At 43.1% G+C, this 57,671-nt stretch carries 59 protein-coding genes and 2 pseudogenes (1 of these 61 running past the window's edge); 43 read left to right on the plus strand and 18 right to left on the minus strand.

Features of this window, described 5'->3' with window-relative positions; translation table 11 throughout:
* From DXB92_RS13710 to DXB92_RS09055, 4 genes and pseudogenes are all read left to right on the plus strand, one after another.
* Positions 1–345 (plus strand): hypothetical protein (locus tag DXB92_RS13710; protein ID WP_207658593.1); only part of this gene is annotated, 345 nt, incomplete at its 5' end.
* Between the two features lie 308 nt (positions 346–653).
* The gene (locus DXB92_RS09045) at positions 654–878 is read left to right on the plus strand and encodes a hypothetical protein (protein WP_117733680.1); all 225 of its coding nucleotides are present in this window, start codon (positions 654–656) and stop codon (positions 876–878) included.
* A gap of 256 nt (positions 879–1,134) precedes the next feature.
* Positions 1,135–1,677: pseudogene (locus DXB92_RS09050) on the plus strand (terminase large subunit); the annotation flags it as partial.
* 162 nt (positions 1,678–1,839) lie between these two features.
* Complete coding sequence (locus tag DXB92_RS09055) at positions 1,840–2,661, plus strand: hypothetical protein (protein WP_117733630.1); 822 nt, start codon at positions 1,840–1,842, stop codon at positions 2,659–2,661.
* A gap of 22 nt (positions 2,662–2,683) precedes the next feature.
* On the opposite strand, the gene DXB92_RS14285 is transcribed toward DXB92_RS09055, so the two are convergent.
* A complete protein-coding gene (locus tag DXB92_RS14285) occupies positions 2,684–2,809 on the minus strand; it encodes a hypothetical protein (protein ID WP_276713537.1) in 126 nt (41 codons plus the stop codon).
* A 99-nt stretch (positions 2,810–2,908) separates the two neighbouring features.
* Between DXB92_RS14285 and DXB92_RS14150 the strand changes: the two genes are divergently transcribed.
* From DXB92_RS14150 to DXB92_RS09085, 6 genes are read left to right on the plus strand one after another with little or no spacing between them, the layout of a single operon-like run.
* On the plus strand, positions 2,909–3,214 hold the full coding sequence (locus DXB92_RS14150; protein ID WP_242986637.1) for a hypothetical protein: 306 nt from the start codon (positions 2,909–2,911) through the stop codon (positions 3,212–3,214).
* Positions 3,207–4,106 carry an ATP-binding protein gene (locus DXB92_RS09065; protein ID WP_117733632.1) on the plus strand — a complete coding sequence of 300 codons (900 nt, stop codon included), beginning with the start codon at positions 3,207–3,209 and terminating at the stop codon, positions 4,104–4,106. Before DXB92_RS14150 ends, DXB92_RS09065 begins: the two co-directional genes overlap by 8 nt.
* Entirely contained in the window at positions 4,084–4,371 is a 288-nt protein-coding gene (locus DXB92_RS09070) for a hypothetical protein (protein WP_147330044.1), read from the plus strand. Before DXB92_RS09065 ends, DXB92_RS09070 begins: the two co-directional genes overlap by 23 nt.
* A gap of 14 nt (positions 4,372–4,385) precedes the next feature.
* A complete protein-coding gene (locus DXB92_RS09075) occupies positions 4,386–4,763 on the plus strand; it encodes a hypothetical protein (RefSeq protein ID WP_117733634.1) in 378 nt (125 codons plus the stop codon).
* Positions 4,747–4,983 carry a hypothetical protein gene (locus DXB92_RS09080; RefSeq protein WP_117733635.1) on the plus strand — a complete coding sequence of 79 codons (237 nt, stop codon included), beginning with the start codon at positions 4,747–4,749 and terminating at the stop codon, positions 4,981–4,983. Before DXB92_RS09075 ends, DXB92_RS09080 begins: the two co-directional genes overlap by 17 nt.
* Positions 4,973–5,335, plus strand: a complete 363-nt coding sequence (locus DXB92_RS09085) for a hypothetical protein (protein WP_117733636.1) — start codon at positions 4,973–4,975, stop codon at positions 5,333–5,335. The genes DXB92_RS09080 and DXB92_RS09085 overlap by 11 nt, the downstream gene beginning before the upstream one ends.
* Positions 5,336–5,402: 67 nt before the next feature.
* On the opposite strand, the gene DXB92_RS09090 is transcribed toward DXB92_RS09085, so the two are convergent.
* Positions 5,403–6,440 (minus strand): PDDEXK nuclease domain-containing protein, encoded by a 1,038-nt coding sequence (locus DXB92_RS09090; RefSeq protein ID WP_117733637.1) that lies wholly within the window; start codon positions 6,438–6,440, stop codon positions 5,403–5,405.
* Between the two features lie 265 nt (positions 6,441–6,705).
* Between DXB92_RS09090 and DXB92_RS09095 the strand changes: the two genes are divergently transcribed.
* The 32 genes and pseudogenes from DXB92_RS09095 to DXB92_RS09255 all read left to right on the plus strand — a co-directional run bounded on the left by DXB92_RS09095 (position 6,706) and on the right by DXB92_RS09255 (position 42,665).
* On the plus strand, positions 6,706–6,951 hold the full coding sequence (locus DXB92_RS09095; RefSeq protein ID WP_117733638.1) for a hypothetical protein: 246 nt from the start codon (positions 6,706–6,708) through the stop codon (positions 6,949–6,951).
* Positions 6,948–7,415 carry a PcfB family protein gene (locus DXB92_RS09100; protein ID WP_117733639.1) on the plus strand — a complete coding sequence of 156 codons (468 nt, stop codon included), beginning with the start codon at positions 6,948–6,950 and terminating at the stop codon, positions 7,413–7,415. The genes DXB92_RS09095 and DXB92_RS09100 overlap by 4 nt, the downstream gene beginning before the upstream one ends.
* A 10-nt stretch (positions 7,416–7,425) precedes the next feature.
* Entirely contained in the window at positions 7,426–9,342 is a 1,917-nt protein-coding gene (locus DXB92_RS09105) for a VirD4-like conjugal transfer protein, CD1115 family (protein ID WP_117733640.1), read from the plus strand.
* Between the two features lie 98 nt (positions 9,343–9,440).
* Positions 9,441–9,767, plus strand: coding sequence for a Maff2 family mobile element protein (locus tag DXB92_RS09110; protein WP_117733641.1), 327 nt, complete (start codon positions 9,441–9,443; stop codon positions 9,765–9,767).
* Between the two features lie 245 nt (positions 9,768–10,012).
* A complete protein-coding gene (locus DXB92_RS09115; protein WP_003533443.1) occupies positions 10,013–10,525 on the plus strand; it encodes an RNA polymerase sigma factor in 513 nt (170 codons plus the stop codon).
* Entirely contained in the window at positions 10,518–11,222 is a 705-nt protein-coding gene (locus DXB92_RS09120; RefSeq protein ID WP_117733681.1) for a zf-HC2 domain-containing protein, read from the plus strand. The genes DXB92_RS09115 and DXB92_RS09120 overlap by 8 nt, the downstream gene beginning before the upstream one ends.
* 116 nt (positions 11,223–11,338) lie before the next feature.
* A complete protein-coding gene (locus tag DXB92_RS09125) occupies positions 11,339–11,839 on the plus strand; it encodes a sigma factor-like helix-turn-helix DNA-binding protein (RefSeq protein WP_004853592.1) in 501 nt (166 codons plus the stop codon).
* Positions 11,817–12,014, plus strand: a complete 198-nt coding sequence (locus tag DXB92_RS09130) for a helix-turn-helix domain-containing protein (protein WP_005921293.1) — start codon at positions 11,817–11,819, stop codon at positions 12,012–12,014. The genes DXB92_RS09125 and DXB92_RS09130 overlap by 23 nt, the downstream gene beginning before the upstream one ends.
* A gap of 42 nt (positions 12,015–12,056) precedes the next feature.
* Positions 12,057–12,482: a hypothetical protein gene (locus DXB92_RS09135; protein ID WP_005921288.1), complete on the plus strand. Its 426-nt coding sequence runs from the start codon at positions 12,057–12,059 to the stop codon at positions 12,480–12,482.
* A 439-nt stretch (positions 12,483–12,921) separates the two neighbouring features.
* Positions 12,922–13,320, plus strand: coding sequence for a plasmid mobilization relaxosome protein MobC (gene mobC, locus DXB92_RS09145; RefSeq protein ID WP_181977006.1), 399 nt, complete (start codon positions 12,922–12,924; stop codon positions 13,318–13,320).
* Positions 13,292–14,911 carry a relaxase/mobilization nuclease domain-containing protein gene (locus tag DXB92_RS09150; RefSeq protein ID WP_181977007.1) on the plus strand — a complete coding sequence of 540 codons (1,620 nt, stop codon included), beginning with the start codon at positions 13,292–13,294 and terminating at the stop codon, positions 14,909–14,911. The genes mobC and DXB92_RS09150 overlap by 29 nt, the downstream gene beginning before the upstream one ends.
* 174 nt (positions 14,912–15,085) lie before the next feature.
* Positions 15,086–15,280: a hypothetical protein gene (locus tag DXB92_RS14155; protein ID WP_006573562.1), complete on the plus strand. Its 195-nt coding sequence runs from the start codon at positions 15,086–15,088 to the stop codon at positions 15,278–15,280.
* Positions 15,270–16,010 carry a phage replisome organizer N-terminal domain-containing protein gene (locus DXB92_RS09160; protein WP_117733642.1) on the plus strand — a complete coding sequence of 247 codons (741 nt, stop codon included), beginning with the start codon at positions 15,270–15,272 and terminating at the stop codon, positions 16,008–16,010. The genes DXB92_RS14155 and DXB92_RS09160 overlap by 11 nt, the downstream gene beginning before the upstream one ends.
* On the plus strand, positions 16,007–16,846 hold the full coding sequence (locus tag DXB92_RS09165; RefSeq protein ID WP_117528307.1) for an ATP-binding protein: 840 nt from the start codon (positions 16,007–16,009) through the stop codon (positions 16,844–16,846). Before DXB92_RS09160 ends, DXB92_RS09165 begins: the two co-directional genes overlap by 4 nt.
* A 12-nt stretch (positions 16,847–16,858) precedes the next feature.
* Complete coding sequence (locus DXB92_RS09170; RefSeq protein WP_005946147.1) at positions 16,859–17,050, plus strand: transposon-encoded TnpW family protein; 192 nt, start codon at positions 16,859–16,861, stop codon at positions 17,048–17,050.
* 134 nt (positions 17,051–17,184) lie between these two features.
* A complete protein-coding gene (locus DXB92_RS09175; RefSeq protein WP_117530277.1) occupies positions 17,185–18,792 on the plus strand; it encodes a recombinase family protein in 1,608 nt (535 codons plus the stop codon).
* Positions 18,793–18,879: 87 nt separating this feature from the next.
* Positions 18,880–18,984 (plus strand): annotated as a pseudogene (locus tag DXB92_RS14330) (Maff2 family protein); the annotation flags it as partial.
* Positions 18,985–19,058: 74 nt separating this feature from the next.
* On the plus strand, positions 19,059–19,991 hold the full coding sequence (locus DXB92_RS09185) for a VirB6/TrbL-like conjugal transfer protein, CD1112 family (RefSeq protein ID WP_117733643.1): 933 nt from the start codon (positions 19,059–19,061) through the stop codon (positions 19,989–19,991).
* Positions 19,992–20,008: 17 nt separating this feature from the next.
* On the plus strand, positions 20,009–20,386 hold the full coding sequence (locus tag DXB92_RS09190; protein ID WP_117733644.1) for a PrgI family protein: 378 nt from the start codon (positions 20,009–20,011) through the stop codon (positions 20,384–20,386).
* A gap of 2 nt (positions 20,387–20,388) precedes the next feature.
* Positions 20,389–22,815 (plus strand): VirB4-like conjugal transfer ATPase, CD1110 family, encoded by a 2,427-nt coding sequence (locus DXB92_RS09195; protein ID WP_242986638.1) that lies wholly within the window; start codon positions 20,389–20,391, stop codon positions 22,813–22,815.
* A gap of 16 nt (positions 22,816–22,831) precedes the next feature.
* Positions 22,832–25,654, plus strand: a complete 2,823-nt coding sequence (locus tag DXB92_RS09200) for a hypothetical protein (protein WP_117733646.1) — start codon at positions 22,832–22,834, stop codon at positions 25,652–25,654.
* A 16-nt stretch (positions 25,655–25,670) separates the two neighbouring features.
* Positions 25,671–25,922: a hypothetical protein gene (locus DXB92_RS09205; protein ID WP_117733647.1), complete on the plus strand. Its 252-nt coding sequence runs from the start codon at positions 25,671–25,673 to the stop codon at positions 25,920–25,922.
* Entirely contained in the window at positions 25,909–26,721 is an 813-nt protein-coding gene (locus tag DXB92_RS09210; RefSeq protein WP_117733648.1) for a CD1107 family mobile element protein, read from the plus strand. Before DXB92_RS09205 ends, DXB92_RS09210 begins: the two co-directional genes overlap by 14 nt.
* On the plus strand, positions 26,718–27,761 hold the full coding sequence (locus DXB92_RS09215; RefSeq protein WP_117733649.1) for a DNA cytosine methyltransferase: 1,044 nt from the start codon (positions 26,718–26,720) through the stop codon (positions 27,759–27,761). Before DXB92_RS09210 ends, DXB92_RS09215 begins: the two co-directional genes overlap by 4 nt.
* The gene (locus tag DXB92_RS09220) at positions 27,754–28,767 is read left to right on the plus strand and encodes a phosphoadenosine phosphosulfate reductase family protein (RefSeq protein WP_117733650.1); all 1,014 of its coding nucleotides are present in this window, start codon (positions 27,754–27,756) and stop codon (positions 28,765–28,767) included. The genes DXB92_RS09215 and DXB92_RS09220 overlap by 8 nt, the downstream gene beginning before the upstream one ends.
* An 80-nt stretch (positions 28,768–28,847) precedes the next feature.
* Complete coding sequence (locus DXB92_RS14160; protein WP_242986639.1) at positions 28,848–29,792, plus strand: fibronectin type III; 945 nt, start codon at positions 28,848–28,850, stop codon at positions 29,790–29,792.
* A 14-nt stretch (positions 29,793–29,806) separates the two neighbouring features.
* Entirely contained in the window at positions 29,807–29,953 is a 147-nt protein-coding gene (locus tag DXB92_RS13720; RefSeq protein WP_181977008.1) for a hypothetical protein, read from the plus strand.
* Positions 29,950–31,962 (plus strand): DNA topoisomerase 3, encoded by a 2,013-nt coding sequence (locus DXB92_RS09235; RefSeq protein WP_117733652.1) that lies wholly within the window; start codon positions 29,950–29,952, stop codon positions 31,960–31,962. The genes DXB92_RS13720 and DXB92_RS09235 overlap by 4 nt, the downstream gene beginning before the upstream one ends.
* 2 nt (positions 31,963–31,964) lie before the next feature.
* The gene (locus tag DXB92_RS09240; protein WP_117733653.1) at positions 31,965–32,300 is read left to right on the plus strand and encodes a hypothetical protein; all 336 of its coding nucleotides are present in this window, start codon (positions 31,965–31,967) and stop codon (positions 32,298–32,300) included.
* Positions 32,301–32,329: 29 nt separating this feature from the next.
* Positions 32,330–32,596 carry a hypothetical protein gene (locus DXB92_RS09245; protein WP_147330045.1) on the plus strand — a complete coding sequence of 89 codons (267 nt, stop codon included), beginning with the start codon at positions 32,330–32,332 and terminating at the stop codon, positions 32,594–32,596.
* Between the two features lie 35 nt (positions 32,597–32,631).
* Complete coding sequence (locus DXB92_RS13725; RefSeq protein ID WP_181977009.1) at positions 32,632–34,506, plus strand: DUF4316 domain-containing protein; 1,875 nt, start codon at positions 32,632–32,634, stop codon at positions 34,504–34,506.
* Between the two features lie 218 nt (positions 34,507–34,724).
* The gene (locus tag DXB92_RS09255) at positions 34,725–42,665 is read left to right on the plus strand and encodes a toprim domain-containing protein (protein ID WP_181977010.1); all 7,941 of its coding nucleotides are present in this window, start codon (positions 34,725–34,727) and stop codon (positions 42,663–42,665) included.
* Between the two features lie 40 nt (positions 42,666–42,705).
* Here DXB92_RS09255 and DXB92_RS09260 read toward each other — a convergent pair whose 3' ends face one another.
* The 11 genes from DXB92_RS09260 to DXB92_RS09320 all read right to left on the minus strand — a co-directional run bounded on the left by DXB92_RS09260 (position 42,706) and on the right by DXB92_RS09320 (position 52,333).
* Positions 42,706–43,692 (minus strand): WYL domain-containing protein, encoded by a 987-nt coding sequence (locus tag DXB92_RS09260; RefSeq protein ID WP_117733656.1) that lies wholly within the window; start codon positions 43,690–43,692, stop codon positions 42,706–42,708.
* A 506-nt stretch (positions 43,693–44,198) separates the two neighbouring features.
* Positions 44,199–44,717 carry a hypothetical protein gene (locus tag DXB92_RS09265; protein ID WP_117733657.1) on the minus strand — a complete coding sequence of 173 codons (519 nt, stop codon included), beginning with the start codon at positions 44,715–44,717 and terminating at the stop codon, positions 44,199–44,201.
* Positions 44,698–45,345: an ATP-binding cassette domain-containing protein gene (locus DXB92_RS09270; RefSeq protein WP_341473039.1), complete on the minus strand. Its 648-nt coding sequence runs from the start codon at positions 45,343–45,345 to the stop codon at positions 44,698–44,700. The genes DXB92_RS09265 and DXB92_RS09270 overlap by 20 nt, the downstream gene beginning before the upstream one ends.
* 819 nt (positions 45,346–46,164) lie before the next feature.
* Positions 46,165–47,007 carry a hypothetical protein gene (locus DXB92_RS09280; protein ID WP_117733660.1) on the minus strand — a complete coding sequence of 281 codons (843 nt, stop codon included), beginning with the start codon at positions 47,005–47,007 and terminating at the stop codon, positions 46,165–46,167.
* A 24-nt stretch (positions 47,008–47,031) separates the two neighbouring features.
* Positions 47,032–47,748 carry a hypothetical protein gene (locus tag DXB92_RS09285; protein ID WP_117733661.1) on the minus strand — a complete coding sequence of 239 codons (717 nt, stop codon included), beginning with the start codon at positions 47,746–47,748 and terminating at the stop codon, positions 47,032–47,034.
* A 96-nt stretch (positions 47,749–47,844) separates the two neighbouring features.
* Complete coding sequence (locus tag DXB92_RS09290) at positions 47,845–48,324, minus strand: DUF2712 domain-containing protein (RefSeq protein ID WP_117733662.1); 480 nt, start codon at positions 48,322–48,324, stop codon at positions 47,845–47,847.
* A 65-nt stretch (positions 48,325–48,389) separates the two neighbouring features.
* Positions 48,390–48,545: a cyclic lactone autoinducer peptide gene (locus DXB92_RS09295; protein ID WP_181977011.1), complete on the minus strand. Its 156-nt coding sequence runs from the start codon at positions 48,543–48,545 to the stop codon at positions 48,390–48,392.
* Between the two features lie 5 nt (positions 48,546–48,550).
* Complete coding sequence (locus DXB92_RS09300) at positions 48,551–49,126, minus strand: accessory gene regulator B family protein (protein ID WP_187118444.1); 576 nt, start codon at positions 49,124–49,126, stop codon at positions 48,551–48,553.
* 446 nt (positions 49,127–49,572) lie between these two features.
* Positions 49,573–50,868 carry a GHKL domain-containing protein gene (locus tag DXB92_RS09305; RefSeq protein ID WP_117733665.1) on the minus strand — a complete coding sequence of 432 codons (1,296 nt, stop codon included), beginning with the start codon at positions 50,866–50,868 and terminating at the stop codon, positions 49,573–49,575.
* On the minus strand, positions 50,865–51,611 hold the full coding sequence (locus DXB92_RS09310; RefSeq protein WP_181977012.1) for a LytTR family DNA-binding domain-containing protein: 747 nt from the start codon (positions 51,609–51,611) through the stop codon (positions 50,865–50,867). Before DXB92_RS09310 ends, DXB92_RS09305 begins: the two co-directional genes overlap by 4 nt.
* A gap of 353 nt (positions 51,612–51,964) precedes the next feature.
* Positions 51,965–52,333 (minus strand): hypothetical protein, encoded by a 369-nt coding sequence (locus DXB92_RS09320; protein ID WP_117733667.1) that lies wholly within the window; start codon positions 52,331–52,333, stop codon positions 51,965–51,967.
* 108 nt (positions 52,334–52,441) lie between these two features.
* Here DXB92_RS09320 and DXB92_RS09325 point away from each other — a divergent pair, with 108 nt between their 5' ends.
* Positions 52,442–53,215 carry a recombinase zinc beta ribbon domain-containing protein gene (locus DXB92_RS09325; RefSeq protein ID WP_117733668.1) on the plus strand — a complete coding sequence of 258 codons (774 nt, stop codon included), beginning with the start codon at positions 52,442–52,444 and terminating at the stop codon, positions 53,213–53,215.
* Between the two features lie 565 nt (positions 53,216–53,780).
* Here the strand turns inward: DXB92_RS09325 and DXB92_RS09330 are convergent.
* From DXB92_RS09330 to DXB92_RS09350, 5 genes are all read right to left on the minus strand, one after another.
* Entirely contained in the window at positions 53,781–54,923 is a 1,143-nt protein-coding gene (locus DXB92_RS09330; RefSeq protein WP_117733669.1) for a site-specific integrase, read from the minus strand.
* 69 nt (positions 54,924–54,992) lie between these two features.
* Entirely contained in the window at positions 54,993–55,295 is a 303-nt protein-coding gene (locus tag DXB92_RS09335; RefSeq protein WP_117733670.1) for a DUF960 domain-containing protein, read from the minus strand.
* Positions 55,295–55,612, minus strand: a complete 318-nt coding sequence (locus tag DXB92_RS09340) for a hypothetical protein (RefSeq protein ID WP_117733671.1) — start codon at positions 55,610–55,612, stop codon at positions 55,295–55,297. Before DXB92_RS09340 ends, DXB92_RS09335 begins: the two co-directional genes overlap by 1 nt.
* Positions 55,613–55,886: 274 nt before the next feature.
* Complete coding sequence (locus DXB92_RS09345) at positions 55,887–56,852, minus strand: class II glutamine amidotransferase (RefSeq protein ID WP_117733672.1); 966 nt, start codon at positions 56,850–56,852, stop codon at positions 55,887–55,889.
* Position 56,853: 1 nt separating this feature from the next.
* Positions 56,854–57,671: the 3' portion of an amidoligase family protein gene (locus DXB92_RS09350; protein ID WP_117733673.1), read on the minus strand. 274 nt of this gene lie beyond the right edge of the window; the window shows 818 of its 1,092 coding nt (coding positions 275–1,092); its start codon lies off the right edge, out of view; its stop codon occupies positions 56,854–56,856.

A 57,671-nucleotide genomic window follows, 5' to 3' on the forward strand; every position in this document is an offset into this window, starting at 1 on the left:
GCAAACAGAACGGACTGGAACGAAAGAACCGAAATCACAAAGGCGGTCATCACCTGGTTCGATGCGGACTACGAATACGAACTGGAGATTGAAAACGAGGACAGGATGGACAACGAGGAGTTCACCGCATGGGTTGAGGAAAACGCAGAAAACCTTGCAAAGGCAGATGCCGAGGAAAACGGAACGGCCTTTGAGGAAATCGACAGCATTGACTTTACGGAAAAGGAAATCGATGACGATGCCCTTTTCGATGAGGAGTACGAAAACGCCTGCGAATTTGAATGGGTGACTCCCCACGGGGTGGGGAGATGTCCCGAAGGGACAGAGGGGACGGGCACCTGTTAGGTGTGCCAGACCGGACAGTAATCCAAAACCATAACCCAAGACCACAGCCCCGAAAGGGGCTGTGGCTCGTACAGCCTCCGTGTTGCCTTGTCCGGCGTGGTTTTGTTTCCTCCGAGTGCTTTTCCCCTTCCCACAAATGCCCCACACAGGGCAACGTGGGGCTTGCTTTTTTGGTTGGTATCATACACAATTTTCTGCTTTCATCTTTGTGCAGAATATGCCGGAAATTTCGTTGACTTCTCCTTTGGTTTATGGTAATATACATCATGCCGAATGGCAAAAAGCAACGAAAACTGGAGGAAAAAACAATGTGGACAGAAGGAACGATTCGGGTTGGAGCAAGCGTATTTCACTACTGGGTGAAACACTATGAGGAGCCTTCCATTTACGGCTACGAGGAAGGCAGAGCCTCGAAAATCTCCCTGCGGCGGAATGGCAAAACGGTGTTCAATTTCGACCGGGGCATGGATATTCCGCCGGAGGATGAGGAAACCAAAACTGCACTGGCGATTTTGCTGAAACAGTACAACTGATTCTTCTAAAACCAAATACCACAAGCCGGAGCCGAAAGGCTCTGGCGGTCGTACACCTGATTTTGATTCGTGTATGATACACAAGAAACCACAGAAATTTCGATGCTTTTTCTGTATGTTTAGCGGCTTGCAATCCTTGAATTTGTATGGTAACATGGTTACAATGGGAATAGAATCTCGATTAAAAAACAGCCCCATGAGGGCGTTAAAATAAATGGTGCAGACTTGCTTTTTGGCAGGTCTTTTTTGTTTGGAGGTGAGAACGGTGGCAAGATTTAAACCGACCCGTTTTATGGCGGAGGATTCCAAGTATAACAAAAAGGCGGCTGATTATGCTGTTTCTTTTATTGAATGCCTCAGCCACACCAAAGGCACCTGGGCAGGAAAGAAATTCGAACTGCTGGACTGGCAGGAACAAATTATCCGTGACCTGTTCGGCATTCTGAAACCGAATGGCTATAGGCAATTCAACACGGCTTACATTGAGATTCCGAAGAAAAATGGCAAATCAGAGCTTGCTGCTGCCGTTGCTCTGCTATTAACTTGCGGTGACGGTGAAGAACGTGCCGAAGTTTACGGCTGTGCTGCCGACCGCCAACAGGCTGCCATTGTTTTTGATGTAGCTGCCGACATGGTGCGAATGTGCCCTGCCCTTTCCAAACGAGTGAAGATCCTGACATCACAAAAGCGTATCGTGTACATCCCGACCAACAGCTTCTATCAGGTGCTTTCTGCTGAAGCCTACTCCAAGCACGGTTTCAACATTCACGGGGTTGTGTTTGATGAACTACATACGCAGTCGTACCCAACTAAGGGAACCACATTGTTTATAATTTATTTACATTCAAAAATTAAGACAAACAGACAGGCTTAAATTTGCAAAGAAAATTGAATAGATAACGAAAAGCGTTCTTCATATATCAGTGAGGAACGCTTTTTTACTTTATTCGGAGGTTTTATCATGGCAAAGGAATCAAATTCATCGGTTGTGAGGGTGCATAAGAATACTGATTTCACGATCATGAGCAATCATCATTTGAGAAATCAGAAACTCACCCTGAAAGCTGTCGGGCTGATGTCAAAAATATTGGGACTGCCTGACGGCTGGAATTATTCCGTTGCAGGACTTGTGAAAATTTGCAGAGAGGGTGAAACAGCCGTCAGGGCTGCTCTGCATGAATTGATTGACGAACAATACGTTTATGTCGAGAAACTTCCTCCCAACCATACCAAAAGTGGAAGATTCGAATACGTCTATCACATCTATGAAATTCCATACGAGAATATGCCTGATGGTCTGGAATGTCCGGAACTGTTCCTCAAAAAGCAATCTGAAATAAATCAAAATGCAGATGTCCCAAATACAGAAAAACAAGATGCAGAAAACCTACATCTTGAAATTCAAAGTATAGAAAACCAGGGACAATTAAATACTTACATATCAAGTATGAAAGAATCAAATATGAAAGAATTAAATGGAACGGCTTCTGCTTCGCCGAAGAAAAAGACGGATAAGAAGAAATATGCAGAAGCTGTCACCATGACGGAAGAAGAATATCAGAAGCTGTCGGAACAGCATTCCAAGGCATTCGTAGATAAGTGCATTGAGATTCTCAACAACTACAAGCTTTCCAGCGGAAAACGATACAAGTCAGATTATCACACCATTCTAAACTGGGTCATCGAAAGAGTTTCCAAGGATTATCCTCAGCTGGACAAACCACCTGCACAAAGTTCGGCTTACGATGTCAACGTCAATCCATTTGACCAGTTTGTGAGGTGAGAAAATGTTTGTCAATACGGAATTACTGGAGCTTATCCGCTTGAAAAATCCCCTTTCTTCTGTTATCGGGAAATACGAAGCGATAACAGATGATTGCTGTAAATGCCCATTCTGTCACAGCAAAACCAATTCTCTGAATCTTTTCCATGATGAGATCTACACCTGTTTTCACTGCGGTGAAAGCGGTGATGTATTTGGATTTGTCAGCAAAATTGAAAATCTTTCGTTTGCGGAAACAGCTCGGAAAATGGCAAAATTATCGGGAATTTATACACTGGAAGAATTGAAACAGAAGAATATTTTCCGCTTTTGGGACAGATTTCTGATTCTGTGCGAGCATTATCACATTGCAGCAGACAGCATATTGCAGGAATATTCGTCTGAATTGACGAGGGAATATCTTCTCCGTCTGAAATACAGCAAAGTGGAGCCGGATACCGCTCCGCTGGAAAACATCATGCAGATGAAATACGGCATATCGAAAGAATTTTGGAACGCTGCTCCTGAACATATCATGGAATATCTGACAGCAGAAAGGAACCACAATGAATGATACATTGAAAAATATTTTTCAGACACTCTCTGAAAATGCAGAGGAAAACTTCATCAAGAACAAAAACGCAGAGGACTATCTTGCGGAGGACGGTCTCTGGCACTGCGGAAAATGCGGTACGGCAAAGCAATTCCGACTGCCTGAGCGGTTTTTGAAAATGGGTATGCCTGAAATTGTTGGCTGCTGCTGTGCCTGCCAGTCTGCAAAAGAAAAACGGGAGAATGCAAAACAACGGCTTGCATCTGTCATCAGACAAAACAAGGAAATCGCCAATATTCCCGAACATTATCTGTCAGCTGATATAGCAATGGTGGAATCTCCTGAAGCTAAAAGAATCGGTATGAACTATATCAAAAACTTCGAGAAACTGGGCAGGATCGGACTTCTCCTCTATGGTGACGTGGGAACGGGTAAAACCTATCTGGCAGCCTACATTGCAAATGCTCTGCTGAATCAGGGCGTAAGCGTAAAATGGCTGACTACCATGCAAATTGTGGAACGCAGCTGTTTCTACAGCGAATCAGAATATGCTGAGTATACCCGAAGCATTACTGCTCCCGACTTGCTGATCATTGATGATCTGGGAGCAGAACGTGGCACAGATTTTGCATTGGAACGTGTTCACAGTCTTGTGGATACTCGCATCTCAGCCAACAAACCGATGATCGTAACCACCAATATCGACATTACGGATATGGGCAATTGTGCTGATCTGAAAAAGAAACGCACATTTGACCGCATTATGCCTGCAACATTTGCCTTTGCTATGAAAGGGACTTCCTATCGCATGAAGCAGGCACAGAAAAGCTACGAAACACTCAAAGATCTGCTCTTGAGTGAAGAAACAATTGGAAAGGACAGAAACACAAATGAGAATGATCAAAACTTATGAGGGCATGACAATGAACTGCGATGTGATTGCAACAATTCAGTCGGTTTTCATGAATATCGCTACCGGCAGCATCAGCGAAATGATCGATGACAGCTTCGATCCGGATACCCTGGAATTTACTGTGACTGCATTTACTACACTTGGAGATGAGATAGTCCTTGCAGTTTATGCGACCGAAGAAGAACGTGACTATGCCAGATACAAGCTGGAAAACTGGCTTGTTTACGATGTTGGCAGCTATTACACCATGACAGAAAGAAAATAACGGAGGTTTTTACTATGGAAAAAATGATCGTAACAGAGTACAGCAGACCGATTATGCTGAACAAGGTCAAGAAGTTTGTACAGAGAACGATGTACCTTGCAGAGAACAAAGTGATCCCCTATGCAGTCTTTGCACTACTCGACAGCGGCGAAATGGTGAACATCGGCAATTTTAACGATGCAGACACCGCAGAGATCATCCGAATCATTCTGGACATTTTCGCAGAGGACAAGAAAGCGGTGTTCGATGTCAATCTTGAAGTTTTCGGAATCCGAAATTTCCTTGAAATGCTTCGATATGTGTCAGCCGACAGCGATTATGTCTATCGAATTATGATAAACGAATTGAAACAGCAGCTGAAAAGCGGTGAACTGGATGTCAGCTTTTCTTGACGGCTACATACAGCTTGCTCATGCCATTGTTGCTGTGGCAGCAGAAAGCTACAAATATACGCTCTTAGCTGTCAAAAATCATACCAGAAGCGATTCTGTTTTCAGGCGAAAAGAGGAACTGGAAAGCTTTTTTCTGTCGGAGTGGTTTGCACTGCTGTCCGGACTTGACGGAAGATATTTTATACAGAAAATGCAGGAGGTATACTATTTTGACAGGTAAAGAGTTTTTATGGCAGTACATTATGATTGATCGGAAGATCAGGAGCGTGAAGCTTCAGTTGGATAGTATGACAGAGGTTGCGAAAGAAAACGCAATGAGCAGTGTCTTTCAGAATGAAATCACTGATTTGAAGAATGAACTGAAAAATCTGATTTTGGAATCTGCCGCTGTCAAAAGGTGTATTCTTGATCGAATTCAGATGATTGAAAATGACGAACGCAGACAAATTCTAATCAAACGCTATTTAGACAATAAAACAGTTGTAACGATTTCCAAAGAGATGTTCATGACTTATCAGGGTATTTATTATCACCTTGAAATTGGAGAAAAAGAGATCGAAAAACTCATATAAAACAGCAGCTATAAGTCGAAAAGCACTCTCACTTTACAAAAGTGGGAGTGCTTGTTCTATATAGATATTATCTTTGCTCCAGCTGTTCCTTAGCGTTTTCAATAGCAATTGCCAATTTTTCTTCCAGTAATTTTTTCGGCGGCATTTTTGTCAGGTATTGTGCAACGTGAATGCTTCCCTTATCTAATTCCATCAGTTCTACTGTTTCCTGTGATTTTTCTGCACAAAGAATCAAAGCAATCGGATCATCTTCTCCCTCGCACATCTCATTCTTTTTCAGCCATCGCAGATACAGCTCTACCTGCCCTTTGTGTTCAGGTTCAAACGCACCAAGTTTCAATTCAATAAGAACAAGTCGTCTGAGCGAACGATGATAGAAAAGCAAGTCCATGTAGTAATCTTTTCCGTCCAGAACGAAATGTTTCTGTCTTGCCATAAAAGCAAAATCACTGCCCATTTCAAGTATAAATCGTTCAAGTTCAGACAAAATCGCATTTTCCAAATCTTTTTCGCTGTATGTATCTTTCAGTCCGAGAAAATCAAGCACATAAGGATCACGGTAAAATAAATCCAATGACATCTTATCTTTTTCCATAAGAAGTGCAATATCATTTTTAATCGTTTCATCAGGCTTTTTGGAAATAGCCGTGCGTTCATAAAGCATAGAGTTTTTACGTTCTCTCAGTACACGAACACTCCAATTTTCTGATTTGCACATAGCAGCGTAAAAATCTCTTTTTAATTCATCTTCGATTGGAAGCAAAACTACAAAATGAGACCAAGTCAATTGTTGTGACAGTGTCGCAACTTTTTCTTTATCAGGAAACTCTTGATAAAACTGCACCATTCTGAAAATTGCTGTTCGGTCAAATCCTTTTCCATAATTTTGAGACAGTTGTTTTGCCACTTCATTTATAATATTTTTCCCGTACTCTGCTTTATGATTCTGCAAAATATCCTTACAAATAGTTTCGCCGATCTCCCAATAGAGAAAGACAATGGCTGAATTGACAGCACGTGAAACAGTATATTTTTTTGCGGTTATGAGATTTGATATTTTGGAATAGAGATCAGCAGACTCTGCGTATTTCATCAACTCGCTCATAAAAATTCCTTTCTTAAAAAGTTGTGACAGTGTCGCAACTTTATTTTTTTGATATGATGACTGTCTGTATTATACCATAAATCATCTGAAAATTCAATATAAAAACTGTTTTCGGTTGTCAAAAGTAAGCTTTTTTCTTTACTGAAAATCACTTAAAAAAGCTGCATACAACTTTAACAAGCTGAAAAACACTTGAAAATACTTGAGAGATTTAAGCTTTTCATTTTGCTAAACTGAAAATAGTAAGCGGGAAAGGAGTGAGCGTATGACCTTATCAATTATCTCGCAGGACGGAACTGCATTCAACTACTCTAATGCCGTTTCGTGTGTCACTTGTGGTGAGTACGATGACGGAAGCGGATACGGCTTCATGGTCTATCTGAAAGGCGATATGGAAAACGGTATTGTGGTTGCAGAATATGACGATGCAGAAACGTTCCATGCTGTTAAGAATGATTTTTCCAGATGGCTTCGTGAAAACATCGACGCAGTGTTTGCATTTCCGGCATGAGTACAGACTTTGAAAAAGGCTTGCGAAAAACCATAGATCTGTCGGTCAGGAGCAGAGAATTTACGGTCGATACTTTGAAATCTGCCATGCAGGATTTTCTTTCCGGAAAGTCGCAGAGAAAAGGCAGAGTTTCCATGAAAAAGCTATCGGAGCATTCCGGCAAGCTGGAAAACGTGGAGATCAAAGGCATTGCGGACTTTCTGAGCGTGGCAAAGAAATATGACATTGACTATGCCGTCAAGAAAGAACCGGAAAGCGATACCTATCATGTTTTCTTTCAGGCGGGCAAAATGGAAGATTTCAAGAGGGCTTTTCAGGAATTTGCCAGCAAAAAACAAGAGGAACTTCTCAATCCCCGTGCTGAAATTACCCGACAACAGATCAAAGATATGGCAAAGCAGGTTTCTCATGAGCCAAAGAAGAAAGAAAAAGTCCGTGAGAAGTCTAAAGAAATGACGCATTAAGGTGATTGGAATGGATTCACGAAAGATAAAAAAATTTGTCCTCAATAACCTTGCCTATGTCATTTTCGGTTATGCAGGCAATATCATCTGTTTTGCGTTCCGGACAGCTGATGGAAAAAACGCTTCTGAAAAGATACTCCCTGCCCTGAACAATCTCGGCACGGCTTTTGCACATGTCATTCCGTCATTTCACCCGATTGATTTACTTATTGGAATTGCTGTTGGCGTTGCTATGAAATTTGTGATGAAAATGAGAGCCGCCAATAAAAAGAAGTTCCGGCAAGGAACAGAATACGGCTCTGCCGTATGGGGTACGGAAAAGGACATTGAACCATATATGGACTTCAAAGAGAAAGACAACAACGTCATTCTCACACAGACAGAGGGCTTGACCATGGGAAAGCCATCTCACCCGAAGTACGCCAGAAACAAGAATATTCTGGTGATCGGCGGTTCCGGGTCCGGTAAAACGAGATTTTTCGTAAAGCCAAATCTCATGCAGATGCACTCCTCATATATCGTAACCGACCCGAAAGGCACGGTTTTGATTGAATGCGGTAAAATGCTGGAACGTGGCAGACCGTACAAGGACGAAAAAGGCAATCTATCCTATCAGCCGTACCGAATCAAGGTGTTCAATACCATTGATTTCGGCAAGTCCATGCACTACAATCCCTTTGCCTATATCTCCAAAAAGAACAGAGAAAAGGATATTCTGAAATTTGTGGACGTTCTCATTAGGAATACGCAGAGTTCTCAGCAAAACGGCGGCGATGACTTCTGGGTAAAGGCAGAAAAGCTGCTTTACACTGCATATATCGCTATGATCTTTACGATCAATCCGCCGGAAGAACAGAACTTTGAAACGCTGATTGAAATGATCAATTCTTCGGAATGCCGTGAGGATGATGAAACATTTCAGAATGCGATCGACCGACTGTTTGCATTTATTGAATGCTGGATCAACGATGATTTTCCCAATGATATGGAAATCAGCAATGAATTTCAGGAAATGAAAGCAAATCAGCCGAATGAGGAACAGAAACGACTGGGGGCATTCGCCTGCAAGCAATATCACGCTTACAAACTTGCCGCAGGAAAAACTGCAAAGTCGATCCTTATTTCCTGTTCTACACGCTTAGCACCTTTTGCCATTGATGAAGTCTTAGAAATCACAAGCTATGACGAACTTGGTCTGGACAAGCTGGGCGATGAACTGTCTGCACTCTTTGTTATCATCTCGGATACCGATGCAACATTCAATTTTCTGGTTGCGATCATGTACTCGCAGTTATTCAATCTTTTATGCACAAAAGCGGACAATTCAGAGGGCGGCAAGCTGAACTACCATGTTCGCTGCTTGCTCGATGAATTTGCGAATATCGGCGAAATACCGCAGTTTGAAAAGCTGATTGCAACGATCCGAAGCCGTGAGATCTCTGCAAGCATCATCTTGCAGGCAAAATCTCAGCTGAAGGCAATTTACAAGGACAATGCGGATACCATTGAGGGCAACTGCGATACTACTCTGTTTCTCGGCGGTAAAGAAAAATCCACTCTCAAGGAAATCTCGGAATCGCTTGGAAAAGAAACCATTGACAGTTTTAACACCTCCAACACGAGAGGTCAGTCTGAAAGCTATGGGCTGAATTATCAGAAACTTGGCAAGGAATTAAAATCGCAGGACGAATTAGCCGTCATGGACGGCGGCAAATGTATCTTACAGCTGAGAGGTGTTCGTCCGTTCTTCTCAGATAAGTTTGATATTACAAAACATAAGCACTATCACCTTTTGCTGGACGATAATCCGAAAGCGAAATTTGACATTGCAGCCTTTGTCAGAAAACGGGAAAAACGTTATCTGACACTGAAAAGCACCACAAAGGTAGATTTGTACAAAACGGACGAAAACGAAAATCTTGCCTGAAAGCAGCGAATACCGAAGAAAACCAACAACATCAACAGAGCTTTTTGATTCCTGTTTTCAGCAACAGATAAATGCTTATACAGAATGGAGAAATTACAATGGAAAATGTAAATGTTATGACAGCAGTTTCTGATACTGCGGTCGAAAACACAAAGCCAAAGCACAAGTGGCTCACCAAAGGAAGCCGCTTCGCAAAGAAAGCAATCCTCACTGCAACGGTAATGTCCTCTATGGCGGCGATGTGTACCACACAGGCTTTTGCTGCTACCGGTGAAGTAGATACTTCTTCTTTCATCAGTACGGCTTGTACCGTACTGAAATCCGTGATCTGCCTGATCGGTGCAGGTGTCGGTGTATGGGGCGTTGTAAACCTCCTCGAAGGTTACGGTAACGATAACCCAGGTGCGAATGCTCATGTACGGTAGAGAAGCACAAAGCAAAACAAGGATAGCCAGCCCTGCCACTATTCCGAAGTCAGGGGAACGCAATAGAAAAATTCATAGCTGTATGCTATACTTAATTAGCATTTGAACATATCAAGCTGACACAGCAATCTCTTTACTTGCCGTTAATGCGCGTCTACCAATAGTCCGCACAAAGCAAGAGTAGCGTAAAGGTATAAAAATTTCAAACTTCTTTGTAACGAAATTCCGATTTCTCCGTCTAACCTATGAAGCTGAAGGAGGTGATGACAAGTATGGACTATGAAAAGCTCTATAAAGCCTACTATTTACAGGTATACTCGTATACTATTTCTCTTGCCAAAAATCGTGAGATAGCAGAGGAAATCACGCAGAACACATTCTATAAGGCTGTTTCTACAACATCACAATTCAAAGGTAAGTCAGATGAATTGACATGGCTCTGCTCCATAGCAAAAAACCTTTACCATGATGAAATGCGAAGCCGTCAGCGAGTAGCTGATGTGAGTGAAATCAATGACTTGCCATCAAATGAAAATGTTGAGAACTCAGTTGCAGATTCTGACATGGCGTTCCGCATACACCTCGTTCTTCACCGTTTGGAAGAACCATACAAAGAAGTCTTTCAGCTTCGCGTATTCGGGGAACTATCTTTTTCACAAATCGCTGCAATTTTTGGAAAAACAGAATCATGGGCGAGAGTTACTTATCATCGTGCAAAGCTAAAAATTCAAGAAAGGATGGATGAAAAGCATGAGTAAACAATGCGATATTGTTCGAGATATTTTTCCGCTGTATGTTGACGGTGCTTGCAGCGAAGCAAGCGCAGAGATGGTAAAAGAGCATTTGAACGCCTGTGCTGACTGTAACGCAATTTATCAGAAATTGCTTTCTCACACGAGCGAAGATGTTCTTCACGAAGAAAGCGAAAGCGTTATTATGCGCCATGAGGCAAAAGAAAAGCAGAGAGGCAGAAAAAAGATAACGATTGCTGTTCTCGTTTCCATCGCTCTTTGTATCATTGCAATTTTTACAGCTCTCTTTCTGTTACCTATAAACATTGCTTATGAGCCTGTCAAAATCGACTTCCCATTTGAGGTTGAAGATGTCGAAAACGTTGAAATGTACCACTATGACGGAGTGCCTGCATCAGCAGAAAAGAAAGTAGTTGTTGCTGAAAATGATATAAAGACCCTGTATGATAAGTTCAAGGGCTTATCCCTAAAAGACAAAACGACTGAGGAAACTGCCGGAGCAGATGTGACCAGCTTTAGATTTAACCTCTCAGATGGAACAAGCTACGATTTGATTTACGCCTGCTATGGGGTTAAAAACGGCGAGTTGAAGTCAGCAGCAGGCGGTTTTAAGTATTTCACAAGTGCGGATATCGGCTCTTATTGGAACAATTTGAATACGGAACTTGAGGCAATTCCTATCAATGAGAGTGAATTGCCGTGAGCAGATAGCAAACCCAGCCGAGCCTGTCAACGGTCAAGATGAACGGCGCAAATGCGCCGCCGTTGACAGCCCCGCCCGTCTTTGCTGTTCGGTAATCAAGAGGGCGACAGCACAAGATGCTGCCGCCCTCTGCCATTATTCAGAAAGGGGGATTTTCCATGACCGAACACGAAAAGTATCAAGAACATATCCGGCATACACACGATGCCTTTTGCAAGACTGTTATTCGCCACGCTGCCATAGACGCAGCCCGGAGCATACGGAGCCGCCGCAAGCGGGAAATCTCGCTTGAATATCTGATAGAAGAAAAACACTATCCATTCAGTACCACAGATAAATACTTTGCGGAGCAATCCGGCATGACCAGCTATCCGCTTTTCGTCTGTGGTCAGATGGTGCTTTTGGAAAGTCCAGAGCTTGCCGCAGCCCTGTCCGCACTATCACAGATGGAACAGGAAATCATTTTCTTGTACTACTTCCAACGATTGACGCATAGGGAGATTGGACGGAGATATGGACGGGCTGGCAACACAACCGGGCGGCGTATTCAGATGATTTTACGGCGGCTACGGGCAGAGTTGGAGGGTTTGTCCTATGAGCCAGCTACTTCCCTATGAGACAATCGTTAAGGCAAGCGAGGGCGACCCGGAAGCTGTTGCCGCCGTCCTATCCCATTATGCGGGATATGTCCGCTCTTGTGCGAAAATGGACGGACAGATTAACACGGATATGCAGGAGCATATCGTCAGGCAACTGATAGAAAGCCTGTTGAAGTTCCGCTTTGACCGCTAAACAGAAAAGTTGTATAATTAGAGCCTGACAAATTAAACTTCAATGAGGGTAGAGCAAATGGAACAGATTATCAATTATAGAGACATACCCACAGATAAAAGGATTGACATATTAAATGCTCTTGAGCGAATAGGTTTTTTTCCGGCATACGGCGGCGTGAGAACAATGCAGCAAATTATGGAAAAGTCAGTTCCAGGTTCAGGCCCACAATTCTATTTCGTTTTCCGTGAAAATGAGTTGATAGGGTACAATTTTCTCATTGGGGACACTAAGAAATATAAAGCGTTCCCATGGCTTGCTATTAGCAATATGGATGAGCAGAAGTTGACTGTTTGTGAAGAACTGATGAAAATACAAATTGCCTTTTTTGAAGAACTCGGAATGCAAAAGATAGCAGATCATTGCGTTAGGATTATGGAAGATTACAGAAAAGGAATTGGAAAGCGGAAAGAAAGCGATTGCAGATAAATTCCATTTGAAAAACGGCTGACAATTTAATACCGCCGCCCATCACAGCGGCAGATAAGCAGTAAATCTTGAAAAGGTTTACTGCTTTTTTTGCGCCCATTTTCAAAAATCTTTGGCAAACCACACCGCCGGATTGTTGTAGGGAGCAGACAGGGAAAATAAAAAAATTTTCGCTGCGTTTGCCAAAACGCCCCCTTTTCACCGTTGTAGTGGTGAACAGCGGGCAGAACACGCCGCCGCAATCGCTATATTGGTGGAGCAAGCCAGTATATCCGCAAACCAGAGCCGCCGAGGAAAGCGGTAGTTTTTTAGAGCAAGATTCTACCACGGTGCCAAAATCCGCATATCTGCGGTTTTGCCCCTTTGGTAAATCTTGTTGGGGAGTGCCTTCCCCAAACCCTGCTCATGCGCCCTGTCGGGCGAGAAAGGAGGTCAACGCTTGAAGAAAAAATACAACACACCCCACCGCTACCATGTGGTCAAAACCCGCATGACCGAGGAAGAATACGCCGACTTTACCGAGCGGCTGAAACACTATGACATGAGCCAAGCCGAATTTATCCGGCAAGCCATTACACGGGCGACCATTCGCCCCATCGTTACCGTTTCCCCGGTCAATGATGAACTGTTGTCCGCCGTTGGCAGGCTGACCGCCGAATACGGAAAAATCGGTGGCAACCTCAATCAGATTGCCCGCGCCCTCAACGAGTACGGCACACCATACAACGCCCTGTCCGTTGAAGTCCGCGCCGCCATTTCTGACCTTGCTGCCTTGAAGTTTGAAGTCCTGCGAAAGGTAGGTGACGCTGTTGGCAACATTCAAACATATCAGCTCTAAAAATGCGGATTATGGCGCAGCCGAGCAGTACCTCACCTTTGAACATGACGAGTTTACCATGAAGCCCACCCTTGATGAAAACGGGCGGCTCATGCTCAGGGAGGACTATCGAATAGCCACGCTGAACTGCGGCGACGAGGATTTTGCCGTTGCCTGTATGCGCTCCAATCTCCGCTATGGGAAGAACCAGAAGCGGGAAGATGTAAAAAGCCACCACTACATTATCAGCTTTGACCCACGGGACGCGGTGGACAACGGTTTGACCGTAGACCGGGCGCAGGCGTTGGGCGAGGAATTTTGCCGGAAGCAGTTTCCCGGACACCAAGCCATTGTCTGCACCCACCCGGACGGACACAACCACAGCGGCAATATCCATGTGCATATCGTTATCAATTCTCTGCGGATAGAGGAAGTTCCGTTCCTGCCTTACATGGACAGACCGGCAGACACCCGCACCGGGTGCAAACACCGCTGCACAGACGCGGCGATGGAATACTTCAAAGCCGAAGTCATGGAGCTGTGCCACCGGGAAAATCTCTATCAAATCGACCTTTTGCATGGCAGCAAAAACCGCATTACCGAGCGTGAGTATTGGGCGCAGCGGAAAGGGCAGGCAAAGCTGGACAAGGAAGCTGCCGCCTTGCCAGCCGAGGAGCAGCCAGCCAAGCCCACGAAGTTTGAAACAGACAAGGAAAAATTGCGGCAGACCATACGCACCGCGCTGTCCTCTGCCGCAAGCTATGGCGAGTTCGCCGCCGTTCTCTTGCAACAGGGCGTGACTGTCAAGGAGAGCCGAGGGCGGCTATCCTACCTCACGCCGGACAGGACAAAGCCCATTACCGCCCGCAAGCTGGGAGATGATTTTGACCGCGCTGCCGTTCTTGCCCTTTTGGAACAGAACGCCCACAGAGCCGCCGAGCAGACCGCAACCGTACCCGAATACCCCCGCAACATAAGGGAGCGTTTGCAGGGCAAAAAAGCTGTCCAAACCACCCCGGAAAAGGACGGTATTCAGCGCATGGTTGACCGGGCAGCGAAGCGAGCGGAGGGAAAGGGCGCGGGCTATGATTGCTGGGCGGCAGTCCACAATCTGAAACAAATGGCGGCTACCGTTGCCGCCTACGGGCAGTACGGCTATTCGCCGGAGGAGCTGGACGCAGCCCTTGTATCCGCCAATGCGGATTTACAGGACAGCACCGCCAAGCTGAAAGCCCTGGACGCTGCTATCCGGGAGAAAAAGGAGCTTCAGACACAGGTGCTTGCCTATGCCAAGACCAAGCCTGCCCGTGACGGTCTGAAAGCGCAGAAAACGGAAAAAGCCCGCAGCGCCTACCGGGAACGGCACGAAAGCGATTTTATCATAGCGGACGCAGCCACCCGTTATTTTCGGGCGCATGGCGTTTCCAAGCTGCCAAGCCATAATGCCCTGCAAGCGGAAATCGAGCGGCTTACCGCCGAAAAGAACGCCCATTACAACGAATACCGGGAGAAAAAAGCCCGTGTCAAGGAGCTGCATACCGTGAAAAGCAATCTTTCTCAAATCCTGCAAGGCGAGAAAGACAGAGAGAAAAAGCACGAACATGAGCGTTAAAAACCGCCCCGAAACGATATCAAAACGGGGATATGCCCTGCACCCTATCCGCAATACTGCCCACCTTTGAAACGGGGCGCACAGCGCAGGAAATCCCCGAAAATGACACCGAGAAACTACATTTTTACCGACCTATCCGCTTATACCAGCGGAAACGGCAGAAAGGAGCGAGAAATGCCACGCATGAGCAAAAAGCGGCGGTTGGAATGGAGCTTTTTCCTCAACCACCGAAACCGTATTACCTACAATGACCTTTGCCGGGGCTGCACACACGGCTGCAAGCAGAGCTTCCGGGCGATTATCGTCCTCTGCCCCCGGTATTTCTCTAAGAGATGGAAACACAGGGAGGACACCGCCAATGGCAGATAACCGCAAATATTACTACCTCAAACTGAAAGAAAACTTCTTCGACAGCGATTCCATTGTGCTGTTGGAGGACATGAAAGACGGGATTTTGTATTCCAATATCCTCTTGAAGCTGTACTTAAAATCGCTGAAAAATGGCGGCAGATTGCAGCTTGACGAGCATATCCCCTATACCGCCCAGATGATAGCCACGCTGACCCGTCACCAAATCGGGACGGTGGAACGGGCATTAGCCATCTTCCAGCAGTTAGGGCTTGTGGAGCAGCTTGACTGCGGGCTGCTTTATATGACCGACATCGAGCTGATGATCGGTCAATCCTCTACCGAAGCGGAACGGAAACGCGCCGCAAGGCTTGAAAATAAGGCACTTTTGCCGCCGCGGACAAATGGCGGACATTTGTCCGACATTCGTCCACCAGAGATAGAGATAAAGAAAGAGATAGATATAGAGTTAGAAAAAGAGGGAGAGTTAAAGGGACAAGCCATCGCCCGCAGCTATGGCAGATATGAGAATGTATTTCTGACTGATACGGAGCTTTCCGAACTGCAAGCGGAGCTGCCCGAAAAATGGGCGTACTACATTGAGCGGCTTTCCGGCTATATCGCGTCCACGGGCAAGAAATATAAAAACCACGCCGCCACTATCCGCAGATGGGCGGCAGACGATACCGCAAAGGCTGCCCCGAAACAGGGCATACCCGAATACACCTGCAAGGAGGGCGAGAGCTTATGAGTAATCTGTTTACAGAACGAGTTTTGAATATGGCGGCTGTTACCCCACAGCCGGAGGACTACACGGGCGAGGACGGACTGCTTTACTGCGGCAAGTGTCACACTCCGAAAGAAGCCTACTTTCCGGAAAAGCAAGCCGCCCTGTTTGGGCGTGACCGCCACCCGGCAGAATGTGACTGCCAGAAAGCCCAGCGTTTGGAGCGTGAAGCCGCCGAACAGCGCAGAAAGCACCTTGACACCGTGGAGGACTTGAAACGCCGGGGATTTACCAATCCTACCATGCAGGAATGGACTTTCGCCAACGACAACGGGAAATGCCCGCAAATGGAGATTGCACATTTCTATGTGGAGCATTGGGAAACCATGCGCGAGGAAAATATCGGCTATCTGCTATGGGGCAAGGTCGGCACAGGAAAAAGTTATTTTGCCGGGTGTATCGCTAATGCCCTCATGGAGCAGGAAGTCGCTGTCCGCATGACGAACTTCTCTGCGATTTTGAATGACCTGACCGCCAGTTTTGAGGGGCGCAACGAGTATATCGAGCGTCTTTGCCGCTTTCCTCTGCTTATCATTGATGATTTTGGAATGGAGCGCGGCACAGAGTACGGTTTAGAACAGGTCTACAATGTGATTGACAGCCGCTACCGCAGCCGCAAGCCCTTAATCGTTACCACCAATCTGACATTGGACAGCCTGCAAAATCCGCTGGACACCGCCCATGCCCGGATTTATGACCGCCTTTTGGAAATGTGCGCCCCTATCCTCTTTACGGGAGAGAACTTCCGCCGTGAAACGGCGCAAGCCAAGCTGAACAGACTAAAAGAATTGATGAAATGAAAGGAGTTGCCTATGGCAGAGAACAAGCAGAACACCACCCCGGAACGCCGCCCGGACTGCGTGACAGAGATCCGCATGGGCAACACCGTCCTTGTCGTTTCCGGCTTTTTCAAAAAAGATACCACCGACACCGCAGCCGATAAGATGATGAAAGTGCTGGAGGCGGAAGCCGCCGCAGGACACAAAGCCCAGCTTTCGCCCTAACGCTACAAGCCGCACAGAAAAATCGTCATTTTACCGGGCGGTAAAGAAGCAGAAGCCGCTATACAGACAGCCGCCCCATGTGGTATAATCGAAATACGGAATAGTGGGGCTGGCTGTCGGAAACGGAGGATTTTATGTTAAGACAGACCACCCAGAAAATCACCGCCCTTTATCCAAGACTATCCCATGAGGACGAGCTGCAAGGCGAAAGTAATTCCATTTCCAACCAGAAGCGTATCCTTGAAACCTACGCAAAGCAGAACGGCTTTTCCAATCTGCGCTGGTACACGGACGATGGCTATTCTGGTGCGAACTTCCAAAGACCGGGCTTTCAATCCATGCTTGCGGACATTGAAGCCGGGAAAGTGGCTACCGTTATCGTAAAGGATATGTCACGGTTAGGGCGAAACTACCTGCAGGTGGGAATGTATACCGAGATGATTTTCCCACAAAAAGGCGTCCGCTTTATCGCCATCAACGATGGAGTAGACAGCGCACAGGGCGACAATGATTTTGCCCCTCTGCGGAACATTTTCAACGAATGGCTGGTGAGAGATACGAGTAAGAAAATCAAAGCTGTAAAACGGTCAAAAGGCATGAGCGGCAAGCCTGTTACGAGCAAACCCGTGTACGGCTACCTCATGGACGAGGACGAAAACTTCATCATTGACGAGGAAGCCGCACCCGTGGTCAAGCAGATATACCGTCTGTGCCTTGCCGGGAACGGTCCGACCAAGATAGCCCGTATGCTGACCGAGCAGGAAATCCCAACGCCGGGAACGCTGGAATACCGCAGGACGGGCAGCACACGCCGCTATCACCCCGGCTATGAGTGCAAATGGGCGACAAATACCGTGGTGCATATCCTTGAAAACCGGGAGTACATGGGCTGTTTGGTGAACTTCAAGACGGAGAAACCGTCCTACAAGACCAAGCACAGCATAGAAAATCCCATTGAGAAACAGGCAATTTTCGAGAACCACCATGAGCCTATCATCGACACCCAGACATGGGAGCGTGTGCAGGAATTACGCAAACAGCGCAAGCGACCGAACCGCTATGATGAAGTGGGCTTGTTCTCTGGTATGCTCTTTTGCGCGGACTGCGGCAGCGTCATGTATCAGCAGCGTTACCAGACCGATAAGCGGAAACAGGACTGCTATATCTGCGGGAACTACAAGAAGCGCACCCATGACTGCACCGCACATTTTATCCGCACCGACCTTTTGACTGCGGGCGTTCTCTCCAATCTACGGAAAGTGACGAACTATGCGGCAAAGCATGAAGCCCGGTTTATGAAGCTGCTGATCGAGCAGAACGAGGACGGCGGCAAACGCCGGAACGCCGCCAAGAAAAAGGAACTGGAAGCTGCCGAAAAGCGTATCGGTGAACTTTCCGCTATTTTCAAGCGGCTGTATGAGGACAGCGTAAGCGGTCGCATTTCTGACGAGCGTTTCACGGAGCTTTCGGCAGACTATGAAGCCGAACAGCAGGAATTGAAAGAGCGTGTTGCCAGAATACAGGCGGAGCTTTCCAAAGCACAGGACGCTACCGTAAACGCAGAAAAGTTTATGAACATTGTCCGCAAGCACATGAACTTTGAAGAACTGACCCACACCCTCTTGCGTGAGTTTGTAGAGAAAATCGTTGTGCATGAGTGCAGCTACGATGAAAACGGCACACGCAGACAGGATATTGAGATTTACTATTCTTTCGTCGGCAAAGTGGACTTGCCCGAATGACCGCCCGCCCTATCCGATATCAAAGGCAAGTATCGGATAGGAAAGGCAAAATTTTTTACACTTCTATTACTTCTTTATCACACATAAGCAAAATCCCAGGGCATGAAACAGCTCATGGCTGGTCTTGGACTGATTCTCCTTGCAATCGTCCTCGTTCCGGTTCTTGAAGGCATGATGACAGGTGCCGTTTAATCTGACCGAATTTTTTAACGGCTGCGTGGCGGGTGGTATGTGGGCAGCCGGCATAAGGAAAGGACGGTGAGAGAATGGGCGTCATAAGTGATGCGATCGACAGCTTGCAGGAATGGTGTGAGAATCTGTTCAAGGACGGCATCAAGTCGCAGTTTGACAGCATTTCCGATCTGCTGACCGAAACGTTCCATAAAACGACGGAGGACGGCGGTTTGATCTCCACTTTTCTGACCGGTCATCCTGCAAGCTTTTCCGGTTCTGCCAGCGGCGGAACAACGGTCTGGTCGACCATCGAAACACTCTGCAACAATGTGGTCGTTCCCATCGGCGGTTTTATTCTGGTCATCATATTGCTGAACGACCTGATACAGACCGTTATCCGAGGGAACAATTTCAAGGATTTTGATGATTCCATCTTTATCAAATGGATTATCAAAGCCTTATGCGGTGTCATTTTGGTATCGAACGTATTTTACATCGCATCTGCCCTGTTTTCGTTCGGAACAGACGCTTGTGCTAACGGCATTACAACGCTGTTCGGTACAGGAGATTTCCTGTCAACTGACTTGGTGCTCAAAAAATCGGCTCTGAACAGTCTGGGACTTGGTGAACTGATAACCGTCTGGTTTATCTCGCTGATTGTTCACTTGGGTGTAATGATTATGATGGTTGCCATTGTAATTGTGCTTGCTTCCCGTATCATTGAGGTCTTTATGTACTTAGGCGTTGCACCGATTCCCATGGCAGCCATGCTGGATAGCGGTGAATGGTCGGGAATCGGAAAGAACTGGATCAAACAGCTTCTGGCATTATCCTTTCAGGGATTCTTTATCATCATTGCACTTGGTATCTTCAAGACGCTGTTCTCCAATGCCATTGCATCGCTGAACAGCAGTACAGACGGCATTATTCTGCAAATGGCAATGCTTCTGGGATATACGGTTGCACTGATCTTTACGGTACTCCGTACAGGTGCTGTTTCAAAATCTATTTTCAATGCACATTGATCTTCAGGAGGTTATGAATGGCACATTATGTACAAATACCAAAAGACTTGAATGACATCAAACAGAAGTTCATGTTCGGGCTGACCAAAAGACAGGTGGTTTCGTTTGGAATCGGCGGTGTACTGGGGATTCCGCTTTTCTTTCTGACACGCAGTACCCTTGGCGTTTCAGGAGCAATCTTTGCCATGGGTGCGGTAGCCGCACCTGCCCTCATCTGCGGATTGTATAAGAAAAACGGGATCTTTTTCGAGCAGACCATCAAAAATATGTTCCGCTATTTCAAAAGACCGAGAAAGCGAACTTACAGAACAGTCAATCTATACGAATGTATCGAGCGACAGTTGGAATATACCAAGCTGAAAAAGCTTTTGGACAAGATAGAAAGGAGCAAGTAGGCTTGAAAAATAAGAAGAAAACAGATCTCCGATCAGAAGCGAAAGCTGCCGCAAAGAAACCAATAGAACAGATCGATAAAAATGATAAGGCAGTGATTCTCGCACGAATGCATGAGATCAAGAAATATAAGGACGATATTTCGTCCACACAGAATACGATCGGCTATACGCAGATGTTCAGGGACGGCGTATGCCAGATCGATGACCATAGATTTTCAAAGACCATTCAGTTCTTTGATACCAATTATCAGCTTGCTGAATTTGAGGAACAAAACGGCATTTTCTCAAAGTACTGCGATCTGATCAATTACTTTGACAATACTGTCACATTTCAGCTCACCTTTGAAAATCAAAACAGAAGTCAGGACGGACTGGTCAAGCAAATTCAGATTCCTGCACAAGAGGACGATTTCAACGAGATTCGTGCAGAATACTCCGAAATGCTAACTTCAAAACTGTTGTCGGGCAAAAATGGACAGTCATGCAGAAAGTTTTTGACTTTCACCATTGAGGCTAATTCTTATAAACAGGCAAAGCCAAAACTTCTGAATATCCAGACAGAAATCATCAAGATGTTCAAGGGCTTCAATGTGGAAGCAAAGGCACTCAGCGGAAAAGAAAGACTGGAAACACTCTATTATAGCCTGAACCCGTTTCAGAGTGAACCTTTTGTTTTTGACTGGCATGAGATGCTGAAAGCAGGCTGGAACACCAAGGACTTTATCGCTCCCTCCGGCATGAAATTCAATAAGGCAAACTTTGAGATCGGTGCTTCGTTCGGTGCGATCAACGGAATGCACATTCTGGCGGGTGAGCTGCCGGATACCATACTTTCCGATTTTCTCGAACTGCAGCACCTTTTCTGTGTCAATCTGCACGTTGCACCCCTTGACCAGATCACGGCACTGAAATTCGTCAAGACCAAGCTGACCGCTGTGGAATCCATGAAGATCGATGAACAGAAGAAAGCTTCCAAGGCAGGCTATGACCCGGATATTCTTCCCCCTGCCATCAAGATGTACATTACCGATCTGGAAAAGCTGCTGGACGATCTGAACAGTAAAAATGAACGCTTGTTTCATATCTCCATTACGATACGAAACTATGCAAGAAATAAGAAAGACTTAGGCTTGCAGCTGGAATTGTTAAAGCGTATCTGTCAGAAGAATAACTGTACCCTGATGCCTTGTGACTACTTGCAGGAGGATTACCTTTCCTCATCACTGCCGCTGGGTATCAATAAGATACAGGTTTCCCGTGAGATGCACACATCGGGAATTGCAATATTTGTTCCGTTCACCACACAGGAACTCTTTCAGGTCGGCGGTACATACTACGGTCTGAATACCGTTTCCGGCAATATGATCATGGCAAACAGAAGCAGACTGAAAAATCCAAATGGTCTGATCTTAGGTACACCGGGTTCCGGTAAGTCGTTCAGTGTAAAAAGAGAGATACTCGACAGTTTTCTGAAAACAACAGATGACATTATCATCTGCGATCCGGAGGGAGAATATTTCCCGCTGGTTCAGCATCTGCACGGACAGCTGATCCGAATTGCAAGCAGCTCAGAACAGTACATCAATCCCATGGACATTAACTTTGAAAACAACATGGATGAGAACCCGATCTCCACAAAGTCGGATTTTATCATTTCCCTTTGTGAGATCATTGTCGGCGGCAAGTACGGACTGACTGCGGAGGAACGTTCTGTCATTGACCGATGTGTTCGTGCCATCTACATGGATTTTTTCAGAAACCAACCGTCCAGAGAAAAGATGCCGATCCTCTCCGATCTGCATCAGGCACTTGTGAGAGAGGGAGAAATTGCACTTCGTGTGGCAAATTCTCTTGAGATGTATGTCGATGGCTCGCAGAATCTGTTCAATCACAGAACCAATATCGACCTCAACAACCGTATCATCTGCTTTGACATCAAGGAACTGGGCAATCAGCTGAAAAAGGTCGGAATGCTGATCGTTCAGGATAACGTGTGGAACAGAGTGACACTGAACCGTGCGGAACGCAAGGTCACACGCTATTACATCGATGAATTTCATCTTCTGTTAAAAGAAGAACAGACGGCGAAATATTCCGCTGAGATCTGGAAGCGATTTCGTAAATGGGGCGGTGTTCCGACCGGCATTACGCAAAATGTCAAGGACTTGCTGTCCAGTGCCGAAGTGGAAAACATCTTCGACAACTCGGACTTTGTATATATGCTGAATCAGGCTGCCGGCGACCGTGATATTCTTGCCGAAAAGCTGCACATCAGTCCACAGCAAATGGAGTTTGTCACCAACAGCGGACCCGGTGAAGGTCTGATCCGCTACGATAAGATCATTCTGCCGTTTACGGATAATTTCCCGACCGATACCGTGATGTACAGTCTGCTTACCACAAAACCGTTGGAACAGCAGCTGAAATAGTCAGGAGCGAAACGCTATGGCGAATCTAAAAAGGACACATCATCAGCTTGCAAAAGCGGAAAAGAAACTCAGAAAGTACAGCAGATCACAAAAACAGTTTCAGATTCAGTTTGTTCGCAAGCAGCGTAAAAACGGCAAATTCAAAACAACTGCCCGTATCCGACGTGGAGAAAAAAGCAGCCGATATACCGGACATGGTCTGATTCACAGGACAGTGAATCTCAAAACGAGGTTTACAGGCGATAAACCGTCCATCACAAAATCTCTTGATAGTTTAAAGCCAAAAACATTCCGTGGAAAAGTCCTGAAACGCTCGGCACAGTTGGTCAATCGAACTGCTCATACGGCATGGCATACCTCAGAAAGTACGGCTCTTGGGGCAGAAACCGTTACGCTCAAGACCACCAAAGCAGCAGAACGAAATGTACGATACAAACTAAAGCAAAAGTACCGTCAGGAAGCGGTAGATGACTACCACCGTGGCACGATTGCAACCCTTGTCATCGCAAAAGATGCGGTTCATGGAGCACGCAGTCATTTCAAGCAGAAAAAGCAGTTCAGACTGGAAAAGACACGTTACCGCCTGCAAAAGGCAGAGTACAAGCTTTTCAAGGGCGAACAGTATCGTCCAAAGCTTGCGAAAAACCGTAAGGAACTGAAAGCGGAAAAACGGAAATTCAGGGAACGCAAAAAGTCATTCAAGCATTTCAAGAAGATACAAGTATCGGATTCGTTTACTGTAGCTGTTGCCGCACATCGATTTCAAAGGCGAAAAAAACAATACAAAACCGATGCTAAAAGAATCAAAACGGTATCCCGGAAGCTGAAAAGAGAAAAGAAGTTTCAGAAAAAGACACTCCGAAAGCAATGGCGGATCGCTGATCTGTCCAGACCTGCACCGCTGGTCTTAAAGCCGGCTAATTACACAGGCAAACGACTTGCGGCAAGCGGCTGGCAGAAAGCAGTTCATGCCGATGAAAACAATGATTTTCTCTCTGCGGTGGAATCTGTGAAACGCCACGGTGTAGATCAAGCGATAGAAAAAATGAAGCCGTATCACCGGAAAGAACAAAATCAGAAAAAGAAAGCGAAACTGGAACAGAAGAAATCAGATCAGCATCGGAGATTGCAAAAGCGTGAGGACAAGCTGAAAAGCAAGGGCGAACAGGTGAAACGCAGAAAAAAGCCGAAAAAGCAACCCAAGAATTCCTTTGGGGACAGGCTTAAAAATGCACTCAGACAGGCTTTTCAATTTCTTAAGAACATCTACAACAAGGAAGCAAGAGCCGTTCTGCTTGCCTGCCTTGTCCCGATTCTCATTATCGCTCTGGTGCTGGCATTCATTCTCATGATCTTTTCCGGCATTTTAAGCGGTTCGGGTTTTGTCCTTGGCACATATGCGGCTCAGGACTACGACTTGTCGGAAGCGGAAAAGTATTATACAAAACTTGCCTATGACATGAATGAGAAGATTCTGAAAGTCAGCAGTGATACAGACTGGAAAAACGGTCTTGCCGCTTTCGGAGCAAACAAGCGTAACCTCAAAGACGATCCCGACAATTGGTATTGGGGACGTTCTTCCGTTTATAACTGGGATCCGGTCTATGATTTTGACGTGTACAAGCTGTGGTCGTTCCTGTGTGCCTATTACTATGACTTTGATACAGACAGCAACGGCGACATCAAGTATTGGAGCTATGGCGGTGACACAGAGAATCTACTGACAGAAATATTCAATGCAGAATATGCGTTTGTTTATTGGTACGATAACCGTTCCCGTTGGGAGGAACTTTCCGATTACAACTACTGGGGCGGCGGAAGTGCGGGAACCGGTACGTATTACAGAGCGGAAAAAGATGCCTTTGTCTACAGCGGCAGACCATACAAATATCGTTTCAAACCCATCGCCTATACATCTGAACTCAGTCAGTATTTTGACAGCGAGGGTTACGTCTGCATCAATGCGGACTACCGGGTGCTGAATCCGAACGATGACTATGCTTTGACAGGGTTCATGATTATGGATCACCGCTATTATTCCGGTACAAGTGCCCCGTTTTACTACATCGACAATGATACGCAGACATTTTTCTTCATGAAGGGAGATACCCGATACGATCGTTCTTTCTGGGGCTGGAATGGGAATGATGCTTGGTTTTTGGTTTCGCCCACCGATACGCACATCTGGAATGATACCATAAACGATGCCTGTATGTACGGCTATTATGAAAAGTATTACTGGAAAACGGAATGTAACCTCTACTACAACGTCAAACAAAAGAAAACCTTTGATCAGGTAATCGAAGATAAGCTGAAAAGTCAATCCCACAAGGAAGAACGGCTGGAATACTACAAGCTTCTTGCAGGTCAGGAAAACGGTTCAGAAACGCTTTATGGAAATCATCAGACACTTCGCAATATGCTTTCCGGTGATACCATTCGGAATTATTCGGTCAAACAGGCGTTTGGCTACGATATGTGGGAATGGAACAAAACCAATCACGGTCTGTATCAGGGAATCAAATATTACTGCAATACCGGTGCAAAGCTTTACGCTCCGTTTGACTGCAAAATCAAGGATGTTGATACTGCCAATCACAAGATCACACTGCGAAAAGATGATGTGCAGTATTGGTATGACGGTTCCGGCGGGACAAAGCGAGATACAGAAGTAACGATCGCCAATGCAGTGCTTCTGAACGGCTATGCAGAGGGTGACACGATCCGGGAGGGCGAAATGTTTGCACAGACAACCAATACGAATGTCAATTTTCATATTGAGATCGACACAGACGGTTACGGCTGGGACTACATTGACCCAAGACTGGTACTTTACTAAGGAGACAAACGTAAAAATGACAAGAAAAGAAACCGCTTTGGATGCTCTCAATAAGAAAATTCCGAAGCTTGAAGAAAAGATCAATCAGGACAAGCAGCTTCTTGAGGAACTGAAAGCCAAGCGAGAAATGCTTGAAGTGGAAGCACTCAAAAAGTTTTTGCATGACAACGGCATGACCACGGAGGAGATTATTGCAAAGCTGACTGCTTCTTCCGTGGTGCATGAACAAAAGATCGTGATGGAGGATAGAAAAAATGTGGAACACTAAAAAATCGGTTGCGGCAGTATTTTCTGCAATGGCTTTGACTTTGGCAAGCGTGGGAAATGCCATTCCTGTATTTGCAGAAGAAGCAGATACAACAACATCTGCTGTCGCAGCTACAGATAATTCGGTATCGAACATGGAACTCGGTGAAGAAGATATGCAGAAGCTGGTGGACGAGATCCAGCGTAACAAAACGGAAATGGAAAACAGCGGTGACGCAGCGGACAGCACCGTGCATGACTACTATGCCGACGACCACTACGATACAGACGGCAATGCAACGCTCATCAAACAGGAAAAGATCATCTACGACAGTGAGGAGATGCAGTTTATTGCTGTCACCACCAAAGACGGCGATGTGTTCTACATCCTCATCAACTATTCTGCGGAGGGCGATGAGGACAATGTGTTCTTCCTGAACAAGGTCGATGATTTCGACCTCTATTCTCTGCTCTATGCAGGCAATGAGGGAGAAGAAGAAAAAGACCCTGCGGAACAGGCAAAGAAGTATGCCGATGCAGCCAATGGCGGCGGTGTCACAGCTGCGGTTTCTAACCGTGCGGAAGAAACCACCGGCGAAGCAGAAAGTGCAGAAGAAAAAGCCACCACCAAACAGCCTTCGTCTATGAACAGCAATGCACTCATTCTTGTTGGAGTCGGTGTACTGGCTGTGATCGGCGGTGTTATTCTTGTGTTGAAAAAGGGCAAATTCGGCAAGAAGAAAAATACCGGTGTGGAAGATTTTGAGGAGGATTACGATGATGACTACGGCAGTGTGACCGATGAGGATGAGGAAATATGAGAGTACTGAGCCTTTTTGACGGAATCTCCTGCGGCATGGTGGCACTCAAACGCATAGGGATTTCTGTAGAAGCCTATGATGCTTTTGAAATTGACAAATATGCCATAACGGTTTCAAGCAGAAATCATCCTGAAATCGTTCATCACGGAAATGTGTTTGACGGTAATTTCAGAAAATTCAAGGGATATGATCTGCTTTTGGGCGGTTCACCTTGTACATACTGGTCAATTGCAAAACAAGGCAGAGAAACTTCCTGCAACGGCGAAGGGTTCAAACTTTTCAACGAATATGTCCGAGCGTTGCAGGAATCAGAGTGCCGGTATTTTCTCTATGAGAATAACCACTCCATTCACCGGAATATCAAAGATGAGATTTCTAAAACACTTGGTGTTGAGCCAATCGTCATCAATTCTTCTTTGGTGTCAGGACAGCACCGAAAGCGTTGTTACTGGACGAATATTCCCCATGTTACACAGCCTTTGGACAAAGGCATTTTGTTGCAGGACGTACTGGAAAGCGGTGTGTCCTGGCAGGAAAAAAGCTACTGTGTTACAGCCAGCTATCAGGGAGCGGCATTTCACAACACCATGGAACGAAAACAGCGTACCATGGTGGCTGTTCCCGTGGCAACGGTAAACGGCAAATCTCATACCATTCCTGCCACTTACTACAAGGCAGGAACAGATCTTTTCCCGGTATACCGTGCAGAAAACAGCCGTCAGAAAATTGCTGTGCCGATTCGCATTGGTCAGATCGGCAAAGGCGGTCAGGGACAGCGAATCTATTCAGTTCGTGGGAAATCCGTCACCATGACTGCCAACGGCGGCGGTATGGGTGCAAAGACAGGACTTTACAAAATTGATCTGCCGGACGGTGACTACATCATTAGAAAGCTGACACCTGTAGAAGCAGAAAGACTTCAGACGCTACCTGACAACTACACCGCAGGAATCAGCAATACACAGCGGTACAAGTGTATCGGCAACGGCTGGACAGTAGACGTGATTGCACATATCTTGGGAGGATTGAAAAATGTCTAAGGCGTTTGAAGCTTCTCTGGATACCAAGAATTTTGCCATTATTGACGGTTATGCAAAGGCGGTCAGCGTCCTTTCCCGTTCCCATACACCACTTTGCAGTATCAGCGGAGGCAGTGACAGCGATATTGTCCTTGACGTGATACAGAATGTCGATGAACAAAAGAAAGTACACTACTTCTGGATTGATACCGGACTGGAATACCGTGCCACCAAGGAACACCTCGACGATCTGGAAAAGAAGTATGGCATTACAATTGAACGGATCAAAGCCTGTAAACCGATACCGGCTTGCTGTAAGGAATATGGTCAGCCGTTTCTCTCCAAGTATGTCAGCGAACAGATCATGCGGTTACAGATGCACGGGTTTCAGTGGGAGGATAAGCCACTGCCGGAATTGCTGAAGAAATATCCGAACTGCAAGATTGCCCTGCAATGGTGGTGCAATGCCTATTACTCCCCGGAAAAAGGTATCGTCAAAATGAGCCGCTTTTCTATCGGCAGAAACAGTTGGCTGAAAGAGTTCATGATCGCAAATCCGCCGAATTTCAGGATCTCCAACAAATGTTGTGATTATGCAAAGAAAAAGCCTGCAAAGCTTCTCATTCAGAAATACGATGCAGACCTTGAAATTATCGGTGTACGAAAGGCAGAGGGCGGAATTCGTTCTGCCAGCTACAAGACGTGTTTTTCCGAAAGCAAATCCAAAGGCTGCAATTCTTATCGCCCTGTATTCTGGTACACGGACAGCGATAAGAAAGCCTATGAGGAGTTCTATGGAATACAGCATTCCCGGTGCTATACGGAATATGGACTGAAACGCACGGGCTGTGTCGGCTGTCCATACAATCCCAGAGTGACAGAAGAACTGGAGATCATCCGAAAACATGAACCAAAGCTGTACACTGCAGCACAGAATATATTCGGAGATTCTTATGCGTATACCCGCAAATACCGAGCGTTTCAGAAAATGATGAAAAAGAAAACGAAGGAGAATACAAATGCTTAAATTCCTATTAGGTCTTATTATCGGCGGAAGCATCGGCGTTTTCACAATGGCAGTGATTCAGATCAACAGAGGTGAACGAAATGCCCATTAGTACAATGCTAGCCGGCAAACTGATCTCTATCGGCACAAGCTTCTTTGTGGTCCTGGGAAGTGGTCACTACGATCTGGATCAGAATGTGCAGGAACAGGACATTGCCGTTCCTGCAACAACACAGACTACATCTGCAATGCCGGTGGATTCCGCTCTAAGATCAACTACCACAAGTACAAAATCGACAGAATCAACAACGTTAGCCTATGCAGAAAATGAACAGACAGACGCTGTTACACTGACGGCAGCGACAATTTCCGTATCCTGCATTAAGCTGGAATGGAACGGCGATGCGGATACGGAATACACAGTTACCGCAATCCAAAGTGTGAATGATGACTATGTGGACAACATCTATTTTGAATTCAAATCCAATACCCTTTGCTATGTGACAGGACTTCGTGAAAATTCAGAATATACATTTGAGCTTTCTGATGAAAATGGAGAAATTCTTGCATCTGCGATGCAGAGAACGGAAGCGGTAGAAGTGATCGAAGAATATGACTACATCGACGGCTGGACAGACTGTTTTGCCTATGAAAAGGCAAGCGGTCTGACAAGAGATCCGTCCTATTCGGCAATTCAGGGTGCTGTCCCTGATCCTGTTACCAACACAGGCATCATGCGTGATGAATACGGCGATTACTGCTGTGCCATGGGAACTTTCTTCGGCTACTGCGGTGACCGGTTTCTCATCACGCTGGAAAACGGTACACAGTTTACTGTAAAGATCTGTGACAGCAAGGGCGACCGGTGGTATCACCCGTTCGGCGGTGACGGCAAGTGTATCGTGGAGTTTATCCATGCCGACGGATATTTGCCGGACTGCGTTTCTTTCACAGGAAACTACGGCTCATACAACTGGTATGGTTTGAGTTTTGACAATATTCAGAGTATCAAAAAGATCAATTACGGTACTCCAATCAAATATTGAAAGGATGAATTTACATGAACAGAATTTGCAAAATAATCGGTGCAGTTGCAGCGGCAGGAGCCGCCGTAATTGCAGGAACAATTTTTTACCGCAAAGGTTATGGAAAGGGATACAACAAAGCACTTCGTGACAACGATGATATGGGAGATGATTTCGTATGAGTATTCTGGTAATCGGTGAAAAGCCTTCAGTCAGCCGAGAACTTGCAAAGGTTCTCGGTGCAAACACCAAGAAAAACGGCTGCTTAGAGGGCAATGGCTATGTTGTCAGCTGGTGTTTTGGTCATCTGGTCGGATTGCAGTTTCCAGATGAGTATTCTGAAAATTGGGCGGCAAAATGGAGTTTTGCACAGCTCCCCATGATTCCGGAAGAATGGAAATTTAAGATTTCTGAAAGTTCCAAGGATCAGTTCAAAGTGTTGAAGCAGCTTATGAATGACAGAAACATCACGGAAATTATCTGTGCCACCGATGCCGACCGTGAGGGCGAATGTATTTTCCGATATGTATACAATCTTGTAAAGTGTCAAAAGCCGGTGAAAAGACTTTGGATCTCCTCATTGGAAGAATCGGCAATCAGGGACGGTTTCCATAAGCTGAAACGCAGTTCTGCGTATGACAATCTCTATCAGGCAGGCTTCTGCCGTGCAAAGGCGGACTGGCTGGTCGGCATGAATGGTTCGAGGCTATTTTCAGTGCGATACAACGCCCACCTGAATACAGGCAGAGTGCAGACACCGACACTTGCCATGATCGTGAAACGTGATGCGGATATCGCAAACTTCGTCAAGCAAAAGTATTTCACGGTAGATCTGGATATGGGTTTCAAGGCAGTCGGTACAAGGATTGACGATGAAAATACAGCTGATAGACAGGTTTCTTCCTGCAACGGCAAAACCGCAACGGTAACAGATGTGAAAAAAGAGGTCAAAAGTGTATCTGCTCCGAAACTTTTTGATCTGACTTCCTTACAGCGTGAAGCAAACAAAAAGTTCGGTTACACGGCACAGCAGACACTCGACTATATGCAGTCCCTCTATGAGAAGAAACTGGTCACCTATCCCCGTACCGATTCTCAGTACTTATCCGATGATATGGAACAGACCGCCTATGCTCTCATTCCGGCAATCAGCGAACGTTTTGGGCTTGGAAGTGTTGCAGAACCGAATCTCAAAGCGGTCATCAACAATCGTAAGGTCACAGGACATCATGCGATCATTCCAACCGAAAGCGGTGTGAAGTGTGATATATCGGCACTGGCTGTGGGAGAACAGAATATTCTGAAACTGGTTGCTTTAAGGCTTTTGTGTGCTTCGGCATCTGCATATCGATATGATGCTGTAAAAGTGACACTCGAATGTGAAAACACAGCATTTACTGTAACCGGCAGAACAGTTCTGGAATCCGGCTGGAAAGCATTGGACGGTAAGATCGGAGAATCGGAAAAGAGCGATGAAAAGCGTCTGCCCGATCTGGAAAACGGTATGAACTTTATAGCAAAGGCATCAAAATTAGAACACTTTACATCTCCGCCGAAATCATTTACCGAAGATACGCTTCTCTCTGCCATGGAACGCGCAGGTGCAGAAGATTTTGACGAAAATGCGGAGAAAAAAGGACTTGGCACACCTGCAACAAGAGCCAATACCATTGAAAATCTTGTCAAGCACGGATATATTCAGCGTGACGGCAAAAAAATCATTTCTACTGACAAGGGCAGAAATCTGATCCGTGTCATGCCCGATGAGGTCAAATCCGCACAACTGACTGCCGACTGGGAAAATAAGCTGCTTGAAGTGGAACACGGCAGTCTTTCTGCGGACAGCTTCATGAATGAAATCAATCGATTTGTGACGGAGCTTGTAAGTAAATACGGTTCTGTTGATGATTCCGTGTCTTTTGGTGAAAATCAGCCGAGTATCGGGAATTGTCCAAAGTGCAGCAAGCCGGTTATCAAGGGCAAGTATGGCTGGTACTGTTCCGCACGATGCGGAATGAATCTTACCAAAGTGTATGGCGTGGAACTTTCTGAGGGACAGTTGAAGTTCCTGCTTTCCGGTAAAGAAACGTCATATATCAAAAATGGCAGAAAAACCATTGTTGTGCCAAAGGTTGCAGAAAATGTGTTCAACGACAAGACGTATTACAACTGGGCGACCAGAAAGGAGTAGTCATGAACATAGAAACTCTAAGAAAAGCGGCAGATGTTCTCGGCGTTCTCACTGACAGCCTGCGTTCATTTCCGGAAGAAATACAAGCTGAAATATGCAATGCCATGAAAAGCTATGAAGCAAGTGACGAACTTTCGGCACATAAGCAGTATGAAAAAATCGAAAAGCTGTGGCGAAAAGGAACACTCATTCTCGGTATGCACGAAATTGCGGAAAATACAGGCATGGAGATCAGCAGTTTGATGCAGCTTTCTGAAAATGAAAAACTAAATCTCATGTATGAATATGCGATCGGTACGGATAAGAACGAACTTGCCAGAATGGTTAATGAGCGATGAAGCCGTATACAGAGGAAATGCTCCTCTTTTTGTCTGAACCGGACAGTAAGTACTATGCACGGCTGCTGCTTCCTGAAATTGCTGCGGTTTTGGGCGTAACAGTCACACAATTGGAAAATAAGCCGATTGACATTCAGATCATGCTTGCACAAACCTATATCAACTATTGGCACAGCGATAATTGCAGCATAAAGAAAGCACTGGAAGAGGATTTGTATGTAGATGGCAAAGAACCTGAAACAGAGAATCAGGAAAATATAAAGCAGAAAAATCGTGAAATGGAGCGAACAAGATGAATCATGTAAATATATTTCTTTGAGGGGTGACATAAATGCCGATACAAGAGAACGAAGTTACAAAACAGCCGGAGATTGAAGCAGATGCACACAAGAGTGAAACGCTGCTGCCGATTTTTCATATGGCTTACAGCAGCCATATGGACACGCTGGATCATCTTCAGGAACAGAAAGCTGAAACACAGGATCAGATCAGCAAGAGTGAAAACAGAATTGCGATGCTCGAAGAAAAAGCTGCAAGACTTGAAGCGACGAATGCTATGCTGCAGGACTTAATGGACAACGGTAAACTTCCCGGTGCTGTATCTGCGATCATCAGAGCAAATGAAACAAAAATCAATGCAATTCATGAAAACCGTATTCCGAAGATTGAAAACAGCATCAGAAAAGCAGAGAACAAAATTTCCAAACTGGATGACCGTATCGCTGTTGTCAGGCTGAAAGCCGAAAAACTCAGAAGTTTCAGTAACGTCATTCAGTCGTTCATGATACCAAATCCGCAGAAACGCAGAGAACTGTTCAAGGAATCCATGGAAAATTTGCGGAACAGCAGCAAAGGTCTGCTGCGTATCAGCATGGATACAGAAAAGAGCAATCTTTCCAAACTGTTTGAACAGTATGAAAAAAGCGATTCCATGGCAGAAAAATTCAAGCTTGGTCAAAAAATTGAAGCGGTAAAATCAAGTATCTCTGCTATGGAAGCGAAAATCCATAAGCTTGAAAATGCTCCTAAAATGGAAAATGCAAACGATCATATTGTTGACAAAGCCATTGCACAAACAGAAGCTGAAATTGAAAATACGGACTTTTTGTCAAATGGCGATTTGTCTGATTTTGACAAACCGATTGAAACCGTGATGCTTGATTCTGCTGAATATCTTCGCAATGCTGAAATGTCTATGGAAGATGATATGAACATGATTGATGGAATCATCAACAATGGCAAAAAGGAAGAACGTTCCGATGTGCCGTTATTTCTGGAAGAAATTGATTTTAGCACTTGTGATGATGCCACACTGCAATCCTTCCGAGAATCGGCAAAGGCTAATATGGATTGTGCAAAGGAAATCTCACAGGCACTTTCCCAGAATTATGATTACGAGCGATATACTCTGAATTCTGAACAGGCACTAAGTGACGTGCGTGAGAAATTTTCTGATGACCGTATCGCCTTTGTTCTTGCCTGTGCGTTGAACGGTACCAGTGACGGCAGAATCGCAAAAGAAGTCAAGGACTTTGTAAGAGATACGCTTCAGAATGTGCCGGAACTCTATACGAAAAGAAGTCTGTCCCTCAGTTCCCATGCGGGACTGGTAAATCTGTTTGCGAAAGCTGTCATGAAATCACAGCCGGAAAAACAGATGGAAAAACCTACACCGGAAAAGAAAGAACCACAGAGATCCCGTTCGGGAATACGAAAAATCAATCCCAACTATTACAGGCAAATTCCACCGGAGGACAGAGTGATTACTAACGAACCGGCGAAGGTGGGTGCAATCATAATGACAGAGTTGGAAAAGCAGAAGATTCCTTTTTCGGCGGTGGAAACCGATAAGGGTGTTACCATTACCGTTTCCAAGAAAAATGAGGGTGCTTTCCACGCTGCGGAGGAAAAAGCGAAGGATACACACGTTCGTCTTGTAAATCCAGAAGTGTTCCGGCAGATTCCCAGAGAGGACAGAGCAATTCAGCCAATGTCGGAAAAAGATGCGCAGGAAACCATGCAAAATCTTGAAAAGGATGGCATTCCCTACTCTGCAAGATTGGACGGCGACAAATCTGCCGTAACCGTAAGGAAATCAGAAGCACCGGCTTATTTCAGCCGAAAGAAGATGAAAAAGCTTGCACAGGAAGTGAAGGCAGAAAGTCCGAAACAAGGGGAATCTAAAAGCAAAGGGCAGGAACTCTGATGCGAGTTACGCCGGAACAGATCGAACGTGCCAATCTTGTCAATCTCCCTGATTTCCTGAGAAGTCAGGGATTTTCCTTAAAACAGGTCGGCAGAGAGTACGTTCTGCAAGAACACGACAGCCTGCATATCAAAAATAACAAAGCCGGCGAAGTTGGAAAGTGGTTTCGCTTTTCCGAAAACAAAGGCGGCAGCAACATCCAGTTTGTACAGGAATTTATGGGACTTGATTTTATTTCTGCGGTGGAGTTACTCAGCAATGAAAAAGCAATTCCGTTTCACTCCCACAGTATTTCAAAAGCAGAGCCGCCTAAAAATCGTGAGATCACACTGCACGAGAGCACAGATCTATCCAGAACCATGCACTATCTGCACAATGGTCGTGGATTATCTATCGCATCTCTTGAAAAGTTGACTGCTGAGGGAAGATTATCACAGGAAGGAAAAACAGGCAATGCAGTATTCAAAATTTTCGATGAAAATGGCTTATTAGTTGGTGCGGAAAAGGTCGGTACGTCAAATGTGCGTTTCAAATCCTTTGATAAAGGTGCAGCAGACGGCTATGGCTTTGAAATAGTCAGCGGCAAACCTGCCAATACCTATTTTTTTGAGAGTGCCATCGATGCGGTTTCATTTGCTGATCTATACCCCGAACGCAGGGATTACAGGCTGGTTTCCATGGCAGGCGTAAAACCTTCTGTTGTCACGGAAACGATGCAACGATATGCAATATCACCTGAAAACATCTATCTCTGCACCGATAACGATAAGACAGGAAACGAATTTGCCGAAAAACTGATTGCTCGGTATCCTGCCATGAAAAGAGTAACACCAAATGGAGCAAAAGATTGGAATGACATATTACAAGGGAGAATGAACAAAATGAAGCGATACGGCAATCCTTATTGGCAGGAAGCAACGGATAACAGAGATAAAACCGTTGCTGTCATGCGTGAAGATACATTTCAGCAGATACAGCAGGCACTTGATAAATCAGGGCTGAATTACTGTGCATACAGCGATGGCAGCAACACGATGATTGCAGTAAACAGTTCTGAAATTGACCACTTCAAGAATGTTACAGGTCTTGATGAATCCCTTTGCAGATTACAGAAGTCGGGCAAAGAACATATTCCGCAGGATAAAAATGTTATCGGCAATACAGACTACAAATATATTCCCCAGAAATCCTATATCAGCGAGGACAGAGAAACCATTCTCAAAATGGCGGAATTGGCAAACAAAGCGAACATCTCGTTTTCAGCAAGAATCTATCCCAGCGGCAAAGGGGTAATGACTGTATCTCAGGCTGATATTTCTCAGATAAGTGCTATTCAGGATGCTGTAAAGGTTATGAGAAAACCAATGATTCAGAATAGCCGACAGGCTTCACAAGAAATCATCGGTAACAGACCATACAGAGAAATCCGAAACCGACAGTTTATGATTTCGCCCTTGACACCTGACAAGTATCATAAGATGGAACCGAAGCTTTACGAGCGTGGTGCGGAATTTTCAGGACTAATTCGTGACGGCAAGGTTATGTTTACCACTGAAAAAGAGGACGCACCGCATTTTCAGGCAATTCTTCGTCAGACAATCTGTGAAAATCAAATTCTTGAAAACTTGCAGAATATGGGGCTTGATAATCAGCAGATACAGGCTCTTTCTTCCTCTATTGAAATTGCAGCACGAAACAACATGGCAAATGTCATTGAAAACTATGTTTCTAAGGATTATGACATTACACAGCTTGGTACAATGAACGATCTGCTGATTGGTTATCTCGACCAGAGCAATACCAGCCAATTTCTTGATAATAGCAGGAAACTCGATTTGCTTTTATCTGCCAAACAGGAGTTTGACTTGCAAATTGCACAGCGTGAGGAACTGGTATCGGTTGAAGAAATTGACCTTCCGGAATCGCCTGCAATTGCAACAACAGAAGATTATCTTGCTGACAAAGCACAGTCTACAGAACTGTCTGATTTGGATATTGCAAAACAACACATTGCCGACTACTATGACCGAGAATTCGGTGAATTAGCTGAGTTTTCTGATCTTTCAAATATCTCGCTTGCTTATACAACAGACGAAGAACATAATCTCCCCATACAGGTGTATGCAGATCTGGAACAGTACAGGCTCATATTTGAGTATGATGGCAATGTCGTTCGTGATGAGCAGTATAACTCCCTTGCGGAAATGAATGAAAATGCTCTGTCAGTACTTGATTTTAATGATTTGGTATCGCTTTCTGATGATGAAATCGCATCAGTTATTCCAACAAAGGCTTCTGATTTGCCGTTCAAAGTTGGCGATGATATTGAATTTCAGGGAAAAGAGTGGCATATTGACAGCATCAATGAGGACAGAGGAAGAATCATGCTCTCACGAGATACCGGCAATGTCATCATGCCACAAGAGGGACTGGAAACGTTCTTGTCTGAGGTTGTTGAATCTGCCAATCATCATGCAGGTATTGAGAATTTGGAACAGATGGATACAACTATTAAAGAAAAATCGGCTGAAACTGAAATTTCTGATGATGCACCGCTGTTCTCTGAGAATGCCATTGCCGATGCAGGGCTTGGATTTATAGCGGATGACAAGGAGTTCAAACCTTTTGGAAACGGAAAAAAGGAATATGAGCAACTGACTCTGTTCGGAGAATCAGAACCTGTAAACTCGTCCGCATCCGCACAAGCCATTACACCTGTACAGTATGGCGAACCTGTTGCAGATGTCAACCGTTTTGAAGAACTGCACAAGGAAATCATGCGTGGAAGCGGATTTGAGGGCGGTAAATTTCGCATTGCAGAATTTTTTCAGGAAAATAACCCAAGCAATCAGGAATTTGCTGACTTTCTAAAAAACGAGTATGGCACAGGCGGTCATACTGCTGACGGCAATATCTTCTCCGTTGACCATGACTCAAAAGGCATACATTTTACACTCCGAAGTGTTGATAATGGAATCAGCAAGGAAACATTTGATTTCAGTTGGACGGAAGTTGCAAAACTCACTGCTGACCTTATTCAACATGATAAATATATCACGCAGAAAGATATTGACCGCAGGAATCGACGTGGATCTAAAACAGAAAAATCGGATATTAAGCCGGAAAATATAGCTGCTCCCGATGAAAAATTGGAACAGCAAATTAAAGCAGATGAAAAGACGCAGAATTTCACCATAACCGATGATAACCTCGGTGAAGGCGGTGCAAAAACCAAATTCAAGAACAATCTGCTTGCCATTCAGACATTAAAGCAAATTGAAAGTGAGGACAGAACGGCTACTCCTGAAGAACAGGAAATTCTGTCAAAATACGTTGGTTGGGGCGGTCTTGCACAGGCTTTTGATTCTGAGAATGAGCAATGGAGCAAAGAGTTTGCCCAACTATCTGACGCACTTACACCGAAAGAATATGAAGATGCAAGAAAGTCTGTTCTTGACAGCTTTTTCACATCTCCTGCAATTATTGATGGAATCTACGAAGCATTGGATAAGTTCGGCTTCAATGGCGGCAATCTCCTTGAACCGTCCTGCGGTGTCGGCAATTTTCTTGGTAAAATGCCATCAGAAATGGCTGAACATACAAATATCTATGGCGTTGAAATTGACTCCATCAGCGGACGAATTGCAAAACAGCTTTATCCCGATGCTGACATTCAGATAACCGGTTTTGAAAACACCCATTTTCAAAATGGTTCTTTTGATGCTGCGGTCGGTAATGTACCATTTGGAGATCTGAATTTTCCGGATAAACAGTATGGCACAACCAAACTGCACGATTTCTTCTTCGCTCAGACTCTGGATAAGGTGAAAAAAGGCGGTATTGTTGCTTTTGTCACATCGAAAGGAACACTCGACAAGAAAGATGAAAGTTTCCGTATGCAGCTGGCACAGAAAGCCGATTTAATCGGTGCTGTCCGACTTCCAAACAGTGCTTTTAAGGCGAATGCGGGTACAGAAGTTACTTCGGATATTATTTTCTTGCAAAAACGCTCTGCACCTCCGGAAGGACTGCCTGATTGGGTACATCTTGGCAAAACTGAGGATGGACTCAGAGTAAACAGCTACTTTGCGGAAAATCCTGAAATGGTACTTGGTACGATCGTAGAGGGCAACAAGCTTTACGGTAGAAATGATGACACGATGTGTATTCCCATAGAGGGTGCAGATCTCCGTCAGCAGATTCATGAAGCGGTACAGAAACTGGATACGCAGATTTCAGCTGTAAAAACGAATGAAGTATTCAAATTCAGTGATAAACAGGTCACAATGACTGCTACTGAACTTCGCCCGTTCAGCTTTTTCAAAGATGATAAGGGTGATATTTATCTCAAAGGCGGCGAAAGCAAGCTTGGAAATTTTGATGTTTCCAAAGTAATGGATACAAAATCGAAAGACTACGACCGTATGACTGCATTTATTGATTTGCGAGATACGGTTCGTGAACTTCTCAAAGTACAGGCAGATGACCGTCCTGAAAATGAGATTAAAGCGGTTCAGCAAAAACTCTCTGTTCAGTATGATGATTTTTACAAGAAGTATGGGCTTTTGCACAGTCGTAAAAATCGTCAGGTTTTGCGTGATGATTGTTCCTATAACCTGTTGCTCACCCTGGAAAAGGAATTTGACAAGGACAAGCTGATCGCAAAATCCGATATTTTTACCAAGAGAACGGTAAGACCATCAAAACCGATTGAACACGTAGATACAGCACTGGAAGCACTTGCAATCTCTATGGCGGAAACGGCAAAGGTTGATCTTGAATACATGAGCAAGCTGACAGATATGTCACAGGAACTGCTGATTGCGGAGTTAAAGGGTGAGATTTTTCTTGTGCCGAACACCGAGGAGTATCAGTCGGCAAGTGAATACCTGTCTGGCGATATTTGTCAGAAGCTGGATATTGCAGCAGCTTATGCTGAAAGTGACAGCCGTTTTGCTGAAAATGTCACGGTTCTTGAAAAGGCGATGCCGGAGCCGTTAAAGGCAGGCGATATTGATGTGAAGATCGGTGCGACATGGATTCCGAAAGAACTGTATCAGCAGTTCATGTATGAGCTTTTTCAGACACCGAGAGAAAACCGTGAGGACGTAAAGAAAGCGTTCTGGGTGAAACCGAAAAATATAACAGTGGATTATTCCGAACACACCAACACCTGGCATATTGAGAACAAGAGGGCGGACAGTTCCGTTTTGAGCCGCAGAGATTTTGGAACAAAGAATATGAGTGCTTATGAGATTATGGAGCAGCTTCTGAATCTGAAAGAGCCAAAGGTGTATAAGTCGGAAACCTATCTGGATCTGAATGGCAATGAAAAAGAACGCAGAGTGGTCGATATCAAGGCAACGAAGATCGTTCAGCAGAAAGCTGCAAAGATCAAACAGGCTTTCAAGGATTGGATATTCAGAGATCCGGAACGTGCTATTCCCCTTGTAGAACAGTACAACCGACAATTTAATTCTATTCGTCCTCGTGAATATGACGGCTCAGCTTTAAGATTTCCGGGTATGAACTCTGCAATCACGCTGAAAGAACATCAGAAAAATGCTATTGCACACGCTTTATTTGGCGGCAACACGCTGTTCGCACACTGTGTTGGTGCAGGCAAGACGTTTGAGATGATCGCAACAGCAATGGAATCCAAACGTCTGGGCTTATGCACAAAGCCGTTATTTGCCGTTCCGAACCACCTGACAGAACAGATTGGTGAAGATTTTCAGAAGCTCTATCCGGGATCAAATATTCTGGTAGCAACCAAAAGCGACTTCAAAAAGGAAAACCGACAGCAGCTGTTTTCCAAAATTGCCACCGGTGATTTTGATGCTGTGATTATCGGACACTCACAGCTTGGCATGATTCCACTTTCCAAGGAAAGACAGGTATCTATTTTACGGGACCAGATTGATGATATTATGGCAGGCATTGAAGAACTGAAAAAGGCAGAAGGTTCTCGTTTTCAGGTCAAGCAGATGGAGCGTACCAAGAAATCGCTGGAAGCAAGACTGGATAAGCTGGAGAAAACACATGATGATATTCTCACTTTTGAAGAAATGGGCATAGACAAGCTGATCATCGATGAAGCACACGAGTTTAAAAATGTTCCTACCCAGACGAAACTGACCAACGTGGCCGGTATTTCGTCCTCTGCTTCACAAAAGGCACTGGATCTTTTTATGAAGTGCCGCTATCTTGATGAAAAGACCGGCAGCAGAGGTGTGATTATGGCTACAGGCACACCACTCAGTAACTCTGTAACCGAATTACATACCATGATGCGTTTTTTGGAATATGACTTTTTGAAAGATCATGGACTGAGCAATTTCGACAACTGGGTAACGGTATTCGGGGAACAGAAAACGGAATGGGAGCTTGCTCCTGCCGGCAACAAGTTTAAGGAACGCACCCGTATCGCCAACTATACAGGCTTGCCGGAACTGATGAGTATGTTCAAACAGGTTGCCGATGTGCGTACAGCAGACACGCTCGACCTTGCTACGCCCGAAATGAAGTATCACATTGAGAATATCGAAGCAACAGGGTTTCAGAAAACACTTGTACAGGAGTTATCTGATCGTGCTGATGATGTACAAAGCGGAAATGTTGACCCTTCTGTGGACAATATGCTCCGTATTACTTCCGACGGCAGAAAGCTGGGACTTGACCCAAGACTGATCGACCCGTCATTTGAGGATAGCCCTGATACAAAGCTGAATCAGTGTGTCAGAAACGTTACGCAGATCTATCACGATACAGCAGAGGAAAAGCTGACCCAGATCATCTTCTGCGATTTGGGTGTTCCAAAGAAAAACTCACAGTCAACGGATAAGGGAGAAAATGCTGATGAAAAGTCAGCTTCTGAAAGAGAATCTTTAGAGGAAGAATGTGATTTCTGCGTCTATGATGATATTCGGGATAAGCTGATCGTAAACGGCATAAAACCGGATGAGATCGCCTATGTACATGATGCAAAAACCGAACAGCAGAAAGCTGATCTCTTCGACCGTGTGAATAAAGGTGAAGTGAGAGTTCTGCTGGGCAGTACAGGCAAAATGGGTACGGGTACAAACTGTCAGAAAAAGCTGATTGCATTGCATAATCTGGATATTCCTTGGCGACCGAGTGACCTGCAACAGCGAATCGGACGTATCGAACGTCAAGGCAACCAGAACAGCGTGGCTCATGTCTTTAACTATGTGACAAAAGGCAGTTTTGATGCGTATCTCTATCAGACACTGGAAGCAAAGCAGCGTTTCATCGGACAGATCATGACTTCCAAAACGCCTGCAAGAACTTGTGAGGACGTAGATCAGCAGGCACTCAATTATTCTGAGATCAAGGCACTCTGTACAGGAGATGAACGTATCAAGGAAAAGATGATGCTGGATAACGAGGTAAAGGAACTGAATCTTCTGAAAGCGGAACATACCAATACGGTATTTGATATGCAGCAGACAGTAGCTGTCACTCCTGCAAAAATTGAAAATGCTGAAATAAGACTTGAAAATCTCAAAGCTGACCGTGAAACACTTCGTCAGCTTCCGATAGATGAAGAAACAAAACTACCCGTATTCAAAATTACCATTGATGGCACGGAATATACGGACCGTAAAGAAGCAGCACAGGCTCTTGAAGATGCGGTACTGGATTTTGTCAAAAAGAGTTCCGACAGTGAAAAAGAAATCGGTGAATTTCAGGGATTCAAGCTATCCGTCAAGGCGGTGATGTTTGGCAATGAACCTGACATTTCCATTACCATGAAAGGCAACGCTGAGCATAAATGTGCTTTAACAAGCAGCTTTTCTGCCAATCTCAAGCGTATGGAATCTACACTCTACAAAATTGACCAGACGATCAGTGATGCACAGAACAACATAAATAAGCTGAAAATGAATTTGGAAAATGCCCGGCGTATTGTCAATACACCATTTCCACAACAAGCAGAACTGGAACAGAAAACAGAACGTCTTGCTTCTCTTACTGATGAACTCAATCAGGCGGCAATTGAAGCCAAAAAGAATGCTCCTGAAAAACAGCGAACCTGCTATTTTGAAAGAGCAAAACTCAAAAAAGAAGCTTTCAAGGACAGACAGAAAACGACTAAGCCGAAAGAGAGAAGTCAGGACAAAAACGAAATAGAATGATAAAACAGGCACTTCAATTTTTACGAAGTGCCTGCTTTCGTTAATTCATATATTGCTGTACACAGCTTTCATAAAGAACTTTTGTATATCGTTCTTTCAGTCTGATCGGACTTATGATCTCCACCTTTCCTCTGAATGAAAATATCCAGGAAAAGAACGGCTGCGGATATTCTGCTCTTACAGGAACATGAATGATAAAGTGATTGTCCGATTTCTTGTCCCTGAGCATGAGAACTGACTTCCCGAACCGGTCGATCACGATGTTACAGTATTTGTTCTCCAATGGCAAGCGTAGTGTGACGTACTCACTCTTTCCGCTAAACATAGAAAAAGATGATTTGATGTACTGTTCCAGATTCAATATTTCACAGGGAGTATTTCTGTATAAATCGATAAGTTTGATGTTTCTCATTCTGTCAATACGAAAGTTCGTATAGGTATCACCATGTTTTTCATAGTTGGATACAACATAGTACTGTTCATTACACATCACCAATGCAAACGGCGAACAGGTTCGTTTTACTCCATCTCTGAGAACTAATTGCTTATTTATATCATAGTCATAATAGTCAAAGCTGATTTGCTGATTATTATGTAAGGCAGAATTTATCATATCAATATTGTCAAAAATCTGCTCGTTATCAGACTTCACACGATTGGTCAGCATGATTTCACGTCTGAGTAGTGGAGCTTCATAAATACTGCAAAGACTTTCAATCAGTTTAAGCAATTTTTCGGAATCATCGACTGTCAAAAATCGAAAAGATGCAATTGCATCGGCAAGTGTTTTTAAGATGTTGAGTGAGAAAGGACGCGATCTCAAATGATAACCTTTGTTGTGGACGTATTCAATATTCATATCGTTCAAAATCAAAGCTTCAATATCGTCTTTTATGGTTACCTTATGTGCCTGATAACCACAGGAGTTTAGGTAATTTTGGATTCTTTCCATTGAAATATAGTGATTTATATCTGTATATTTGATAAACAATTCTCTTAAGCATAGTAATCTACATTTAGCATTCATTTTGTCACCTCTTGTTTATAAAATTGTATTGTTTATGTTCTTTATAAAACGCATAAAAATATCTCGAAAATATCCTAGTTTAAAAGTTAGATTGCGAATTTGTTTTCTGCCTTGACAGATTGCAGCATATAAGTAAAAGCAATCAAAAGCGACATCATTATAATAAAATGGTGTTACTTGTGATTGCTTTTCAAAACAAATTTTACTTATATTATTCTATATTTGTATTGACTATTAGATTTCCTGCAAAATAAAAGGAATGTGATAAAATTAGAATATGATGAAATATTAAAGTGTAAAAGAATACGAAAATGAACTAATTTATAGAATTACTGAATTACGCACCACATCATTTAAAAAAGGCTTATGCAGAATATATCTTTAGACTTAAAAAATCACTGAAATTCATAAAAATAATACAGAAAAAAAATAAATTTCCTTTTCGATTTTCTTTTCTTGCTAATTTGTAACTTTTGATATATCAACTTAATTTCACAAAAGATCTGTTATCTTAGGCGTATCCGTATATTTTCAGGATACAATGATACAACGTACATAATTTCGCTGTTATATTCTTCATATGGGAATGCTAACGTAATCGTCCTTTTTTCTCCAGATTTTAGTACCAATATTCCATCAGAGTCCTGATTGAAATATTGGTATAAATAAGGATTAACACTTCCTCCACTATTATAACCATACATAATACCAGAAGAAACAGCATTATACTGCTTTATATCATGAGATGTGTTTTCAAGACTTATATTGAAAAGTATATCATAATTGTCAACTACATCTTCCAATTCATTATCGTACAGTTTATTTAGTTCTTCACCATCGTAAATTTTGTAATTCGAAATGCACATCCTGATACCATTGCACTCAAACGTTTTATTTGATTCTTCAATCTTAGAAACGGTAGTGTTCAAACTACTATTAACGGCAACTATTCTTGCCGAAATGCTGATACCCATTGTCAATAGCAATGTGCCTATAATTAAACGTTTATATAGTTTTTTCATCATCAATTATCCTTCCGTTTTCAATGTGAAAGATATGGTCTGAGAGTTGTTCAAGTTCTTCTCTATCATGACAAGCGACTATTATAATCGCTCCCCCTTTTTTTATCTCATGCAAAATATTACGAACACGTTCAACTCCATTTTCGTCAATTGCATTAATAGGCTCATCAAGTATAATTATATCAGGAGGCCCCATGATTGCTGCAGCTATGCCCAGCTTTTGTTTCATTCCTAATGAATACTTTTTATAGACTCTTTTATCATGAATATCGAGTCCAACTGAAATAATTGCTTTTTTAATTTCTTCGTCAGTTACATTTCCCTGTATTTCAGCAAGCATCTTCAAATTGTCAAAGCCAGTAAAATTATTCAAAAATGATGGATTCTCTATTAAAACACCTATACTCTCAGGAAATTGAATATCTTTATGAAGAATTTTGCCATTTATATCAATACTTCCTGAGTTGATCTTAATCAAACCACAAATAGCCCTCATTAACATTGTCTTTCCACAGCCGTTTTTTCCTTGAAATCCATAGATTCTTCCACTTTCCATTTTTAAAGATATATTATTTAGAATTTGTACCCCCTTAATCTTTTTTGTCACGCCGACTAGTTCTATGTACATCATTCATTCCTCCTGTTTTGTAAAATGTCACAGTTTTTGAAATATACTATGCTAAACGTAAACGATATTACTATGACTACTAATAAAATAAAATACGACATTTTTATAGATATCCCGTCTATGTTATAGATCTCATTTCTTATCAATAATGAACAGTTTCCAATAAGATATATATTCTCATAAAATATTGATACACCACACATGACCAAAGTGAAAGCAAAACTAATAACAGAATTAAATAACACAGCGATAGTAAATTGAAGAAATGAAATTGTGATAGAAGTAGTTACTGGCAATAAGTATATACATATTAGATTTGTGATACTAATATTCTTAATTGGAGCAAGTAAAATAAGAGAATTTGTTTCGACCAAATTAAGATTAATGTTGTAATTTAAAATTTTGGAATAAGTTATAATGGTAAGAAAAATTATCAGGTAGTACACGATACAAACGGTAAATATCCACAAAAATTTAGACAAAATCCATTTTGTTCTGGATCTACCCTTTATCAATACATTTGCACCATGGTTTGTATAAATTTCAGATAATGGGTATTTTCCAGTTATAAATGCAAGTCCCAGTTGTATGATCAACCACAAAAAAGGAAACCTAAAACTCTCAGGATTCATTGGATCAAAAGGTTGTTCACCTTTGAATAAGTAAATGATAACATCACTAAGCATAATTCCTCTATCAATTTGTCCTATGTTTTCGGCTGTTCTTATATCAGACGTAAAGCTAAAACACGCAACTAGAGTGACAAAAAACGGCAAAAGGAATTGTTTCCATTCGTATATGATTCCGTTTTTCAAATCGTACTTATAATACATCTTTTTTTGCTTCCTTAAATATAAATTGTGCCCCACACAAGAGAAGAATAACCAAACAGTGAAGTATTATAACATGTATTTTTATTCCCTCAAATGGCTGATATGGAATAAGGTATACAGCAGGGCTATGAGTATACATTTTGAGCGATGACATTATAAAAGCAAAAATGTAGAATACAATCGTACTGCTTACCGTCGCTACAAAGATTCGATTTGTAATGGTACTTATAGCGAGAGAAATCAGAGAAGTAAGGCCAAAGAAAATGCTGTCTATTATGATATATAGGAGAATATAACACATAGGATGTTCAATAAATAATGTTTTGAACATGCTATTACCTATCGCTACAGGAAACTGTGAGGTTATAGGTTCAGGGTTTAACATTGGATAAAACATCATGGAGATGATCAAAGATATTATTAAAATTGAGATAATTGTGATAAACCCACTAAAGAAAACAGAAATGAACTTAGAAATATAATAAACTTTACGATCTATTCTTGTAAGCATCACTTTTAAATATCCACTTTTTTTCTCCGAGCAATAACTAGAGGCATATGGTATAGAAGCTAATAAAGGAAACAGCATATACAATGTTTGTGGTTGTTTGTGCCAATAATCAAGACCGATAAAATGATTATAGAGTGAATCTGGATAATATAATCCCATTTTTATTGTGCCATATTTCTCTATCAGTTCCTGGGTTTCTTTTGTTTCTGCCAGTTGATCCACAAGAAGCCAAAGTGTAAAAAACACGCCAATGCCAATTGTTATATATAGAGATTTGCTTTTGAATATTCTTCTAATTTCTTGTCTCATTAATTTTATCATAGTATTCCATCCTTGTTGTGTGCGTTATTCGGAGAAATCAAATGAATTAATCTTAATACTTTTAGAACCATCAATACTAAAAGTGGCAAATTGAGCGTGGAGATATACTTCATCAATGTTCTCAAATTCTTCTTTTGGTAATATGTATCCAATGCTAATTTCATTCATTTCGTCAGCTTTAATTGCAACAGTCGACTGCTTATGTGGATCTTCAAAATCAATACAATTATCAATAAATTTGGGCTCACAAGAACCATATTGTCCATTATAAATGTATTCAAGATTAAAAGATGTTAAATACAGATCATCCCATGATTTTTGAGAAGTAATTCCAATATTTAACTCGGCAAAAACATAATCCGAATTCAATGAACCATCATTATCAAAATATTTTTCATAATGAGGTATCGTAGTGTAGTATTGCGATATATTTTGGAAGTTCCTAATCTCATTTTCTTCGAATTTTGCAGATAATAATTTTACTGTGGCACTATCTGTAATTTCCTTGCTTTCGTTGATAACAATAGGTAATGTTATTGTATCTTCATTTTCTTCAGCTTTTCCAGCAACTTCAGAAAACAGGTCTAGATTTTCGGAATTAATAAGAGATTCATCTCCATTTATATTATATTCTGCAACAGATTCACTACTATCAGTGGAATCAGTTTGGAATGAACATCCTGTTAATCCAATTGATAACATCGAGAAACATACCATAAAAAGTGTTATTTCGAATTTCATTATAAACTCAACTCCTTTTTCAAAATAGTATTGCGGCAGTAAAATTCAAATGACTATTACTGCCGCAAAGTTTTAATATTTCTGATTAGATATTGTTTAGATACTGTCTGGACTCCAATAGCCCTTCACGATGGAAAAGTCAGGTTTAGCCTGAGGATTCGAATACGTTCTTAATGTAAGATACGCATAGATATGGTCATGCACATGTCCAGAGCTATCTTTCTTCATATGCTCCCAAACATAATTAGGAAGGTATGTGTAGTAAGAAGAGGCTCCAACAACCTTAGGGGTTCCAGCTGTTTTGTTTACACCGCCAGATGTGCTTTGTGAATAATTGCCATAGACTTTTACCGTTGCCTTGCAGCCTGAAGGATTAGTTGAGACAATTTTAATACTTGCAGAAGTTGAATCTTCTTTTTCACGTACTTTTGTACTACGCTCGCTGTATCCACTTACAGAAAAGTAAGTTAACTCATCATCCTTATAGGAAGCACTTGCACTGATTCCACTCATAGCAGTTGTAGCAAGTGCTGTGGCAGCCATGATAGCTGCTACAATTTTTCTGGCGTTTGCCATAATGATATTCCTCCTTATCATTGCACATATTCTTTAGCTTTAGCAATTTGATTTTTAAATGTGCATTACTTCTTCTCTTCGCTGTTCAGCATTGCTTTCAGATTTTCTGGTTCCTTTGGTTGGTGAAAATCAAAAAAAGAAGCAGCTCCAGAAGCACAGCGTGCAGCACTTTTAGCAAGCTTAGCTACCGATTTCAAGATGATTTTATTACTATTGCTCATATTACTCACCCCCTTCGTAAAATTTCGACAATTTGCATAATTGCAATTAAAACCAATGTAAGTGCAATTACACAGGCACATTCTACTTTCAAATAATACACAGGCAGGCTGATTATTGCAAATGATATCGACAAAACCGATACAATCAGCTTACATCTTTTTTCCTGCTTCGTATCCAGAGGCTTGTTTTCACTATCGATTGGAGATAATTGAATCAAAGTGGATATTGAAAAAATCAAAAGTAAGATGTGCATAATCAACGAATATGATTTTAGAAAGGCAAGAGATTTTGTAATCGCCAAAATCACTATTGTTGATATCACTAAGACTACCTTACATCCCATATATGTATTAGCATGATACCCGCCTGCAAATCGTCGAATTGTAAAGAATATAGCATAGTATAGAACCGTCATCCAAAACATATCAAAAACCAATCCACACAATAATATGAGAACTATGCCGATAAATGTTGATATAACGAGTTCAATTCCATATCTATACATTTCAGCAGTTTCCGATTTTATTACGTTTTTTTGTGTTAGATGATTTGTGATCTGTTTTGATATTTTTTCTATCATACTATCATGCCTTTCTGGAATGTATTTTATCATATATCACAAAACAATTCAATAGTTTTTGCACCAAGTTACATTTTTTTGCACCAAGTTACATTTTTTGCACAATACCCCAGTTAAATCGGGAGGGGGTCAAAAAGCTTAAAGCTATGGGTAGAAAAAATAACCTCCAGAGTTATAATAAGGTTAAGGTCTGCCAACCTAACAATAAAAAACAAAGGAGGTATCATCATGAAAAGAGACGATATAAGTAGTTTAGCACATTCGAAAAATACTGAAGGGAAAAAGAAAAGCAGTAAGAAATAAAAAAGAATACCCCTTAAGGGGGTAGCTGAGAATGAAATGCAGTTGGCAAACCTTTCTCAGCCCACTTAAGGGGCGTGTCCGTAATATGCCCTTATAGTTTTTTCTCAAACCACCCGTTTAACGTGTGGCTTTAATCACAGCTTTCAGTCATCTTGCAAAATTACAGCAACAATAAACATATTGTTTTCCTCGTAAACATCAACTCTACCACCATGATTTTCAGCAATACGATGCACAGATTTTAACCCCCAACCGTGCTGCTCTCGATTTAGTTTTTTCGTATGTAAGTCATGATTATATTTTAAGACGGAATGAGTGATAGTATTCTTTACTGTTATACGATAGTATCCGTGTGATTGTTGTATAATTATAATAATTCTACTATTTATAGAAAAAGGACTGTTTTCAATGGCATTATCGATTAAATTAGTTAATATGGAACACACATCCATCTGCAATTTATCTGGTATAGTTGTAATCAATCGACATGTAATGTCTATTCCTGTTTCTTTTGCTTCTTGAATTTTTTCATTTATCAGAGAATCCAAAATTGTTTGATCTGAATGAATTGTCCGCAATAAGGAGTCATTTTGCTGTTCTAGTAAGCCTTTCATATAATTCCTTGCGTTATCTAATTCATCACTATCAAGCAACTTATCAATATTATGAAGATGCTTTTTAAAGTCGTGTCTAAGCATAGATATTTCTTCATATTTTTCATTAATAAGCTTTGTTTCCTTTTCTTGCTTTTCCAATCTCAATCTAATTTGTAAGTTCTCTTCTCGAATAGAAATGGAACGGTTGACCCATATAATAAATAGAAGAATAATCAAATCAAGTGCTGTTAGACACAGTGCAATAAAAAAATAAAAAAAAGGTTGTGTGCTATGCGTTATCAATAGCAAACGAACCAATGATGCGATCAGAATGGATATAATGAATGAAGCTATAATAACAATCCATTCTTTCGCTTTTAGTACAATCTTTTCTTTTCTTCGAAAAAGCAATATTGCTTGTAAAACACCAAAATAAATAATTTTAGAAAAGAAGGTATCTAATATTAAAACATCTGTTTTTCCATTACTGTTCAATATAGCATCAGGATATTGATTTGTAATGGCACTTGAAATCGCAAGAATGGGTAGGTTAATTGATGCAATAAGAATAAAGGTTAATGCACAAGTTGCAATTTTCTCCAATACATTTCCCTTTAAAAATATAAATGAAAACAAAAAAGTCAGTAAAAAGAAACCCCAAAAAGCAACAAATTCAGATGGAATATATCTTCCAGAAGCATAATCATAAATAGCTATGATTATAAAAAATAAACTTGATTTTACAATTGCATAATCATGATACCTGAATCCGAAATATTTACATAAAAAGTATGTGATAATCACACATTCCGAAATAACACCAAATATATTTATCATCATCATAATCTGTCTTCTTTCCTAAATAACAAATCGACTTTTTTCCGTATATCAGAACTTTTCTTGTGACTAATTGGTAAGGCTTTATATATTCCAGCACTTTCTGAAATTGTCATTTTATCGTATTGGATCTTGACAACATATCTAAAATTCACTAAATATGATTTATGTATTCTTAAAAAACCGTATGGTTCGAATTGCGATTCAAACTGATTCATCGTGTATTTACCCGAAATGAGGTTTATATTATCAGCAGAGCCATATTCTTTTAGAGAAATATAATGTCCAACGGATACAAGGTATACAATCTTGCTCAGTTCAATATTCTTTACCATACCATTATCTGTATTTAAGATTATGTTATGTTTCATATTTACTTTTTCCGACAGAAATGATTTTATGGGTTCTTGAATCTCTTCTGCTAAGTAACCTTTGCGTACAAAACGAAATACATGATATCGATAGCCTACACGAGCATAGTGTTCATGTTCTGTTACAATAATTACTGTAGTATCGATATTTTGAGCAGACAGTTTTTTTGCGATAGAAATGCCATCGTATTTAGGCATATCCATATCTAAAAACACAAGATCATACGGCGTTTTCAGCAGGCACTCTAAAAAAATTTCTGAATCATTATATAGATCCAATTTATAGGGATATTGATGATTGTCAATTTGCAAAGAAATAATGTCCTTTAATTCCTGTAAAAATATGCTATCATCATCCACGGCTGCAATACGAATCATGGGCATCGCCCTCCATTCTAAATGTATTTTATTGGTGGCAGTATATTTGTCAATTAATATTATAACATATTCAATTATTTTTTTCAACAGCAAAATACAAACAAGCAATATAATAAATAATTGTCGTGCTTTTTATGAAAGTATTCCAAATCAGAGGGCTTAGTAATTGTTGGTTTATTCAGTGCTTTAAAGAAATTACGGGTTCAAGTTCATTGCAATATATCCTAAAAAGGAATATCGAAAATTGAAACTTTCAGAAGATATTAGAGAATAAAAACAAAACTCGTTTGGTTCAAATTAAACCAAACGGAGTTTTGTTGATTTTTGCAGAAAAGCAATAACCCAAAGCATGGCTACACAAGCAAGCACCTCTGAACCGAAATCTCCTCAGCCTGCAACTCAAAGAGATTTTCAAGCTGCCAAACCTTAGCCGTGTCAGCATTTTTTATCGCAAGTGCATATTCAGAATCTGTATCACGCATTTTATTCCAGATTTTCCATTTTTCTTTTTCGCATTCAGTGATACGCTCATCAATATGGACATAGATTCTGCCCTTATCTGTTTCTGCCTGCAAACGTTCAGGACAATGTTCCTCTGCCCACTTGATATAGATACACGCAAGTTTGTTGTTACTGTAATCGTGATAATCATTGCCACACTGCGTAATCATCATTCTGTCGGTGTCAAGTGCCATTCTCTGATAATCATGTTTATAAATCATAATCTTAACCTCTTTTCTTTTTTATCAAAAATCCTGCAAGAACAGCGATTCCTGCGAGGATAATTCCGCCAATTCCATAAATCAAACCATTTAAGGACTTTTTCTCGCTTGTTGATTCTGTTATTTCTTCCGATACATCAATACTACATTGAGGAAAGTCACCCTGCCATCATAGTGCCGGAGGAATTTGAACTGGTGCAGGCAGAATTGCTGCGGAGGCAAAACCTGCGGCGGCAATACAATGGGAAAAGCATATTTGCTGCCCGGCTTGTCTGCGGCGACTGCGGAAATTTCTTCGGAGCAAAAGTCTGGCATTCCAACAGCAAGTATCGGCAGGTGATCTGGCAGTGCAATCATAAATTCCAAGGGGTGTGCAAATGCCAGACACCCCATTTGCAGGAGAGCGTCATACAGCAGCGGTTTCAGGCAGCCGTTCAGGAATTGCTGCAAAAGCGGAAAGCGATTCTGGAAAACTGTCAGGTGATGCTGGAACTGCTCACAGACTGTACGGATTTGGAGTATCAATTGCAGGAACTGGAAACGCAGAAAATGCGGATTTCGGAACAGGTGCAGGGATATGTTCGGGAGAACAGTGAAATTGTGCAGGATCAGGAAAAGTATGAGGAACGGTATCAGGCACTGGTGGGACAGTATGAACCGCTGCAGAAACAAGAAACCACTCTGCAGGAACAGCGAGCAGAGCGGTTGGCAAGACGGGAACAGATTCAGGGCTTTCAAAGAGCATTGAACGGACAAAATGGGATGCTGCCGGAATTTGATACACAATTGTGGCTGGCTGCTGTAGAAAAAGCAGTGGTGCATCGAGATGGAAAAATTATGTTTGTTTTGAAAGATGGGACGGAGTTGGTGCAGAAAATTTGAGGGGTGTGGGGTGCAGAACGCACTCCCTTTGCTTGGTGGGTGTGCATTGTATCATTTGTGACGTGCGTTTCCAAAACGAAAAGAACATTCAAGCAAGTGGAAGTAATCGGAAAGGAAGAAATGATTACTCATTTGCCTGAATGTTCTTTTTATTATATCCTATTTCTTGTTTTTTGTCAGGCCTTGTGAGTCGAGTTTTCTCGGCTCATTTTTTTTTGACTTGAAAACTGCCAGGTCGGCAATGGTTCGTGCTCGTCGGCGAATCCGTCGGCATGAAATGGCAGAATGCCCATTTTTGATAGGACGGGGCTGAAAACGTCTGAAAAGTTCCGGATGCCTGCAGCATTTTTAATTTTGTTGGTGGAGTGGGACTTTGACATTAAAATTGAAGGTTAGAATGCTGATTTTTCTGAAAATTGAAGATGGTTGTAAAAGGAAACATTTCTTTCCTCACCACCCCACCCAGTGAAAAAAGTGATACCCTTCCCCAAACTCTCTATAAAATCTTCTTCCACTTCCGAAAAAAATACCTGGAATCCCGTTGTTGGAATTCCAGGTATTTTTCTTATGCAGGGTTCTGTTCAAACAGAGCAGCATCCAGCTTGTCGGCGGCTTCCTGCTCGACTTTTTTCAGCACATGACTGTAAATGTCCATGGTGATCTGATAGCTGGAATGTCCCAGCCGCTCTTGTGCAACTTTGGGAGAGATACCCAACGAAAGCATGATCGTGGCATTGATATGCCGAAGGTCATGAAACCGAATGTGCTTCAGATCATTCGCTTTCAGAAATCGCCGAAACTTCATGGAAAAGGAATCGCTTTTGTAGGGAGAGCCGTCCTCCTGGCAGACGATGTAATCATTTTGTCCGGCGTGGCGTTCCGCTTTGGTGTTTTTCAACAGCCGCAGCAGCGTTCCGGGAATCTGAATCTCCCGTCTGCCGCTCTGTGTTTTCGGGGCTTTGGTGATCGTTTGATTGTTGACAGTTACCAGATTTTCTTCGACAGTAAGACAGCCGGTTTGAAAATCCACATGATGCCACCGCAGTGCGAGCAGTTCTCCACGCCGCAGGCCCAAACAAATCTCGATCATCAGCGGCAGATAAAGGACAGTGTTTCTGGCACATTGCAGCAGGGTCTCCACTTCTTCCATGCTGTACACTTCCGGTTGGTAATGTTCCAGCTTGGGCAGCGTGAGATCGTCACAGGGATTCTTCGGAATCAGTTCCAGCATGACTGCCTTTTTCATTGCCGCCGAGAGATTCAACATAATGTTTTTGATCGTTTTGGGTGAAAGCGGCTTTCCGGTTCTGGGAGATGCCTTTTGCAGAGAAAAGATCCATTTCTGAATGTCAATGTTTTTTAGTTGCTGCAAACAGGTATCTCCAAACTGTGGAATGATGTACTTTTCCGTCTGATCGATATAGTGCTGTACAGTGGTGGGGGAGAGCTGATTTTTCACATAGATCTCCAGCCATTGGTGCATGAAATCCCGAACCGTGATTCGATTGTCTTTGACAAAAGTTCTGGTTTCCAGTTCATGGATCATATTCCGCATGACTTTTTCTGCTTGTTTTTTCCCGCCCTGAATGGTCTTGTAATAGCGTTTGCGTTTTCCGTTGGCAAAAGAGGATTCTTCTTCCACGATGACCTGATAGGTTGTGATCCCGGATTTGGTCGTCCGCTTTCGCACATGACCGGTATATGGCATAAAACCGCCTCCTTTGAAAAGTATAACGGAATGTTCTTCGGGCTTTTCTTGAAAAGGGAAGAAAAGCACTTAGTATTCTTCTGCAAACAGCATGGTGGCATAGGGCTTTTGGTTTGCATCATATTCTGCAATCACATAGATTTTCGCTGTGACCGGCGAAAACGGCACGGCAAATTGATAGCATTTTTCATAAGGCGGAACTTCCTGACAATGCAAAACGATCTGCTGACTGCCAGCTCCGGAAAGTCGAAATATTTGCAGATAATCCTTTGGAACAGGCAGTTCTGCAATGCAGTTCCAGAGAAATAATTGCAGAAAAAGCGGCAGTTCCTCATGGATTCTTTTGGTCAAATAGCGGTTTTCTGAAAACATCAGCAGCACCTTCTTTCCACAAGTTTCTGCGTTTCTGTGGAAAACGGAATGTAGATATCCTCGCTGTATCCGTCCGAAGATGCCCAGACAGTGTGGATCCAGTCAGCATGGGAAAAGGAAAGAATCTCATAGAATTCCAATCCTTTGTTAAGCAGATAAGGTTGCTCCTGTTTTTCTAAGAGAATTACAGAAAGGATATCACCCATGTCACAGTGATAGGTTTTTTCGATGTTTTCCATTTTCTGCACCAGATATGATTTGAGATCTGACGGCATTGCAGCATTTGAAATAGTTGCAATAGAGCGTAATTTTTGCATGATTTTCCTCCGATCTTGCTCTAAAAAAAGAGGCTCAGCATCACGCCAAGCCTCCCACGAACAATGTTTTCCTCACTTACTCTTCTTGACCAGTGCCAGCAGTTCTACGCCGCAGGCAACACCCGCCAGAAACATTTCAATTGCAATCGGCATTGATGTACTTCACCTCCTCCCGTTCCTGCATTTCGATGGCGATCCCGATGCCGCCGATCACCAGTGTCAGTACCAGTCCTGCGATAAATTCCTTCATGTCAAATTCCTCCAATTTTTCATTTTATGCTTCACACTGTAACAGTGTTTTTGCCTCGCTAATTGCTTCCTCCATTGCCGCTGTATCCATGAGCAGTTCTTCGATTTCGTCCGGATCATAGCCGACTTCCAGCAACAATTCTACTTCTTCTTCCGAAACGCCAAATGTGCCGCAGTACTCCAGCAACAATTCTTCCCGCTCATCTTCCATCCACCATTTTGCATAGTCCAGTTGATTCCAATTGTACGGGTTGAACATGGTGTGGATGTAGTCCTGCATTTCAAATGTGCTCTTATGGAGATTGCCACTCGAAGATATTTTGACGATTTCACCCTCTGAAACATCGACTTCGCTGTACTTGCCATTCAGATTTACCTTTTTCAAAGCATTGTCCAAAATGCTCTTTGTGCTGGCGTAAACGTACAATCCCAGTGTGGGAAAATGATAAACCGTCAAAGGATTATTGCCCTTCACCAGAAACAATGTATTGTCGTTTTTCAAAATCGTAAAGACAAAGCTGCCCTCCACCAGTTCTGCCATGCGTTTGATGTTTTCCGTGTCCAGCTGCTGTCCCTGTTCCAGAAGCTGCACGGCGACGTAGGTGTCGGTTTCGATCGGGGTTGGCGAGAGAGGCTGTTCCCGGCGAAGCTCCCTGTCGTTGTACAGCACGCCGTTGTGGGCGAGGGCGAACGCCTCTGTGCCGCAGTGTCCATCGAACGGGTGGTTGTTGCAGTTCCGTTTCTCGCTGCCCTGTGTCGTGAACCGGGTGTGCCCGATGACCGATCGTGTGTCTCTGGGAAAGAACAGCTTGACCTTGTGTGCCGGTTTCGGCTTTTTGTAGGTGACGATGCTGCCGCCCCGGACGTAGGTGATTCCCGTTGCGTCTGTGCCACGGACTTCCGCCGCTACCGAGAGGTAGTGTATCAATTTCTTTAAGATCACATTGCTCACCTTTCCCTTGTAGTCTAAAAATCCAAACACTGCACACATGTTACATCTCCTCACTTTCCATCACATACTCATTGACGTACAGCCTTCTCTCTTTCAGATACTGGATCAGTTCCGGTTCTTCGATGGAACTTATAAATTCCGACCAGCTCATGGCATCGATACCTTCCTCAGACAAAGAAATCGCCGCATCACAGATGTGGTTGACCATCTGCAGTGTGGCGATGAATGTGTTGTATTTGAGGGTGCCTCGGAACAGGCGAAATTCGATGGTGTGGTAGTTGTTCAAATTGACCGCAACGTATCTGCCGTTGCATCCGCTTTTCGCTTTCTCCAGGATTTGTTTGCCGGTTTTCTCAAAGCCGAATCTTGCACTCCAGCGGCTCATGTTGTAGCTGCTGCGTCTGCTGAACGTAAAGAGTTCATTCCAGTGCTTTTCTACAAAAAACAGGATGCGGCTGATGACATCTTCCTGTTCTGCCTGGTTATCTCCGAAAGCGTTTCGATTGACATGAACATGCAGACCGCAAGTACTGGTCTGGTGAGAACGGTAGCCCATGGCAACTGCCTCCCGAAGGACTTCCTTCCAGTTCATTTCCTCTGTGTGATACTCTAAGGTCATGGGGTGGGAAACGATCTCAAAGCCGTCCTCCAAGCTGCCGTCCGACTTGATGTAAATGTTTTCCTCGTGCACATTGGCGATGTTTTTGAGAGCTGCAGCGTTGTCGTTATCTTTGCCGCCTTCATCCACTTCCAGTTCCACACCGAAGTATCGTTTTCCGTTTCCGTAAAAGATAGGTGTGGGTTTGTAGCCGTATTCCTCGATCTCGTCCTCAAACTCGTCAAAGCATCTTTCGCAGT

The sequence above is a fragment of the Ruminococcus sp. OM06-36AC genome, assembly GCF_003438725.1.
Taxonomy (GTDB): domain Bacteria; phylum Bacillota; class Clostridia; order Oscillospirales; family Ruminococcaceae; genus Ruminococcus_C; species Ruminococcus_C callidus.

Coding starts and splice junctions, on each gene's coding strand:
- DXB92_RS09295 (WP_181977011.1), bottom strand. CDS start 48,545: ATGAGCAATAGTAATAAAATCATCTTGAAATCGGTAGCTAAGCTTGCT.
- DXB92_RS13725 (WP_181977009.1), top strand. CDS start 32,632: ATGCCGATACAAGAGAACGAAGTTACAAAACAGCCGGAGATTGAAGCA.
- DXB92_RS09305 (WP_117733665.1), bottom strand. CDS start 50,868: ATGATGATGATAAATATATTTGGTGTTATTTCGGAATGTGTGATTATC.
- DXB92_RS09070 (WP_147330044.1), top strand. CDS start 4,084: ATGAGAATGATCAAAACTTATGAGGGCATGACAATGAACTGCGATGTG.
- DXB92_RS09170 (WP_005946147.1), top strand. CDS start 16,859: ATGGCAGAGAACAAGCAGAACACCACCCCGGAACGCCGCCCGGACTGC.
- DXB92_RS09300 (WP_187118444.1), bottom strand. CDS start 49,126: ATGATAGAAAAAATATCAAAACAGATCACAAATCATCTAACACAAAAA.
- DXB92_RS09285 (WP_117733661.1), bottom strand. CDS start 47,748: ATGAAATTCGAAATAACACTTTTTATGGTATGTTTCTCGATGTTATCA.
- DXB92_RS09135 (WP_005921288.1), top strand. CDS start 12,057: ATGAGGGTAGAGCAAATGGAACAGATTATCAATTATAGAGACATACCC.
- DXB92_RS13720 (WP_181977008.1), top strand. CDS start 29,807: ATGAACAGAATTTGCAAAATAATCGGTGCAGTTGCAGCGGCAGGAGCC.
- DXB92_RS09120 (WP_117733681.1), top strand. CDS start 10,518: ATGAGTAAACAATGCGATATTGTTCGAGATATTTTTCCGCTGTATGTT.
- DXB92_RS09335 (WP_117733670.1), bottom strand. CDS start 55,295: ATGTTTTCAGAAAACCGCTATTTGACCAAAAGAATCCATGAGGAACTG.
- DXB92_RS09160 (WP_117733642.1), top strand. CDS start 15,270: ATGGCAGATAACCGCAAATATTACTACCTCAAACTGAAAGAAAACTTC.
- DXB92_RS09280 (WP_117733660.1), bottom strand. CDS start 47,007: ATGATAAAATTAATGAGACAAGAAATTAGAAGAATATTCAAAAGCAAA.
- DXB92_RS09265 (WP_117733657.1), bottom strand. CDS start 44,717: ATGATGAAAAAACTATATAAACGTTTAATTATAGGCACATTGCTATTG.
- DXB92_RS09095 (WP_117733638.1), top strand. CDS start 6,706: ATGACCTTATCAATTATCTCGCAGGACGGAACTGCATTCAACTACTCT.
- DXB92_RS09210 (WP_117733648.1), top strand. CDS start 25,909: ATGTGGAACACTAAAAAATCGGTTGCGGCAGTATTTTCTGCAATGGCT.
- DXB92_RS09080 (WP_117733635.1), top strand. CDS start 4,747: ATGTCAGCTTTTCTTGACGGCTACATACAGCTTGCTCATGCCATTGTT.
- DXB92_RS09105 (WP_117733640.1), top strand. CDS start 7,426: ATGGATTCACGAAAGATAAAAAAATTTGTCCTCAATAACCTTGCCTAT.
- DXB92_RS09220 (WP_117733650.1), top strand. CDS start 27,754: ATGTCTAAGGCGTTTGAAGCTTCTCTGGATACCAAGAATTTTGCCATT.
- DXB92_RS09110 (WP_117733641.1), top strand. CDS start 9,441: ATGGAAAATGTAAATGTTATGACAGCAGTTTCTGATACTGCGGTCGAA.
- DXB92_RS09125 (WP_004853592.1), top strand. CDS start 11,339: ATGCTGCCGCCCTCTGCCATTATTCAGAAAGGGGGATTTTCCATGACC.
- DXB92_RS09100 (WP_117733639.1), top strand. CDS start 6,948: ATGAGTACAGACTTTGAAAAAGGCTTGCGAAAAACCATAGATCTGTCG.
- DXB92_RS09175 (WP_117530277.1), top strand. CDS start 17,185: ATGTTAAGACAGACCACCCAGAAAATCACCGCCCTTTATCCAAGACTA.
- DXB92_RS09055 (WP_117733630.1), top strand. CDS start 1,840: ATGGCAAAGGAATCAAATTCATCGGTTGTGAGGGTGCATAAGAATACT.
- DXB92_RS09190 (WP_117733644.1), top strand. CDS start 20,009: ATGGCACATTATGTACAAATACCAAAAGACTTGAATGACATCAAACAG.
- DXB92_RS09115 (WP_003533443.1), top strand. CDS start 10,013: ATGAAGCTGAAGGAGGTGATGACAAGTATGGACTATGAAAAGCTCTAT.
- DXB92_RS09320 (WP_117733667.1), bottom strand. CDS start 52,333: ATGATTTATAAACATGATTATCAGAGAATGGCACTTGACACCGACAGA.
- DXB92_RS14285 (WP_276713537.1), bottom strand. CDS start 2,809: ATGGAAAAGATTCAGAGAATTGGTTTTGCTGTGACAGAATGGGCATTT.
- DXB92_RS09065 (WP_117733632.1), top strand. CDS start 3,207: ATGAATGATACATTGAAAAATATTTTTCAGACACTCTCTGAAAATGCA.
- DXB92_RS09340 (WP_117733671.1), bottom strand. CDS start 55,612: ATGCAAAAATTACGCTCTATTGCAACTATTTCAAATGCTGCAATGCCG.
- DXB92_RS09185 (WP_117733643.1), top strand. CDS start 19,059: ATGGGCGTCATAAGTGATGCGATCGACAGCTTGCAGGAATGGTGTGAG.
- DXB92_RS09090 (WP_117733637.1), bottom strand. CDS start 6,440: ATGAGCGAGTTGATGAAATACGCAGAGTCTGCTGATCTCTATTCCAAA.
- DXB92_RS09200 (WP_117733646.1), top strand. CDS start 22,832: ATGGCGAATCTAAAAAGGACACATCATCAGCTTGCAAAAGCGGAAAAG.
- DXB92_RS09130 (WP_005921293.1), top strand. CDS start 11,817: ATGAGCCAGCTACTTCCCTATGAGACAATCGTTAAGGCAAGCGAGGGC.
- DXB92_RS09260 (WP_117733656.1), bottom strand. CDS start 43,692: ATGAATGCTAAATGTAGATTACTATGCTTAAGAGAATTGTTTATCAAA.
- DXB92_RS09215 (WP_117733649.1), top strand. CDS start 26,718: ATGAGAGTACTGAGCCTTTTTGACGGAATCTCCTGCGGCATGGTGGCA.
- DXB92_RS09240 (WP_117733653.1), top strand. CDS start 31,965: ATGAACATAGAAACTCTAAGAAAAGCGGCAGATGTTCTCGGCGTTCTC.
- DXB92_RS14150 (WP_242986637.1), top strand. CDS start 2,909: ATGGCAAAATTATCGGGAATTTATACACTGGAAGAATTGAAACAGAAG.
- DXB92_RS09235 (WP_117733652.1), top strand. CDS start 29,950: ATGAGTATTCTGGTAATCGGTGAAAAGCCTTCAGTCAGCCGAGAACTT.
- DXB92_RS14160 (WP_242986639.1), top strand. CDS start 28,848: ATGCCCATTAGTACAATGCTAGCCGGCAAACTGATCTCTATCGGCACA.
- DXB92_RS09310 (WP_181977012.1), bottom strand. CDS start 51,611: ATGATTCGTATTGCAGCCGTGGATGATGATAGCATATTTTTACAGGAA.
- DXB92_RS09255 (WP_181977010.1), top strand. CDS start 34,725: ATGGGACTTGATTTTATTTCTGCGGTGGAGTTACTCAGCAATGAAAAA.
- DXB92_RS09270 (WP_341473039.1), bottom strand. CDS start 45,345: ATGATGTACATAGAACTAGTCGGCGTGACAAAAAAGATTAAGGGGGTA.
- DXB92_RS14155 (WP_006573562.1), top strand. CDS start 15,086: ATGCCACGCATGAGCAAAAAGCGGCGGTTGGAATGGAGCTTTTTCCTC.
- DXB92_RS09205 (WP_117733647.1), top strand. CDS start 25,671: ATGACAAGAAAAGAAACCGCTTTGGATGCTCTCAATAAGAAAATTCCG.
- DXB92_RS09045 (WP_117733680.1), top strand. CDS start 654: ATGTGGACAGAAGGAACGATTCGGGTTGGAGCAAGCGTATTTCACTAC.
- DXB92_RS09075 (WP_117733634.1), top strand. CDS start 4,386: ATGGAAAAAATGATCGTAACAGAGTACAGCAGACCGATTATGCTGAAC.
- DXB92_RS09345 (WP_117733672.1), bottom strand. CDS start 56,852: ATGTGTGCAGTGTTTGGATTTTTAGACTACAAGGGAAAGGTGAGCAAT.
- DXB92_RS09290 (WP_117733662.1), bottom strand. CDS start 48,324: ATGGCAAACGCCAGAAAAATTGTAGCAGCTATCATGGCTGCCACAGCA.
- DXB92_RS09165 (WP_117528307.1), top strand. CDS start 16,007: ATGAGTAATCTGTTTACAGAACGAGTTTTGAATATGGCGGCTGTTACC.
- DXB92_RS09330 (WP_117733669.1), bottom strand. CDS start 54,923: ATGCCATATACCGGTCATGTGCGAAAGCGGACGACCAAATCCGGGATC.